This window comes from Brenneria sp. g21c3, assembly GCF_040240345.1.
Lineage (GTDB): Bacteria > Pseudomonadota > Gammaproteobacteria > Enterobacterales > Enterobacteriaceae > Brenneria.
In genome coordinates this window covers 1-57671 of sequence record NZ_JBEIAB010000023.1, presented here as the reverse complement: position 1 = coordinate 57671, position 57671 = coordinate 1, and the positions used below count along the sequence as shown (strand labels likewise).

Annotated in this window: 47 protein-coding genes and 6 tRNA genes (1 of these 53 running past the window's edge); 19 read left to right on the top strand and 34 right to left on the bottom strand. The window is 57.3% G+C overall.

All coding sequences use genetic code 11. From position 1 onward, the window contains the following. From ABRZ28_RS22035 to ABRZ28_RS22025, 3 genes are all read right to left on the bottom strand, one after another. Window positions 1-440, bottom strand: partial view of a hydantoinase B/oxoprolinase family protein gene (locus ABRZ28_RS22035; RefSeq protein ID WP_319606260.1) — the 5' end (the start) only. The gene continues 1255 nt to the left of window position 1, outside the view; only the first 440 of its 1695 coding nucleotides appear in the window; the start codon lies at window positions 438-440; its stop codon lies off the left edge, out of view. Then, window positions 437-2530 carry a hydantoinase/oxoprolinase family protein gene (locus tag ABRZ28_RS22030; RefSeq protein ID WP_330521563.1) on the bottom strand — a complete coding sequence of 698 codons (2094 nt, stop codon included), beginning with the start codon at window positions 2528-2530 and terminating at the stop codon, window positions 437-439. Before ABRZ28_RS22030 ends, ABRZ28_RS22035 begins: the two co-directional genes overlap by 4 nt. A gap of 81 nt (window positions 2531-2611) precedes the next feature. Then, on the bottom strand, window positions 2612-4216 hold the full coding sequence (locus ABRZ28_RS22025) for an ABC transporter substrate-binding protein (protein ID WP_330521562.1): 1605 nt from the start codon (window positions 4214-4216) through the stop codon (window positions 2612-2614). A 521-nt stretch (window positions 4217-4737) separates the two neighbouring features. Here ABRZ28_RS22025 and ABRZ28_RS22020 point away from each other — a divergent pair. From ABRZ28_RS22020 to ABRZ28_RS22005, 4 genes are all read left to right on the top strand, one after another. Beyond that, a complete protein-coding gene (locus ABRZ28_RS22020) occupies window positions 4738-5787 on the top strand; it encodes an amino acid ABC transporter substrate-binding protein (RefSeq protein WP_319606257.1) in 1050 nt (349 codons plus the stop codon). Window positions 5788-5918: 131 nt separating this feature from the next. Beyond that, window positions 5919-7145 (top strand): amino acid ABC transporter permease, encoded by a 1227-nt coding sequence (locus tag ABRZ28_RS22015; protein ID WP_442878740.1) that lies wholly within the window; start codon window positions 5919-5921, stop codon window positions 7143-7145. A gap of 10 nt (window positions 7146-7155) precedes the next feature. Then, a complete protein-coding gene (locus ABRZ28_RS22010; protein ID WP_330521561.1) occupies window positions 7156-8274 on the top strand; it encodes an amino acid ABC transporter permease in 1119 nt (372 codons plus the stop codon). Continuing rightward, window positions 8271-9026, top strand: a complete 756-nt coding sequence (locus ABRZ28_RS22005) for an amino acid ABC transporter ATP-binding protein (RefSeq protein ID WP_319606254.1) — start codon at window positions 8271-8273, stop codon at window positions 9024-9026. Before ABRZ28_RS22010 ends, ABRZ28_RS22005 begins: the two co-directional genes overlap by 4 nt. A gap of 136 nt (window positions 9027-9162) precedes the next feature. On the opposite strand, the gene ABRZ28_RS22000 is transcribed toward ABRZ28_RS22005, so the two are convergent. Further along, window positions 9163-10320 carry a M20 peptidase aminoacylase family protein gene (locus tag ABRZ28_RS22000; protein ID WP_330521560.1) on the bottom strand — a complete coding sequence of 386 codons (1158 nt, stop codon included), beginning with the start codon at window positions 10318-10320 and terminating at the stop codon, window positions 9163-9165. Window positions 10321-10591: 271 nt separating this feature from the next. On the opposite strand from ABRZ28_RS22000, the gene ABRZ28_RS21995 reads away from it, so the two are divergent. From ABRZ28_RS21995 to ABRZ28_RS21965, 7 genes are all read left to right on the top strand, one after another. Further along, a complete protein-coding gene (locus ABRZ28_RS21995; RefSeq protein ID WP_330521559.1) occupies window positions 10592-11107 on the top strand; it encodes an RNA polymerase sigma factor in 516 nt (171 codons plus the stop codon). A 73-nt stretch (window positions 11108-11180) separates the two neighbouring features. Beyond that, window positions 11181-12119, top strand: a complete 939-nt coding sequence (locus ABRZ28_RS21990; protein ID WP_330521558.1) for a FecR family protein — start codon at window positions 11181-11183, stop codon at window positions 12117-12119. Window positions 12120-12270: 151 nt separating this feature from the next. Beyond that, the gene (locus ABRZ28_RS21985; RefSeq protein ID WP_330521557.1) at window positions 12271-14667 is read left to right on the top strand and encodes a TonB-dependent siderophore receptor; all 2397 of its coding nucleotides are present in this window, start codon (window positions 12271-12273) and stop codon (window positions 14665-14667) included. After that, entirely contained in the window at window positions 14664-15443 is a 780-nt protein-coding gene (locus tag ABRZ28_RS21980) for an ABC transporter ATP-binding protein (RefSeq protein ID WP_330521556.1), read from the top strand. Before ABRZ28_RS21985 ends, ABRZ28_RS21980 begins: the two co-directional genes overlap by 4 nt. Further along, window positions 15440-16435, top strand: coding sequence for a FecCD family ABC transporter permease (locus ABRZ28_RS21975; RefSeq protein ID WP_330521555.1), 996 nt, complete (start codon window positions 15440-15442; stop codon window positions 16433-16435). Before ABRZ28_RS21980 ends, ABRZ28_RS21975 begins: the two co-directional genes overlap by 4 nt. Then, window positions 16432-17433, top strand: coding sequence for a FecCD family ABC transporter permease (locus ABRZ28_RS21970; RefSeq protein ID WP_330521554.1), 1002 nt, complete (start codon window positions 16432-16434; stop codon window positions 17431-17433). The genes ABRZ28_RS21975 and ABRZ28_RS21970 overlap by 4 nt, the downstream gene beginning before the upstream one ends. Window positions 17434-17446: 13 nt before the next feature. Beyond that, complete coding sequence (locus ABRZ28_RS21965; RefSeq protein ID WP_330521553.1) at window positions 17447-18394, top strand: ABC transporter substrate-binding protein; 948 nt, start codon at window positions 17447-17449, stop codon at window positions 18392-18394. Window positions 18395-18576: 182 nt separating this feature from the next. Here ABRZ28_RS21965 and ABRZ28_RS21960 read toward each other — a convergent pair. The 18 genes from ABRZ28_RS21960 to trxA all read right to left on the bottom strand — a co-directional run bounded on the left by ABRZ28_RS21960 (window position 18577) and on the right by trxA (window position 35105). Next, window positions 18577-18653 (bottom strand) — tRNA-Pro (locus ABRZ28_RS21960). Between the two features lie 45 nt (window positions 18654-18698). Continuing rightward, window positions 18699-18785: transfer RNA gene (locus tag ABRZ28_RS21955), tRNA-Leu, on the bottom strand. Window positions 18786-18807: 22 nt separating this feature from the next. Beyond that, window positions 18808-18883: transfer RNA gene (locus ABRZ28_RS21950), tRNA-His, on the bottom strand. Window positions 18884-18965: 82 nt separating this feature from the next. Further along, window positions 18966-19042 (bottom strand) — tRNA-Arg (locus ABRZ28_RS21945). Window positions 19043-19181: 139 nt separating this feature from the next. Beyond that, window positions 19182-20573 carry a bifunctional threonine/serine APC transporter ThrP gene (thrP, locus tag ABRZ28_RS21940; RefSeq protein WP_319606244.1) on the bottom strand — a complete coding sequence of 464 codons (1392 nt, stop codon included), beginning with the start codon at window positions 20571-20573 and terminating at the stop codon, window positions 19182-19184. A 169-nt stretch (window positions 20574-20742) separates the two neighbouring features. Then, entirely contained in the window at window positions 20743-21483 is a 741-nt protein-coding gene (gene wecG, locus ABRZ28_RS21935) for a lipopolysaccharide N-acetylmannosaminouronosyltransferase (protein WP_319606243.1), read from the bottom strand. 11 nt (window positions 21484-21494) lie between these two features. Then, the gene (wzyE, locus tag ABRZ28_RS21930; RefSeq protein WP_319606242.1) at window positions 21495-22874 is read right to left on the bottom strand and encodes an ECA oligosaccharide polymerase; all 1380 of its coding nucleotides are present in this window, start codon (window positions 22872-22874) and stop codon (window positions 21495-21497) included. Next, complete coding sequence (locus ABRZ28_RS21925; protein ID WP_319606241.1) at window positions 22871-23956, bottom strand: TDP-N-acetylfucosamine:lipid II N-acetylfucosaminyltransferase; 1086 nt, start codon at window positions 23954-23956, stop codon at window positions 22871-22873. Before ABRZ28_RS21925 ends, wzyE begins: the two co-directional genes overlap by 4 nt. Continuing rightward, window positions 23953-25203 (bottom strand): lipid III flippase WzxE, encoded by a 1251-nt coding sequence (wzxE, locus tag ABRZ28_RS21920; RefSeq protein ID WP_330521552.1) that lies wholly within the window; start codon window positions 25201-25203, stop codon window positions 23953-23955. Before wzxE ends, ABRZ28_RS21925 begins: the two co-directional genes overlap by 4 nt. A gap of 1 nt (window position 25204) precedes the next feature. Beyond that, entirely contained in the window at window positions 25205-26335 is a 1131-nt protein-coding gene (gene rffA / locus ABRZ28_RS21915; protein ID WP_330521551.1) for a dTDP-4-amino-4,6-dideoxygalactose transaminase, read from the bottom strand. Between the two features lie 4 nt (window positions 26336-26339). Beyond that, on the bottom strand, window positions 26340-27083 hold the full coding sequence (gene rffC, locus ABRZ28_RS21910) for a dTDP-4-amino-4,6-dideoxy-D-galactose acyltransferase (protein ID WP_330521550.1): 744 nt from the start codon (window positions 27081-27083) through the stop codon (window positions 26340-26342). A 29-nt stretch (window positions 27084-27112) separates the two neighbouring features. Continuing rightward, window positions 27113-28186 (bottom strand): dTDP-glucose 4,6-dehydratase, encoded by a 1074-nt coding sequence (gene rffG / locus ABRZ28_RS21905; protein WP_330521549.1) that lies wholly within the window; start codon window positions 28184-28186, stop codon window positions 27113-27115. After that, window positions 28177-29439 (bottom strand): UDP-N-acetyl-D-mannosamine dehydrogenase, encoded by a 1263-nt coding sequence (wecC, locus tag ABRZ28_RS21900; protein ID WP_319606236.1) that lies wholly within the window; start codon window positions 29437-29439, stop codon window positions 28177-28179. The genes rffG and wecC overlap by 10 nt, the downstream gene beginning before the upstream one ends. Next, window positions 29436-30578, bottom strand: coding sequence for a non-hydrolyzing UDP-N-acetylglucosamine 2-epimerase (wecB, locus tag ABRZ28_RS21895; RefSeq protein ID WP_319606235.1), 1143 nt, complete (start codon window positions 30576-30578; stop codon window positions 29436-29438). Before wecB ends, wecC begins: the two co-directional genes overlap by 4 nt. A 69-nt stretch (window positions 30579-30647) precedes the next feature. Then, complete coding sequence (wzzE, locus tag ABRZ28_RS21890; protein WP_319606234.1) at window positions 30648-31694, bottom strand: ECA polysaccharide chain length modulation protein; 1047 nt, start codon at window positions 31692-31694, stop codon at window positions 30648-30650. Window positions 31695-31724: 30 nt separating this feature from the next. Then, window positions 31725-32810, bottom strand: a complete 1086-nt coding sequence (gene wecA, locus ABRZ28_RS21885; protein ID WP_330521548.1) for a UDP-N-acetylglucosamine--undecaprenyl-phosphate N-acetylglucosaminephosphotransferase — start codon at window positions 32808-32810, stop codon at window positions 31725-31727. A gap of 300 nt (window positions 32811-33110) precedes the next feature. After that, window positions 33111-34370, bottom strand: a complete 1260-nt coding sequence (rho, locus tag ABRZ28_RS21880; RefSeq protein WP_319606232.1) for a transcription termination factor Rho — start codon at window positions 34368-34370, stop codon at window positions 33111-33113. 408 nt (window positions 34371-34778) lie between these two features. Next, on the bottom strand, window positions 34779-35105 hold the full coding sequence (gene trxA / locus ABRZ28_RS21875; RefSeq protein ID WP_319606231.1) for a thioredoxin TrxA: 327 nt from the start codon (window positions 35103-35105) through the stop codon (window positions 34779-34781). Between the two features lie 236 nt (window positions 35106-35341). On the opposite strand from trxA, the gene rhlB reads away from it, so the two are divergent. After that, a complete protein-coding gene (gene rhlB / locus ABRZ28_RS21870; protein WP_319606230.1) occupies window positions 35342-36631 on the top strand; it encodes an ATP-dependent RNA helicase RhlB in 1290 nt (429 codons plus the stop codon). Window positions 36632-36637: 6 nt separating this feature from the next. Beyond that, window positions 36638-38134: an exopolyphosphatase gene (gene ppx, locus ABRZ28_RS21865; RefSeq protein WP_330521547.1), complete on the top strand. Its 1497-nt coding sequence runs from the start codon at window positions 36638-36640 to the stop codon at window positions 38132-38134. 83 nt (window positions 38135-38217) lie between these two features. Here the strand turns inward: ppx and rep are convergent, their stop codons facing one another. Continuing rightward, a complete protein-coding gene (gene rep / locus ABRZ28_RS21860) occupies window positions 38218-40242 on the bottom strand; it encodes a DNA helicase Rep (protein WP_330521546.1) in 2025 nt (674 codons plus the stop codon). Window positions 40243-40459: 217 nt separating this feature from the next. On the opposite strand from rep, the gene ppiC reads away from it, so the two are divergent. Both ppiC and putP read left to right on the top strand, forming a co-directional pair. Continuing rightward, window positions 40460-40741 (top strand): peptidylprolyl isomerase PpiC, encoded by a 282-nt coding sequence (gene ppiC, locus ABRZ28_RS21855; protein ID WP_319606227.1) that lies wholly within the window; start codon window positions 40460-40462, stop codon window positions 40739-40741. 429 nt (window positions 40742-41170) lie between these two features. Next, a complete protein-coding gene (putP, locus tag ABRZ28_RS21850; protein ID WP_319606226.1) occupies window positions 41171-42664 on the top strand; it encodes a sodium/proline symporter PutP in 1494 nt (497 codons plus the stop codon). A gap of 103 nt (window positions 42665-42767) precedes the next feature. Here the strand turns inward: putP and ilvC are convergent, their stop codons facing one another. Next, the gene (ilvC, locus tag ABRZ28_RS21845; RefSeq protein ID WP_319606225.1) at window positions 42768-44246 is read right to left on the bottom strand and encodes a ketol-acid reductoisomerase; all 1479 of its coding nucleotides are present in this window, start codon (window positions 44244-44246) and stop codon (window positions 42768-42770) included. 167 nt (window positions 44247-44413) lie between these two features. Between ilvC and ilvY the strand changes: the two genes are divergently transcribed. After that, the gene (gene ilvY, locus ABRZ28_RS21840; RefSeq protein WP_319606224.1) at window positions 44414-45304 is read left to right on the top strand and encodes an HTH-type transcriptional activator IlvY; all 891 of its coding nucleotides are present in this window, start codon (window positions 44414-44416) and stop codon (window positions 45302-45304) included. Between the two features lie 68 nt (window positions 45305-45372). Next, a complete protein-coding gene (locus tag ABRZ28_RS21835; RefSeq protein WP_330521545.1) occupies window positions 45373-45831 on the top strand; it encodes a thermonuclease family protein in 459 nt (152 codons plus the stop codon). Between the two features lie 29 nt (window positions 45832-45860). On the opposite strand, the gene ABRZ28_RS21830 is transcribed toward ABRZ28_RS21835, so the two are convergent. From ABRZ28_RS21830 to ilvL, 7 genes are all read right to left on the bottom strand, one after another. After that, window positions 45861-46607, bottom strand: coding sequence for a DUF2461 domain-containing protein (locus ABRZ28_RS21830; RefSeq protein WP_319606222.1), 747 nt, complete (start codon window positions 46605-46607; stop codon window positions 45861-45863). A gap of 97 nt (window positions 46608-46704) precedes the next feature. Beyond that, window positions 46705-48249 (bottom strand): threonine ammonia-lyase, biosynthetic, encoded by a 1545-nt coding sequence (ilvA, locus tag ABRZ28_RS21825; RefSeq protein ID WP_330521543.1) that lies wholly within the window; start codon window positions 48247-48249, stop codon window positions 46705-46707. Between the two features lie 2 nt (window positions 48250-48251). Then, a complete protein-coding gene (gene ilvD, locus ABRZ28_RS21820) occupies window positions 48252-50102 on the bottom strand; it encodes a dihydroxy-acid dehydratase (RefSeq protein WP_319606220.1) in 1851 nt (616 codons plus the stop codon). An 80-nt stretch (window positions 50103-50182) separates the two neighbouring features. Further along, window positions 50183-51109 (bottom strand): branched-chain amino acid transaminase, encoded by a 927-nt coding sequence (locus ABRZ28_RS21815; protein WP_319606219.1) that lies wholly within the window; start codon window positions 51107-51109, stop codon window positions 50183-50185. A gap of 25 nt (window positions 51110-51134) precedes the next feature. Next, on the bottom strand, window positions 51135-51398 hold the full coding sequence (ilvM, locus tag ABRZ28_RS21810) for an acetolactate synthase 2 small subunit (RefSeq protein ID WP_319606218.1): 264 nt from the start codon (window positions 51396-51398) through the stop codon (window positions 51135-51137). Between the two features lie 17 nt (window positions 51399-51415). Then, window positions 51416-53062: an acetolactate synthase 2 catalytic subunit gene (ilvG, locus tag ABRZ28_RS21805; RefSeq protein WP_330521542.1), complete on the bottom strand. Its 1647-nt coding sequence runs from the start codon at window positions 53060-53062 to the stop codon at window positions 51416-51418. A 140-nt stretch (window positions 53063-53202) separates the two neighbouring features. Continuing rightward, window positions 53203-53301 (bottom strand): ilv operon leader peptide, encoded by a 99-nt coding sequence (ilvL, locus tag ABRZ28_RS21800; RefSeq protein ID WP_071778504.1) that lies wholly within the window; start codon window positions 53299-53301, stop codon window positions 53203-53205. Between the two features lie 513 nt (window positions 53302-53814). On the opposite strand from ilvL, the gene ABRZ28_RS21795 reads away from it, so the two are divergent. Continuing rightward, on the top strand, window positions 53815-55341 hold the full coding sequence (locus tag ABRZ28_RS21795) for a YifB family Mg chelatase-like AAA ATPase (protein ID WP_330521541.1): 1527 nt from the start codon (window positions 53815-53817) through the stop codon (window positions 55339-55341). Between the two features lie 84 nt (window positions 55342-55425). Here the strand turns inward: ABRZ28_RS21795 and ABRZ28_RS21790 are convergent, their stop codons facing one another. Next, window positions 55426-55764 (bottom strand): MaoP family protein, encoded by a 339-nt coding sequence (locus ABRZ28_RS21790; RefSeq protein WP_319606215.1) that lies wholly within the window; start codon window positions 55762-55764, stop codon window positions 55426-55428. Between the two features lie 119 nt (window positions 55765-55883). Here ABRZ28_RS21790 and hdfR point away from each other — a divergent pair, with 119 nt between their 5' ends. Next, a complete protein-coding gene (gene hdfR / locus ABRZ28_RS21785; protein ID WP_330521540.1) occupies window positions 55884-56714 on the top strand; it encodes an HTH-type transcriptional regulator HdfR in 831 nt (276 codons plus the stop codon). A 571-nt stretch (window positions 56715-57285) separates the two neighbouring features. Here hdfR and ABRZ28_RS21780 read toward each other — a convergent pair. Together ABRZ28_RS21780 and ABRZ28_RS21775 are read right to left on the bottom strand one after the other, a co-directional pair. After that, window positions 57286-57361, bottom strand: a tRNA-Trp gene (locus ABRZ28_RS21780). Between the two features lie 8 nt (window positions 57362-57369). After that, window positions 57370-57446 (bottom strand) — tRNA-Asp (locus ABRZ28_RS21775). Between the last annotated feature and the right edge of the window lie 225 nt (window positions 57447-57671).

The window sequence follows — 57671 nt, the reverse complement described above, 5'->3', positions numbered from 1 at the left end:
AACAGCCCCTCGCCATATACCTGTTTCGACTCCGGCGACGGCCCGTTGCCGCCGATATCCACCACATGGGTGGTACAGGCGAACAGCGCGACCACCCGCTGCCGGCGGAATACCGGCGTCACCACGGTGATATCGGATAAATGCCCGGTGGCTTTCCACGGGTTATTGGTAATCAGCACATCGCCCTCCGCCAGCGTCGCCAGCGGGTAGTCGGTCAGGAAGTGGCGAACCGAACGGGCCATCGAGTTAATGTGTCCGGGCGTACCGGTGACCGCCTGAGCCAGCATATCGCCCTGCGGGGAGAAAATACCGGCGGAGACGTCGCCCGCCTCACGCGTCGAGGTGCTGAATCCGGCGCGGATCAGACTGCGCGCCTGTTCCTCCACGGCGGCGATCAGCCGACTCCAGATGATTTGCAGTTGAATCGACCCGGTCGTCATACTTTTTCCTCCTGGGTCAGAAGAATGTGATGCAGCGGGTGAATATCGGCCCGAAAGCCGACCGGCACCAGCGTATTGGTCTGCGCCTCGGCGATGATGGCCGGCCCGCTTATCGACATGCCGGGTTGCAGCGTATGCCGGTGGTACACCGCCGCCGCCGTCTGGCGCATCAGCGCCAGATCGATCAGCGTCTGATGCCCGGCGGGCGCCGGCGCCTGACCGGGCGGCAGATCGGCCCGCGGCGCCGACGGCGCGGGCATGACCTCGGCCAAACGCAGCGTCCAGGTCAGACATTCAATCTCCATGTTCGGAATGATGCGCCCGAAGTGGCGGATATACTCCGCCTCAAAACGCCGGCGCAACAACCGGTGGTCGTCCGGGCGGAACGCCCGCGCCGGCAGCGGCACCGCGATTTCGTGTCCCTGACCGCGATAACGCATATAGACCACGCGCGTTTCGCTTACCGTCTGATTCGCCGCCAGCGCCAGATAAACCGTCTCTTCCGCTTCATGGCGCAGCCCGGCGAACAGCCGGTTAATGACGCCGGCATCGAAGGCGGCCAGAGCCAGCAGATGCGTGCGCACAACTTCGCTGGATACCGGCGCGAGCAGGAAACCGTGGGCCGCTCCCACGCCCGCGCCGCTGGGGATCACCACTCGCCGGATCCCCAGTTTCTGCGCGATACGCGCCGCATGCAGCGGCGCCGCGCCACCAAAGGCGATCATCGCGCGATCTTCCAGCTGCGCGCCGTTGTCGGTGGCGTGTACGCTGGCCGCATTCGCCATGTTTTCATCCACCACCTCGACCATCGCCATGGCGGCCAGCTCGCCGTTCTCGTCAGCGCCCGCGGAAACGTGCTGACGCAGCGCCGCGATCGCCAGTGATTTATCCAACGCAATTTTTCCGCCGGCAAACAGCGTCGGATCGATTTTCCCCAGCACCAGATCGGCATCCGTGACCGCCGGCCGCGTACCGCCGCGGCCGTAGCTGGCCGGCCCTGGTTCGGAACCGCAGCTTTCCGGCCCGACGGCGACCTGATCCAGCGCGTCGCGATAACCCAGCGAACCGCCGCCCGCGCCGATTTCCACCATATCAATCACCGGGATACGCAACGGCATCCCGCTGCCTTTCAGGAAACGATAAGCTCTGGCGACTTCCAACTGGCGGCCATACTGCGGCTGACCGTCATCGATCAGCACCAGTTTGGCCGTGGTTCCGCCCATATCAAACGCGATGGCCTGCGCGATATCCAACTGACGCGCGACATGCGCCGCCAGCACGGCGCCGCCCGCCGGGCCGGACTCCACCAGCATGACGGGAAACGCGCAGGCCTGTTCCAGCGTGGTCAGCCCGCCGCTGGACATCATCAGCATCACTTTGCCGCCGATGCCCAGACGGCTAATCCCCTGCGCCAATCGATGCAGATAACGATCCATAATCGGCTGCACATACGCATTGGCGCAGGCGGTGGAAATGCGCTCGTACTCCCGGATTTCCGGGCAGACCTGATGCGACAAGGTGATTTTCAGGTGGGGCAGCGCCTGACGCAACAGTTCGCCCGCCCGCCGCTCATGCTCGCCATTGGCATAGCTATGCAGGAAACCGATCGCCACCGCTTCGATATCCTGAGCCGCCAGTTGCGGCGCCAGATCCCGTACCGACTGCTCATCCAGCGGCAACAGCACGCTGCCGTCCGCCGCCAGACGTTCCCGCGCTTCCAGGCGTAAATGGCGCGGCACCAGCGCGGGCGGACGCCGCATATACAAATCGGACACCTCAAAGCGGTGCTCATGGGCGATTTCCAGCGTATCGCGGAAGCCGGCGGTCGTCACCAGCGCCACCCGCGCGCCCTTACGCTCGATCAGCGCGTTGGTGGCCAGCGTGGTGCCGTGAATAACCAGCCTGACCGAACGGGGCGGGACGCCGGTCTGACGGAGCAGATCGGCCATACCGTTCAACACCGCCACTTCCGGCGCCTGATGGGTGGTGAGATATTTGGCTGACGTTACCGCGCCGTTATCTTGCTCCAGCACGATATCGGTGAAGGTGCCGCCGATATCCACGGCGAAGCGCGTACCTTTGTTTAACATGAAGCGACCTTGTGGTTACAGCAGGAACAAATAAGCCGCGACGCAGCCACGCCGCGGCCTGTAGCCGATTTTTTCATTGCCTTACAGCGTCATCTCGGTGGCCAGCGTTCTTTCATCCGCCCGGCCGGGATAGTTCACCGGCTGGCGCAGCGCCCAAACGTTAATCGGGTAATAAAGGGGAATAATGGCGACGTCGTTGATCGCCAGATCCGTCGCCTGGGCAAACAGCGCCTGACGGCGCTCGTCGTCCAGCGTCACCAGCCCTTGCTCCAGCAGGCTATCCACCTGCGGGTTGCTGTAACGCGTACGGTTGGTGGCGCCAAAACCGCGCGCCTTATCATAACTGTGCAGCACGGATTTCAGCGCCGGAGAGGCTTCGCCGGTGCCGCCGCCAAAACCGATCAGGAAAAAGCTGAACTCGCTGCCTTCCCCGCCGCCGGAAACCCGTTTATAGAAAATGCTGCTAGGCATGGCGTCGACCTGGGTCTCAATGCCGATGCGGGTAAGCATTTGCGCCACCGCCTGCACCACGGCCGTATCGCGAATAAAACGGTCATTCGGCGCATGCAGCGTTATTTTGAAACCATTTGGGAAACCGGCGTCAGTCAGCAACTGCTTCGCTTTGACCGCATCCGCCGGCGTCAACGGCAGGTTGGGGCTGTGACCGAAAATGCCCGGCGGAACCAGCTGGGTGGCGGGCTGACCGTTATTTTCCAGAATCCGGGCGGCGATGGCCGCTTTATCAATGGCGAGGGCGAACGCCTGGCGCACGCGCAAATCGAGGAATGGATTGGGGATCTCGCTGTCGTCTTTGGCGCGGATAAACGGCGATACCGCACGCGATTGATCGAGGCTCAGAAATATCGCCCGGTTAGTCACGCTGCGGGTCAGGGAGATGCCGGCGGTTTTGCTCAGGCGCGCCAAATCGGTCGGCGGTACGTTATCGATCACATCCACATCGCCCGACAGCAACGCGGCGACGCGCGCGCCGGGCGCCGGGATCGGCCGGATAATCACCCGTTTCCAGGCCGGTTTCGCTCCCCAGTAGCGTTCATTGCGTTCCAGCACGATCCGGTTGCCGGGGATCGACTCGATCAGGCGATAGGCGCCGGTGCCAATCGCCGCCTTGCCGCTGTTGTAATCGGCGCTGGTCGCCCCGTTGCCGACGCGATGCGAAATGATCGAAACGGTGCTCAGTTCGTTGGGGACGATCGGGTTCGGCGCTTTGGTGCGAATACGGATCTGGCGCTCGTTGATTTTCTCCACCGTTTTATCGCCCAGATAGGCGCGCATGGAGAATGGCGCGCCCGGCACATTCTGCGCCCGCTGATAAGTAAAAATGACGTCATCGGCGGTAAACGGATCGCCGTTGTGAAAGTAAACATCGGGTCGTAAGTCGAACTCCCAGGTCAGATCGTCGATCGCCCGCCAGGCCGTGGCCAGCCCCGGCTGGGGATTTTGCTGCGCATCGGAATAAACCAGCCGATCGAACAGGTGGGTGGCCAGCGCGGTGTTCGCGCTCACCGTGTGCCAATGCGGATCCAGCGACGACGGCTCGGTGCTGAACGCCAGCGTCAGCGTCCCGTCGCGCTGAGCGGCCTGCGCTCGCCCAAGTCCGAACGGTAATAATGTGGCGGCGGTCAGTACCGCCGCCCCGCGAATAAATGTTCTTCTTTTGATAGACATAAAATATTTACCCTGGTCATCGGCGATTAATGGAGAAAAATAATAACGGCATTTAATGAAAAACGGCTAAAAGTCATACTGCGAATACTAAGTAAAAAATTTATTTCGCATAAAGAATAAAAAAAGAAAAACAAAGTTATTTTTTAACTATGACTATATTTTTTAGCGCAACAGTAAATATTATTTATTAATCACGAGAAAATAAATTAATGGATTCCGCTTACGCCTCGCGCGCTAAAATAAAACAAGACTATACCCGTCATCTTTCAAGTTGCTGGTGCGTTGGCTGCCTTCCTGCAACTCGAAATCTATTGGGTATATGCTTTAAAGACTCGCCGTCGAGTCCACCGCCGACACAAGCCTCATTTTCTATATCCATTATTTTTCTTTCTATAGTGATATTTGCTATTTGCCATTCAGACCCAGTGTTGCGAACATTGGTATACAAAAGAACACCGTTAACATAAATGCCAATTATAACAGCGAGTTAATAGATATTAGCTCTGCTACAAGGATTTTCCATGCTGAAAAAATCGCTCGTTTTTGCCGCAGTTATGCTGCTAACTCTGGGGAATACTCTACTGCCGGCCCATGCGGAAACCGTCGCGACCGGCAATGGCGAAACGCTGAAAAAGATCAAGGCCAGAGGAGAGCTGATCTGCGGCGTGCATCCTGCCCGTCACGGTTTTTCCTCGATCGACAGTAAGGGACAGTGGTCCGGTCTGGATGTCGACTACTGCCGCGCGCTGGCTGCCGCGATTTTCGGCGATGCCGGCAAAGTCCGTTTTTCCGCGCTCTCTACCGCGCAGCGCTTCCCGGCGATTCAGTCCGGAGAAGTCGACGTCTTATCGCGTAATATCACGGCCTCGTTATCCCGCGATACCTCGCTGGGGCTGAATTTCGCGCCGCCGACGTTCTACACCGGCACCGGTTTTATGGTGCGGGCGGATTCCGGCGTGAAAACCATCGAGGATCTGGACGGCGCGACGGTGTGCATTACGCCGGGCAGCAGCACCGAGCAGAACGTGGCGCAGATCTTCGCTTCGCGCAAACTGCGTTACACGCCGGTGGTGATCGAAAATAATAAAGAGTACGTCGCCGCCTATCTGGCCGGCCGTTGCGATGTGATTGCCCGCGACAAAGTCGCGCTGCCGGGCGTGCGTATTCATGATGCGGAAAATGCCGACGACCACATTATTTTACCGGGCATCTATTCAAAAGAACCGCTGGCGATGGCCGTGCGTCAAGGCGACGATCAGTGGTACGACATCGTTAAATGGGTGGTATACGCCACGTTCAACGCCGAAGAGATGGATATCAATCAGCAGAATGTGGACGGCAAGCTGAGCGACAACGATCCCGACGTACAGGCGCTGCTCGGCGCGACCGGCGATTACGGCCAGAAACTGGGGCTGGACAATAAGTGGGCCTATAATCTGGTTAAGCAGGTCGGTAATTACGCTGACATCTATAACCGCCACTTCGGCCCGGATACCCCCGCGCCGCTGGATCGCGATCTGAACAATCTCTGGACTAAAGGCGGCTTGCTGTACGGCTTACCGATTCGCTGAAAAGATGACGGCTATACCACACGGCGTAAGCCAGGCCTCCAATTACGCCGTGAATAATAGCAAGCGGGTTGCCCGCTGAAAAAATCGCTAATCGCGAGGATCGTTTTTTGCCTGAAATAAAAGAAACGCTGATGACAAAATCGTCAAAAAAAATAATTACGCCGTCAACTTTTCCTTTATCCGCGGAAAAGTTTTTTAGCTATAAAAATATATTCGCCATCATGGGGAATAAATCATTTCGGGCATGGTTTTATCAGGCCGTACTGGGCGTGCTGATTATTTTATTCAGCCACTGGTTATATACCAACGTGGTGGATAATTTGCGCTCGCAGAATATCGCGACCGGTTTCGGTTTCCTGCACCATACCGCCCAATTTTCAATCGGCGAGAAATTGATTGATTACAGCGCCCGCGACAGCTACGCCCGGGCGCTGCTGGTCGGACTGCTTAATACGCTGTATGTGTCGTTTTGGGGCATACTCCTGGCCACCGTGCTGGGCTTTTCCGTCGGCATCGCCAGAGTATCGAAAAACTGGCTGCTGGCCCGCGTGGCGGGCGTCTACGTTGAGTTGATGCGCAATATCCCGGTGATCTTGCAGGTGATTTTCTGGTCGGTGGTGATCCGTAATCTGCCCGGCCCGCGCGCCGCCATCGAACTCGGCGGCATGGGGTTTCTGACCAATCGCGGCCTCTCCGTCGCCGTACCGGCTCAGCACATCGGCTGGCTATGGTGCGCCATCGCGCTGCTGGCGGCGCTGGTTATCAGCATCGGACTGAAGCTGGCGGCGCGCCGTCTGCGCGAACGCCATGTCCGCGTGTTGCCGGTCGGACGTAGCGCGCTGGCGCTGATCATCGGCCTGCCGCTGCTGGCCTGGTGGCTGTCCGGCAGCCCCCATCAGCTTAACCGGCCGGAACTGAACGGATTCAACTTCCGCGGCGGCTTTACCATCAGCCCGGAATTTACCTCGCTGCTGTTGGGCATCGCGCTCTATTCCTCCGCCTTTATCGCCGAAATCGTCCGGGCCGGCATTCAGTCAATCCCGAAGGGACAGCTGGAAGCCGCGCGCGCGCTGTCGTTATCCCCCTGGCAGATGATGCGCCACATCATTATTCCGCAGGCGATGCGGGTGATTGTCCCGCCGCTGACCAGCCAGTTCGTCAGCCTGTCCAAAAACAGTTCCATCGCCGTGGTGGTGGGTTACCCGGAACTGGCCAATATCAGCAATACCCTGATGAATCAGAGCGGCCAGGCGCTGGAAGTCATCGCCATCATGATGGTGGTTTACCTGACGATCAGCTGCGTCACGTCGCTGCTGATGAATATTTTTAACCGCACCGTCGCCATCAAAGAACGCTGAGGAGAGCGCCATGTCATCTCTTTTTTCACTCGCTGGCGCGCATCCCCGGCTGCTGACTTCCTGCCGCTGGCTGCGCAACAACCTGTTCAGCAGCCTGCCGCAAACGCTGCTGACCCTGCTGCTGGCGGCGCTATTGGCGTACGTCGGCGATAAGGCGCTGCGCTGGGGAATTATCGACGCCGTCTGGCATACCCGCGATCCGCAAATCTGCCGGGAGGCCGCGGGCGCCTGCTGGGCGGTGATCGTCGAGAAACATCGGCCCATCCTGTTCGGGCTCTATCCTTACGAACAGCACTGGCGGCCGATCGTCGCCATGGCGATCTGGTTCCTGACGCTGAGCCTGTCGCTGATGCCGCGTTTCTGGCATTCGCGCATTCTGCTGCCGCTGTGGATTTTGTCCGTCGCCGTCATGACGATCCTCATGAGCGGGGGCATTCTGGGGTTGCCGCCCGTCCCCTCATCCGAATGGGGCGGTCTGCCGCTGACCATCCTGCTGTTTAGCGGTACGGTGGTGATCGGGATGCCGTTTTCCGTGCTGCTGGCGCTTGGCCGTCGTTCGCCGTTGCCTTTTTTGCGCAGCCTGTCGGTGATATTTATCGAAAGCCTGCGCGGCGTGCCGTTGATTACCATCCTGTTTGTGGCCGTCAATATCTTCCCGCTGTTTCTGCCCGCCGGCATGGAAGTCAACAAACTGCTGCGCATCATTATCGGCATCGCGCTGTTCTTCGCCTGCTATCAGGCGGAGGTGATTCGCGGCGGCCTGCAATCGGTGCCGCGCGGCCAGTATGAGGCCGCCGCCGCGCTCAACCTGAATTACTGGCACACCACCACGAAAATCATTCTGCCGCAGGCGTTGCGCATCTGTCTGCCGGCGATGACCAACCACATTATCGCCGCCATGAAGAACACCTCTTTCGTCATTATCATCGGCCTGTTCGATATCCTGACCGCCACCAGTTCGGTGATGCAAGACCCGCTCTGGCGCCGTTATTACATTGAAACGTACCTGTTTATCTCGTTCATCTATCTGTTGTTCGGTTTTTCGCTTTCCCGCTATGCCCTGTGGGTGGAAAAACGTATCGACGCCAGCCGTAATCCTGAAACGCTTAATCACGGAGCCTTGTCATGAGTAGTACACTTTCCCCGCAACCGGTTATCGAGATCAAATCGGTCAGCAAATGGTATGGCGAGTTTCAGGCGCTGAACAACGTCTCGCTGAACGTGGCGAAAGGAGAGCGCGTGGTGATCTGCGGCCCGTCCGGCTCGGGAAAATCCACGCTGATCCGCTGCATTAACCGGCTGGAAGAGCATCATCAGGGACAGATTCTGGTCAACGGCATCGAGATGAACGACAACATCAAAAACATCAGCCGGATCCGACTGAGCATCGGCATGCTGTTCCAGCAGTTCAATCTGTTTCCGCATTTGAGCGTACTGGATAACCTGATCCTCGGCCCGACGTTGGTCAGACAGATGAAAAAGCGGCAGGCCATCGAACTGGCGATGCACTATCTGGAAAAGGTGCATATCGCCAATCAGGCGCACAAGTTCCCGCTTCAGCTATCGGGCGGACAGCAGCAGCGCGTGGCGATTGCGCGCGCGCTCTGCATGCAGCCGGAAATCATGCTGTTTGACGAGCCGACCTCGGCGCTGGATCCGGAAATGATTAAAGAAGTGCTGGACGTGATGCTCGATCTGGCGGACACGGGGATGACCATGATCGTCGTCACCCATGAAATGGGGTTCGCCAAAACGGTGGCGGATAACGTGATCCTGATGGCCGACGGCGGCGTCATAGAATCCGCGCCGCCGCAAACCTTTTTCAATCAGCCGAAACACCCGCGCACGCAACAGTTTCTGGAGCAGATACTGAGCCATTAACGACGGCCGGTCTCTTTCCGGCGGGCCAGACGGCGCGGCAATGCCGATGCCCCATCGGCGCAAGCGGCATTGCCGGTGTTTTCACGCCGGCATAGCGATGATAAAAATTGGCCGGCAAGCGGTATGGCTTATCAACTCAATCGGCCGTCAGCCGTTCGAGACTTTGCTTCGCCATCTGATAAAGATAATGCGCGGTAGGGAACAGCGCCCGGTCGTCCACGCGGAATTTGGGATGATGCAGCGCATACGGGCCGCCGGAGCCCACCATCATAAACGTCCCGGGCAGCTTCTGCTGGTAAAACGCGAAATCCTCGCCGATCGGGCTGGCCTCGACGCGCCGCGCTTCAAAACCTTCCTCATCCGCCACCCTCAGCGCAAACTCGACCCACTCCGGCGTATTGACCACCGACGGCGGCCCGGCATGCCAGATAAACTCGATGTCGGCGCCAAACGTGCTGGCGATGCCCGCGACGATCTGACGCAAGCGCTGCTCAATCAGCTCCCGCGCCGCCTGACTGAACGTTCTGACGGTGCCTTCCACGTACGCGGTATCGGGAATCACGTTCCAGGTGCTGCCGCTGTGAACCTGGGTGATGGACACCACGGCGTTATTATCCGAGGGGACGGTTCGGCTGATTATCGTTTGTACGGCGCTGATGAGCTGCCCCAGAATCACGATCGGATCGTTGCCCTCGTGCGGTTTCGCCGCATGACAGCCTTTCGCCGCAATCTTGATTTCAAAGCGGTCTACGCCCGCCGTCAATGCGCCGTCTTTGCCGCCCACCACCCCGACCGGCAGCGTCGGATCGTTATGAATGCCGAATATCGCCGCTGCGTTGTCCAGCGCGCCGGTGGCGATCACCGTCGGCGCGCCTAATCCCGTTTCCTCGGCGGCCTGAAATAAAATACGCACGACGCCTTTTAGCTCCGCTTCAACCTTCTTCAGCAGAATGGCCGCCCCCAGCGCGGCGGAAGCGTGGAAATCATGTCCGCAGGCATGCATGACGCCGGCGCGGCTGGAGGTATATTCAACCCCGGACTCCTCTTCAATCGGCAGCGCGTCAATATCCGATCGAATCACCACCAGCGGCCCCTCCTGCCGCCCGCCCACTTCGGCGATCAAACCGGTTTTCAGCGGCAGTTCCAGAATACGGATCCCCTCTTTTTCCAATACCGCCCTGATTTTACCGGTGGTTTCAAATTCCTGATTGGATAATTCCGGGTGTTGATGCAGGTCGCGGCGAAATGCCTGAATAAACTGCGCCAACGGCTGATGCTGAGATGCTGTGTTCATTGAGTGTCTCTCCACCTTGTCTGCTCCGATAGCGCAAGTCTAATCTTATTGACCTGTTTTTTCGGCATTTTATTTACCGCCATCCGCGCTGCCGCTTTTCTCCGGGGTCTTAACGCCGCGGGTGACGGCAGGGCATCTGATTGACAATTGACAGTAATAACGCGAGAACTCTATTATCAATGATAATTATTATCATTGGTAATAGAGTTTCGGTTGTCGCCCGGATCACGCCCTGAACCGGCGCAACGGGCCGACGCCTCTCCGGGAAACCATGAACAAAGCGATGCTCGATAATCTCCACAGCTTTTTCGTCAGAATGCGTCCGCGTCTGCAAGCATTGGCGCAAGCGCGCACCGGCTGTCGGGTCACCGCCGAAGATCTGGTGCAGAACGTCTGGCTGAAAATCGAGCGCATCGAGACCCCCGGCGCGATCCGCAATCCTGACGGCTTTCTTACCCAGATCGTCAATAACGCCGTGCTGGATCATCTCCGTAAAGAGCGGCGACGCGCTGAAATCAATGCGGAAGTCAATGAATTGCTGGGAGAAAGGCTGGATAACGTTTCCCCGGAACGCATGCTGATCGGCCGCGAAAAAATCGATGTGCTGCAACAGGCGCTGGATGAATTGCCGGAGAAAACCCGACGTATTTTCCTGATGAACCGCATCGACCATATTCCCCATCGGCAGATCGCCAAAATAGTTGGGATTAGCGACGAAGCGGTTTATTATCACATCCGTCGCGCGCTGGACCGCCTGGCTTTATTGCGCGATCAATTCGATGACTGATGCCGGCCATGCGCCGCGGCCCCACGATCGTCAGTCTCTCCGTTGGCCCCTAAAGTAATCGCAGCCCGACTCCATGGATGACTCCGACCACAACGCAGCACAGCAACGCCAGATCGCCTCTGAGGCGCGCGCATGGATCGTTCGTTTAAGCTCCGGGCAGATAAGCCGTGAAGAGTTGCAGCGTTTCTATGCCTGGCGCGAACTGTCGCCGGCGCATCGCCGCGCCTTTGAACACGAGCGGACATTTTGGCAGCAGCTGAGCCAAATTGGCGACGGCGATCGTATGGCGTCGCCGACCGCCCCCCTGTGGAGCAGGCGTCGTTTTTTGTGGGGAAGCGCGGCGGCGGCGGTCGTCATGGCGGCGACGCCTTCGCTGTGGCAGTGGTCGCAGCAAGACTTTTCCACGGCCGCCGGTCAACAGGCCCGCATCCGGCTGCCGGATGGTTCCGACGCGCTGCTCAACACCGACAGCGCCATTGCGCTGGATTTTTCCGCCGAGCGGCGGCGGGTGCGGCTGCTGCATGGAGAAGCCTTGTTCCAGACGGCGGTAAGCGCCGCATCGCCCTTCGAAGTCATGGCGCTGGGCGGCGTGATCGACAGCGCGGCGGCGGCGGCCTTCGCGGTGACGGCGCTGGACGAGACGGCCACCGTGCGCGTAACCGACGGGCAGGTGCGCGTAGCGGCGGCCGCTGACGCCGTGACGCTGTCCGCGCGCCAACAAACCCACTATCGGACGGCGCAAGCGCCGGCGCAGGCGACGCCGTTCAAGCTGACGGAGCTGGCCTGGCGCGAACGACGCGTGATTTTCGAGGGACGTCCGCTGGCCGGCGCGCTGGCGGAACTGGGCCGCTACCTGCCGGAAAAAGTGGTGCTGCGCGCCCGAGCGGCCGGCGCGGTGCCGGTCAGCGGCGTGTTCGCCATCGATCGGGCGCTCTCCGCCATGACGGCGTTGGCACGCACCCAGGGGCTGTCGGTACGTCGGGTGCCCGGCCTGTTACTCATCATCGCCTGAGCCCGTTTCTTTGCTTTTTTTGCAAAAATTTCACTTTGTTGTTTAGGCAAATCCCTCCCTGACGCGTCAATCAACTGACGGGATGCGACAGGCAGCGCCTGGCTATCCGGTTGGGCGATTGTCCATGGCTGAATATTGAGGGGAAGAAGTGATGAATTACGCCACCACGGGACGGAGTTGTCGCCGTCCTCTGCACCGCCGTCTTTTGACCATATCGCTGGTCGGCGCCTTAACGCTGCTGCCGGAGACCATCGCCGCCGCGCAGGCCGGGGAAAACATTGAACGCAAACAGGCGTTTCGCCTTCCCAGCCAACCGTTGAGCGCCGCGTTACGGCAGTTCGCCGAGCAATCCGGCGTGCAAATCGCCTACGCCACCGCTATCGCCGAGGGAGCCAGAGCGCCGGCGGTTAACGGCGTGATGTCCGCCGATGACGCGCTGGCGCAATTGCTGGCGGGCAGCGGAATCACCAGCATTAGCGACGCCCATAGCGTCACGCTGGTGAAAAACCAGCCGCAGGCCTCGGCCGCCGGCGATACGGTGACGGTGGTGGGCCACGCGGAAACCGCCGACGGCCCGGTAACCGGCTATCGCGCCGCCCGTTCGGCCACCGCCACCAAAACCGATACCGCGCTGCGCGATCTGCCGCAATCCGTGCAGGTGGTGCCGCGCACGGTGCTGGAAGATCGTCAGACCACCGAATTGACCGAGGCGCTGCAAAATGTTTCCTCGGTACAGCAGAACGGCACCTCCGGCAATCGGGCCGAAACCTTTCTGGTTCGGGGGTTCTCCTCCCCCGGTTACGCCATCGACGGCGTGATGCTCAACGCCGCCGGCGATCGGCCGGAAACCTTTTTGGATCTGGCCAATGTCGAACGGGTCGAGGTGTTGAAAGGGCCGGCCTCGGCGCTGTACGGACGGGGCGAGCCGGGCGGACTGATCAACATCGTCACTCGACGGCCCAGCTATCAATGGGAAGGCGACGCCTCGCTGCAAGGCGGCAGTTTCGGCTTTTGGCGCGGCGAAGGTTCGCTCAGCGGCCCGCTGACCGACGACAAACGCGTGACCGCCCGTCTCACCGGCGCTTTACAGACCGAAGAGGGCTTCGTGGATGAACGCCGGCGCAGCGACAGGCAGTTCCTCAGCACCGCGGTGCGCTGGGAGCCGACCGACGCGACGCGCTTTAATTTCGGTCTGGATTACACGCGCCAGAAACAGCCGTTCGATCGCGGCCTGATCGTGAGCGCGGATAACCAGATCAACTTGCCGCGCGAGCGATTCCTCGGCGAACGCTGGTCGCAGGTGGAAGCCGCCAAACGGCGCTTCTCGTTCGGCGCCGAGCATGAAATGAGCGATGCCTGGACCCTGCGAGGATCCCTGCGCTACGACGATGCGCTGGTGGAAGATACCGGCATAGACTATCGCGACCTGCGCGATGACGACCGCACCCTGCGGCGGCGCTACACCGATCGTCGGGAAGACTCCACCCAATTCGACGCCCAACTGGAATCGCAATGGACGTTCGCTACCGGTCAGGTCGACCATACGCTGCTGGGCGGGCTGCAATATACCCGTTCACGCATGAATTTCCTGTCTTATCGCGCCAATATCGATGCCATCGACATCTATCAGCCCGCGTACGGCGCCGCTATGCCGACCCCATCGCTGAATTCCGACTTTCGCAACACCATCCGGATGGCCTCGCTATTCCTGCAAGACCAAATCGATTTCTCCGAACAATGGAAAGCGCTGGCGGGTTTACGCTATGACCGGGCGCGGCAGCATATGGATCAGCGCGTGGGCGACGGCGATCCCGACGTGAACGACTGGGCGCTGACCAAACGTCTGGGGCTGGTCTACCGGCCGGTGGAACCGCTTTCGCTGTACGCCAGCTATGCGGAAAGCTTCGTGCCGCAAGCCGGCCAGTCGCGCAACGGCCAGTCGCTGGATCCCGAGGAAGGCTGGCAGGTGGAAACCGGGGCGAAATGGGATCTGCTGCCGGACCGTCTGTCGTTGACCACCGCGCTGTTCCAAATCAACAAGCGCAACATCGCCGCCGACGATCCGCTGGATTCCGACTATTCGGTGCTGACCGGACGCCAGCGGGTACGCGGTCTGGAAATGGATCTCACCGGCACGCCGCTGCCGGGCTGGGAACTGATCTGGTCCGGCGCCTATCTGGACGCGCGCATAACCCAGGACGAGGACTATGCCATCGGCAACCGCCTGACCGGCGTGCCGAAATGGAGCAGCAGCCTGTGGAGCACCTATCGCTTCCAACCCGGCAGTTCGCTGGATGGCCTGAAGCTGGGAGCCGGCGTCCAGATGGTGGGCGCGCGCAAAGGAGATCTGGACAATAGCTTCGGCGTCTCCGGCTACTATCGGCTGGACGCCACGGTCTCTTATCAACTGACCCGGCAGCTGGAGGTGTCTGTCACCGGTAAAAACCTTACCGATCAAGATTATATCGAGACGCCGGTCAGCCGTACCGAAAACCATCCCGGCGCGCCGCGCAGCGTGTATGTGGCGCTGAAGGCGCGCTTTCGATGAGCGAGGCGATGCAGGTGCGGGATTTGCGCTTTGGCTATGGAACGAATCCGGTACTGGCGGGGGTTTCGTTTAGCGTACGGCGCGGAGAACTGCTGGCGATTGTCGGCCCCAACGGCTGCGGCAAAAGCACCCTGTTGCGGATGATGGCCGGCCTGCTGAAGGCGCAAGGCGGCGAAGTGCGGATCGACGGCCGCCCGCTGGCGGCGTTCAGCCGCCGTCGCCTGGCGCGCCGATTGGCGCTGCTGTCGCAATCGGGCCTGGCGCCGCCCGGTATGCGGGTAGCGGATCTGGTGGCGATGGGACGCTTTGCCCACGGCGGTTGGCTGCGGCGCGATACGCCGGACGATCGCGCCCACGTGGCGGCGGCGATGGAGAGAATGGCGGTGGCGGATCTGGCGCAACGACGGCTGGCCGAGCTATCGGGCGGCCAGTTGCAGCGAGTGCGCATGGCGATGACGCTCGCCCAAAACGCCGGACTGTTGCTGCTGGACGAACCCACCAACCATCTGGATCTCAAACACCAGTACGCGCTGCTGGACTGCGCCCGCGCCGAAGCGCGCGCGGGTCGCGCGGTGGTGGCGGTGCTGCACGATCTGATCCACGCCAGCCTGTACGCCGACCGGCTGATCCTGTTGCATCAGGGCCGCATCCTGGCGCAGGGCGCGCCGGAACAGGTACTGACCCCGCAGGCGCTCTGGCAGGCATACGGCGTGCGCACTGTCGCCATCCCCTGCGGCGCCCGCACCATTCCGCTGCCGGAGAACGCCCTGTTATGAGAACGGCGATAATTTTGAGCGGCCTGGCCGCCCTGCTGCCGGTATTGGCGCTGCTGCATCTGTGCGGCGGCGCCCGTCCCTTGCCGCCCGCCACCGTCTGGGCGGCGCTGACCGACTACGACGCGGCTAATTTTCTGCATCTGGTGGTGATCAAACAGCGCCTGAGCCGGCTGGCGGTGGCGCTGGGCGTAGGCGGATGCCTGGCGGCGGCGGGCTACCTGCTGCAAAAGGTGCTGCGCAACGATCTGGTGTCGCCCTCCACGCTGGGCGTCAATAGCGGCGCTACCGCGTTTGCGGTGGCGGCCATCCATTTTGGCGGACTGTCCGGCAGCGCGTTGTTCTGGCCGTCGCTGGCCGGCGCCGCGGCCGGCCTGCTGCTCGCCGGCGTAGCGGCGGAACTGCTGGGGCGGGGAAGCCGGGATCCGCTCAATTTGGTGCTGGGCGGCGCCATGAGCGCCACCCTGTTTTCCGCGGCCAGCGCCTTTATCCTATCGCTCGATCCGGACGCTTTCGGCAATATCCTGAGCTGGCTGGTGGGCGACATCGGCATCTTTGATTATCAGACGCTGCAAACGCTGTGGCCCGCCGCGCTGGCGGCCTTGCTAGTGCTGGGCTTGCTGACGCGCCGTCTGGATCTGCTGGCGCTGGGGGAAGATCAGGCCGCCAGTCTGGGCGCCGATCCGCGTCTGATGCAGCGCATAGCGATAGCCGGTTCGGTGGTGCTGGCCGTTATCGCGGTTACCGTGGCGGGGCCGATCGGTTTTGTCGGCCTGGTGGTGCCGCATATCGCCAGGCTCTGGTTGGGCGACGCCGGTCTGGCGCCGCTCGGCGGCGCGTTGCTGCTGGGCGCGGCGCTGCTCACGACGGCCGATCTGCTGGCCCGAACCTTATTGGCGCCGCGCCTGCTCAATGTCGGCACGGTCATGGCGCTGTTCGGCGGCATGGCGTTTCTGGCGCTGGTGGTTATCACCTTACGTCGGCGGTCGACATGAGCCGCGCGCCACAGCGCCCCGGCTGGGTAGCCGCATGGCTGGCGTTGGCGCTGGCGGCGTTAAGCGTGATATCGCTTGGCGTCGGCAGCGACGATATGGGCCTGGCCCGTATTCTGCGCTGGATATTAACCACGGAAGGCGCGACGGACGACGATGTCGCAGCGGTGCTGAGCTTACGCGCGCCGCGCATCGCCGTGGCGATCCTGAGCGGGGCGATGCTGGCGGCCTCTGGCTACCTGTTGCAGATCGTCGCCAATAACGGTCTCGCCGATCCCGGCATCATCGGCATCTCTCAGGGCGCCAGCGCCGCCATTCTGCTGGGCGGCGTCACCTTCGGCCTGCCCGCCGCCTGGCTGGCGCCGGCCGGACTGATCGGCGGGCTGACCACCGGTATTCTGGTGCTGGGGCTGTCGCTGTGGTTAGGCAGCACGCTGGGTCTGGTGCTGATCGGCCTGGCGGTCAGCATTACGCTGGGCGCGGCGGTGGAGATGGTGATGGTCAGCGGCGGCATCAATCAGTTTGTGCAGTTGCTCACCTGGTCGCACGGTTCGCTCACCGCCGCCTCGCCGGTGGATGCCGTCAGGCTGTTCGGCTGGGCCGCGGCGCTGGCGCTGCCGTTGCTGATGGCTCCGCAGGCGTTGGCGCCGTTGCGTCTGGGCAGCGAACAAGCGGCCGCCGTCGGCGCCAATCCCCGCTACTCGCGGCCGCTGTTGGTCTTGCTGGCGGCGGCGCTGGTGGCGCCGGTGGTGGCCATCGCCGGCCCGGTGTCGTTTGTCGGGCTGATTGCCGCCCACGTGGCGCGTCGTCTGGCGGGCGAGCGGCCCAGCGCGGTACTGGGCGTGACGCTGCTGGTGGGCGCGCTGCTGTTTTTGGGCGCAGATACCGCCGGACGTACGCTGTTTCTGCCGTTGATCGTACCGGCCGGGCTGCTGGTCTCGCTGGGCGGCGTGTTGGGATTTCTGATCGTGGCCCGCAGCGCCGCATGGCGGCCGGGATAATAAGGAGTAGAGGATGATGCGAAGCTGGCTATGGTCATTATTGCTGCTGAGCGCGCTCGCGCAGGGGCGGGTGGTGACCGATCATGGCGGTTATACCGTCGCGGTACCGGACGCGCCGCAACGTATTGTCTCGCTGCATGACTGGACTCTGACGGTGATGATCCACGAACTGGGCGCGCCGTTGGCGGCCAGCAGCGGTCGTCTGGCCGCCGACGGTTCTTTTTATATGCGCGGCGCGCGCGAATTGTTCGGGCTGGACTTTTCCCGACTGGCGCTGGCGTCGGTACACGGCAAGCCGGATCTGGAGCGGATCCGCGCCATGAAGCCGGATCTGATCCTGGCAAATAGCGGCGACTATGCGCCGCTGCGGGCGCAGCTCGCCACGTTAGCGCCGACCCTGATGTTCGATGCCGAACAGGGACGGCCAATGCTGGCGTTATATCAGGATCTGGCCGCCTGGCTGGGGCGCGAGGCGCAATTTCAGCAATTGCTGGCAGGCTACCGGGCGGAATTGACGGCGACGCGCCAGCGCCTGGTCGAACGACAGCCCGCCGCGCCGAGCTATGTGGCGTTGCTGGTCAATGGCCGCGACGGCAGCTTGCAGATCGTTAAAGAGTACGGCGCGTTAACCACGGTACTGGACGATTTAGGCTTGCGGCGCCTGCCGATCGTTTCGCAGGTGCCGGCGGGCCGCGACCGTATGGTGATTGGCGCCGAGTGGCTGGACGTCATCGACGCCGATTATATCGTCACCAGCTATCTACCGGAACATGGCGATGACGTCGACAGTCTGGCCCGCGACCTTGAGAGCATTGCGCCGGGCGCGCGCCGCTTTTTAAAAGCATTTCAATACGGACAGGTGGTGAGCTTGCCGCGCTACCAGGTCTACCCGCCCAGCTTTGCCGGCCTGCACCTGACCTTGCAGGCATTGTCGGCGCGCCTGGCGGAGGGGAAACAATGATGGCCGCGGCGTATGGCTATTTTTCGGGCAGCGCGAATCACGGGTTGTCTGATGAGCGGCGTTTCAGTGCGCAGGAAAAAGGTTGAGGGGGAAAAGCGTTGAGCAAAAAAAACAGCAAGCCATGACGACTTGCTGTTTTCTCCGGCCTTATCTACAATCTTGCAGACAAAACCGCCGGGAATTGGTCGGCGAGAGAGGATTCGAACCTCCGACCCACTGGTCCCAAACCAGTTGCGCTACCAAGCTGCGCTACTCGCCGAATCTGCTGCTTTACTGCTTAAGCATCACCGATGCTTGGTTTGTGTGGTGCGAAGAGAGGGACTTGAACCCTCACGTCCGTTAAGACACTAACACCTGAAGCTAGCGCGTCTACCAATTCCGCCACCTTCGCATAACTCACAAACATTTAAATCTGGGGTGGCTAATGGGACTCGAACCCACGACAACTGGAATCACAATCCAGGGCTCTACCAACTGAGCTATAGCCACCATATACCACTTTATTACTTCTTTGACGCGGTACTTCCTTTACGGGGTAAATGTACCACCGCAGCTCTTGCACACAACTATGTGGTGCGCCCGACAGGATTCGAACCTGAGACCTCTGCCTCCGGAGGGCAGCGCTCTATCCAGCTGAGCTACGGGCGCATAGCGCCGTTGCGGGAGGGGATACTACGGATTTAACCCGTGCCTGTCTAGTGCTTTTTTATCGAAATGACGCGTTTGCTTATGCTTTGCTCACTTCACGTCAAATAACGCGCAAATCCGTTCTCCCCTCCCCGTTATGCTAGGATTTCGCCCCTATCATCGCCTGTTTTTTACCCAATCCCAGGACAAAATAGCAAAGACTGACGAAAGCCAGAAACACCATACCGACAATCAGCGACATCCGGGTATCAAGGTTGATATACATCCCCACCAGCACGCACAGTAAAAACGCCATGGTCAGGTAGTTGACCCAGGGGAAAAGCACCGATTTGAACGGATGTACGGCCAGCGCGGCGCGGTGATGCTCACGAAAACGTATCTGGCTAATCAGCACCACAAACCACGGCACCATGCCGGGCAATACGCTGGCGCTATAGACGTACACGAACACCTTCTCCGGATTGGGAAGGATGTAGTTCAGCAGCGACCCCGCCATCAGGCAGAGAATCGAGATAGCGACGCCGCCCGCCGGGACGCCGCTCGCCGTGACTTTCCCCAGCCATGCCGGCAGTTGACGATTGTTCGCCAGAGAATAGAGCATGCGCCCGCAGCTATACATACCGCTGTTGCAGCCGGATAACGCGGCGGTCAGAACGACGAAGTTAATAATCCCGGCCGCGGCGGTAATGCCGATTTTCGCGAAGGTCAGCACAAACGGGCTACCGGTGGTGCCGATTTCATTCCAGGGGAAAATCGTCACGATGACGAAGATCGCGCCCACGTAAAAAATCAGGATGCGCCACAGGATATTGTTGATGGCGCGTTTTAACGTCACCTGCGGATTTTTCGCTTCCCCTGCCGTGATGCCGACCAGCTCGACGCCCTGATACGAGGCGACCACCAGACATAACGCAAACAGCAGACCTTTCCATCCGCCGGCGAGGAAACCGCCGTGCTCCGTCAGATTGGCAAATCCCGTCGCCTGACCATGGTTGCCGAAACCAAAGAAAATCACCCCCAGCCCAACGATAATCATGGCGATGATGGTGGTGATTTTAATCATCGCGAACCAGAATTCGATTTCGCCATACAGCCGCACCGCGGCCAGATTGGCGCCCGCCACTAAAATCACCGCGGCTATCGCGGGTATCCATTGCGGCAAATCGGGAAACCAGAACTGCACATAGACGCCAATCGCCGTGATCTCGGAAATCCCGACCGCCATCCACATAAACCAATAACTCCAGGCGGTCAGGTAGCCAAAAAAGGGACTCAGATACTTATGGGCATAAACCGCGAAAGACCCGGCTACCGGCTCCGTGTACAGCATTTCGCCCATGGAGCGCATAATAAAGAAAACAAATATCCCGGCGGTAATGTAAGCCAGCAGCACCGAAGGCCCGGCCCATTTCAACGCGCTGGCGGCGCCCATAAATAACCCGACGCCGATTGTTCCGCCCAGCGCAATCAGCTCAATGTGTCTGGCCTCTAAACCCCGATGGAGTTTGGCCTGTTTTATCTCTTCTGCCATAAATCCTCTGTCCATATATGTTGTGTTTGCTCCGGCTTTTTGCCGGTTATTATTGTTGTAAGCCATCCGGCGCCTGTTATAGGGTCAGCGTTCTTTCGTTATTTTAGCGCCCGTGAAGATACAGCAATGCGGGTTGAAATAACACCGCAGGTCCGGCAAGCGAGCGAGTCTACAAACGCCCGCCGTAGTGATAAGCCAGATATTTCAGCAGTTTAAGCTGGCGAGTAATGCGACTGGGCTGAGACAATAAACGGTAAAGCCATTCGAGACCGGCATTCTGCCAAATCAGCGGCGCGCGCTTCACATGGCCGGTAAAGACATCGTAGGTGCCGCCCACGCCCATATAGAGCGCGTCCGGGTGGCATCGGCGGCAGTCTCTCATCAGAATCTCCTGCCGCGGAGATCCCATCGCCACGGTAACGATTTGCGCGCCGCTGGCGCGGATCCGTTCAAACAGCGCATCCCGCCGCTCCGACGCGAAATAACCGTCCTGACTGCCAACGATGTTCACCTGCCATTGCGCGCGCAGTTTGGCCTCCGTCTGCGCCAGCACCTCCGGCTTGCCGCCGACCAGAAAAACCGGCGTCCCCTCCTGGCCCGCGCGCTGCATCAGCGCTTCCCATAAATCGGCGCCGGCGATTCGATTGACGCGCGCCTGCGGATATTTACGACGAATGGAACGGACGATGCTGATACCGTCCGCGTATTTGTATTCGGCCTGCGCCAACAGGGTGTGCAGCGCCGCGTCTTTCTCGGCCGTCAACACTTTTTCGGCATTGATGGCGACCAGCGTCCCCGCGGCGACACGCCCGCCGCTAAACAGGTAATCGACGAACTGCGCCAGATGGTGAAATCCGCAAATGGAAAAACCGCGGATCGAATAGGTGGGAATAGACTTTTTTACTTGCATGATAAATCCTGTTACAGCACGCCGCGCGTAGGGGAAGTGGGCGCGGAGGGTACGACGTCGGACTCGCTGCGTAATAAACGCTGCCTGATCAAACCGGCGCTTTCCAGCAGCCAGTACAACAGCTTCGCGATCAGCAGACACAGACCGAAAATCAGGCAGAAAAACACCACGCGGGAAACAAAGGCGTCAACGCCTTCGCGCGCCAGCACAATGATGTTGAACACCGCGCCGAAACAAAACGCTTGCAGAACGGCGGCCTTGTAGCGGTTGGGGCTGTTTTTACCCAGGTCATAAACCCAGTCGAACCATTTGATGATCAGCCCAACGCCAATCGCGCCGAGGGGAATGAACAGCACGCCGCCCATCACCACCAGCGACCCCAATAGCGTGGGGGAAATCGCCAGCCCGGAATGGTTATTCAACACTTCCCAGGTAAAATAGTTGGCGCTGTTCAACACCAGACCGGGACGCTCCGGCCACAGCCAGGAAGGAATAAACACATAGAAATCGCGCATAATCGGCGCTAATCCCTGAAATTCGATCTTGTCGTAGTTCTGCCACAACAACGCCAGGTTCTCCCAAGGCGAAAAGGTGTCGCGGGTCAGATACAGAAAGGTGTAAAACGCCTCGTCGCCGCTGACATCCATGCCATAGCGCTTCAGCGCCAGCCAGAACATCCCCACCACGCCGACGACTCCCGCCGCCGCCAGCATCCATAGGGTGATCCAGCCGCGCACGATGCCGATAAACAGAAACAGGGCGAAGGCGATAATCACATTCGCCCGCGTGCCGCCGACGATGACGTAGGTCAGCAGGCCGAACGCCACCGTGCCGATAAGAAACAGCAGCCAGGCGCGCTGGGTTTGCCGCAGGAAATAGACCACCAGCATGGCCGGAATAAAGAAGTAGAAAAAGCGCTTCAGCGCCACGCCGGAAACGTCACGGGAAAAAATCTGGCTGTAGGCGCTCAGTTTAAACAACAAAAACCCGTTGTTGAGAAAAAAAATGCCGACGGTGGCTATCGCGATCAGCGCCAGCAGCATCCAGGTCAGATTGGCTTCCACCCGATTGACGGCGAGCAACGGCGGACGGGGGGCCGGCGCGGTTTGGCGCAGCCGGGTTTTATAACTCACATAGTAGATCGCGTAAAACGCCGTGGCGGAAAGCTGCGCCTGTAGCAAATAAGGGACGGGAACCACCTCCACGCCGAAACGAAACGCCAGCAGGCAGGTAAACGGAAAACCGAAGTAAAACGTTAATAAATAAAGCAGCGAGAACAACACGTTGAAGTTAAAACGCACGCGGCGAAACTCCCGCCAGGTCAGCGTCAGGATAAAAATCACTGAAATCAGGTAGACCACTAACAAGCCACCAAACTGTCCCAGCGTCATGTTGGTTCTCCCGCCGCCAGCGCCAGAGCCTGGCGCCAGCCTTGCAGATAGTTGGGATTAAAGAACGCGATCTGATGCTTATCAACGGCGGCCAGTTCGCGCTGCGCCTCGCGAACCAGCGCCTCATCCAGACTATCGCCATAAAACAGCACCGGCAGATGCTGTTCCGTCAGATCCTGCCAGAACGGGTTCCGGCGGCTGATAACAAAGGGAACGCCGAACTGAATCAGCAGGCACAACGTGCCGATCCCCTGCTGACGGTCAAAAATAAAGTAGCCTAAATCACAGGTGCGCAACATGTTGAGATAGTCGCTAAACGCCAGTTGCTCTTTCAGCAGTTGAAAATTTTTCATGCCGAACAGCGCCAGTCCTTCTTTCTCTACCTGCGCAATATACTGCCCGTTATGCGCCGGATAGCCCATCGGCACAATCACCCGCACATTGGCGCCGAACTGCCGATGAATGGCGCGCAGCGCTTCCGGATGACGGTTGGTGCGATCGCCGGAATTCCCGACCAGAATGGTCATCGGTCCCGCCAGCGGCTTCTTCACGTTTTGCCCGGTTAACGCCGCATCCATCCGCGTCGGGAAGTACAGCAGCGACGTCGGCACGCGGCGATGCCGCTGTTGATAATATGCCAGATCGCCGCGCGTCGCGAACACATGCCCGACGCGGTTTTGCGCCAGGCGCCGCAGCAGATAGAACAGGCGATATTTCAGGCCGCTCGCTTCTTCATACAGATCCGCGCCCCAGATGTGCCAGTACGCCTGCGCGGGTTTGATGGCGCCGCGCAACAACGCCAGCCACAGCGTAGGGTTAAACTGCCCGTGCAGAAAGAAACGCGTGCGGCGATCGGCCCTGGCTTTGGCGATCGCCGCCTGAGCCAACGCCTTCTTATCCGCATAGATTTCGATGTTCAGGGCAGGGAAATCGGCCTGCTGCGGCGCGTCGCCGGCGACCACCATAAAATTCCGCACCTGAGCCGGGGGCAAAACGGCGGCCAGCGTATCGTTAAAGAAACGCAAAACCGTCTGGTTATGATGCGGGATATCCGATCCCAGGACATGAATCAGTGTCGTCATGTTCGCCTACGGTAAATAATGAATACGCTACAACAAAGCAAAAAATAGACCAGGTAGGTCGCCATATAAGCCTGAGCGGCCCCTAACGCGCCATTAACCGGAATCAGCCAGTGAGAAAACAGCGTGAGCAATAAAAACTGACTCACCTCGGTGAGCAGATAAAAACGCAGCGCGGCTTTGGCAATCACCAGATAGCCAAAAACGTAAGCGCCCACTTTCATCACGTCGCCCACCAGTTGCCAAACAAACAGATCGCGCATGGCGGTGAACTGGCTGGAGAACAGCAGCAAGATGGCGAAGTCGCGCAGCAGCCAGACGCAAAAGCTGACGCCGGCCACGGCGGGCAACACAAACTTCAGCGCGCGGACGATCTCCTGGGAAAGCGCTTTTTTATCCGTCAGGCGCGACAGCGTCGGCAACAGATAGACGGTGAACGACGCGGTAATAAACTGTAGATAGGCGTCTGAAATGCTGCTGACGCCCTGCCAGATGCCGACATCGTCCCAGCTGTAGTGCTCCGCCAGCAGATTACGCATCATGATATAGGCCACGGGCAGCGTGACCGCCGTCATCAGCGCCATCAGGGTAAACTTGCCAAGCCGGCCGGCGATGGCGCTATCCCAGGCCGGTTTTAACGCCTGCCAGGTCAACGGCGTGCGCCGCAGCATCAATACGCCGGCCGGCAATACCGCCATCGCCGGCACCAGCGCCAAGCCGGCCAGCGCGCCGGCATAGCCGCCCAGCGCAAAACAGAGCCAATAGGCGGCTAATCCCATCAGGCTGCCGATAATCAACGACAGGGCATTGCCCATCGCATCGCGGTACCCCTTCAGGATCGCCAGAAACAGGTTGGCGAAAACGCTCCCCATCTGGATAAACGCCAACGCGCGGATAACATGACGGTATTCATCATGTCCGAACAGCGCATCGGCTATCGGCCCGGCGGCAAACACGAACACCGCCGCCAGCAGCGTGGAGAACCCCAGCACCAGCGACACCGACGTACCCAGCAGCGGCTTCAGCCGCTCCGGCTGTTGATGATATTCCGCGACATATTTGATGACGCCGTTGAAAATCCCCGCGCCGGACAATACGCCCAACACCGTGATCAACTGACGGAAATTGCCCGCCTGCCCGACTCCGCTGGGGCCGAACGCCACCGCCAGCAACTTGACGACGATCAGCCCCACGCCGATTTTTATCAGCGTGGAGCCCGCCGTCCATATTGATGCTTTCGCCAGCGACATATCAGGAAAAGAAACTCAGAATGGTATTGATTACCGTGCGCTGATTGACGTCAGGCAGGTTATAGAACAGCGGCAGGCGCACCAGACGTTCGCTTTCCTGCGTGGTATAGCGATCTTCGCCGGCAAAGCGGCCGAAATTCATGCCTGCGGGGCAGCTATGCAGCGGAATATAATGAAATACCGTCAGGATCTCGGCTTCTTTCATATAGCTGATAAACGCCGCGCGGTCTTGCGCATCGCGCAGCTTGATATAAAACATATGCGCGTTGTGAACGCAGTGCGCCGGCACCGACGGCAAGACGATGCGCCCTGCATCCGCCAGCGGTTTGAAGGCCGTCAGATAGTTTTGCCACAGGCGCAGCCGCCGTTGGTTAATTTGCTTCGCCGCTTCCAGCTGCGCCCAGAGATAGGCGGCCTGAATATCCGCCATCAGATAGCTGGAGCCGATATCGCGCCAGGTGTATTTATCTACCTGACCGCGGAAGAACTGGCTGCGGTTAGTACCCTTTTCCCGCACAATTTCCGCGCGTTCGATCAGCCCGCGCTCATTAATCAGCGTCGCGCCGCCCTCGCCGCCCGAGGTGTAATTTTTAGTTTCATGAAAGCTGAAGCAGCCGATATGGCCGATGGAGCCCAACGGACGCCCTTTGTAGCTGGACATCATGCCCTGCGCGGCGTCTTCCACCACAAACAGGTCGTACTTTTTCGCCAGCGCCATAATGGCGTCCATTTCGCAGGCCACGCCCGCATAGTGAACCGGTACGATCACGCGGGTCTTGTCGGTAATCGCCGCTTCAATCTTCGTTTCATCGATATTCATGGTGTCCGGGCGAATATCCACAAACACGATTTTGGCGCCGCGCAGCACAAACGCATTGGCGGTGGAGACGAAGGTATAGCTCGGCATGATGACTTCGTCGCCGGGTTTGATATCCAGCAAGATCGCCGCCATTTCCAGCGAAGCGGTGCAGGATGGCGTCAATAACACTTTGACGCTGCCGGAATAGTGTTCCAGCCACTGCTGGCAGCGGCGGGTAAAACCGCCGTCGCCGCACAGTTTGCCGCTGCTCATGGCGGCCTGCATATAATCGAGTTCAGTACCCACGATGGGCGGCGCATTAAACGGAATCATGTGATCACCTGTATAACCAATAGGCCGTGCGCTCAACTTTGGCACCGCGACGAAGATAAAGACGGAGAGCCGCCACATTGCCTGTCTGTGTCGCGACCCATAAACGTTGCACGCCTTGCTGCCGGCACCACATTTCCGCCGCCGACATCAATTGCGCGCCGATGCCGCGGGCCGCGACGCCCGGCCAGACGGCCAGCAGCCCGATGCGAGCCTCCGCCGCGTCCAACCGCCGCAGCGTCACCCACCCTTGCGGCTGTCCGGACGCATTTTCAACCAACAGGCATTGATGATCAAAAACGCCGTGTACGGCGTTTTCCACCCACTGGGCATAAAAACGTCCGCTGTCCGTGGGCTGGTACCACGGCGAACGAAAGCGACTGAGCGAGAAAACCTGGGCAGCGGCCGCGCGCAACGCCGGAATATCGGCGCTGTCCGCAATACGCAGGTAGGGAAGAGGATCCGGCCGCGTCGCATCGTCCAGCGACAGGCAGAGATCGACCTCGCCTTCGACCAGACGAAAGCCGAAATCCGCCAGCGCATCGGCCAACGGCATATTGTCCGCCGCGATTTTCGCCTGCGTCAGCGCAAAGCGATCCAGACGCTCCAACGTCAGGCGCGGCGCATCGGCGGAAAAAGTCAGCTTGCCGCTGGTCAGGTTGAAAAAGCGGCTTTCCCAACTTAACGGTTCAATACTGGCGTGGATACGCGCCGCAGGGCGTGTTCCCGTCGAAAGCCTCGTCTCTGTCATCGTCGCCACGCTCGCCCGTACGGATAATGTTAGTCGGTCAGGCCTAAACGTTCGCCGGTATAAGATCCATCCTGGACGCTGCGCCACCATTTTTCATTATTCAGATACCAGCTCACGGTTTTTTTCATACCGCTTTCGAAGGTTTCTTCCGGACGCCAGCCAAGCTCGCGCTCAATTTTTCCGGCGTCGATGGCGTAACGCATATCATGACCGGGACGGTCTTTGACATAGGTGATTAAATCGCGGTAGCGCTGCACGCCGGCCGGCTTATTCGGCGCCAGCTCTTCCAGCAAATCACAGATCGTCTGCACCACTTCGATGTTCTTACGCTCGTTATGACCGCCGATGTTGTAAGTTTCCCCAATGACGCCTTCCGTCACCACTTTATACAGCGCGCGCGCATGATCTTCGACGAACAGCCAATCACGAATCTGCGCGCCGTCGCCATAGACCGGCAACGGTTTACCGGCGACGGCATTCAGGATCACCAGCGGGATCAGTTTCTCCGGGAAATGATAGGGACCGTAGTTATTGGAGCAGTTGGTAATGATCGTCGGCAAGCCATAGGTGCGCAGCCAGGCGCGAACCAGGTGGTCGCTTGACGCTTTAGACGCCGAATAAGGACTGCTGGGGGCGTAAGGCGTGGTTTCGGTGAACAGATCGTCGGTACCGTGCAGATCGCCGAAGACTTCATCGGTGGAAATATGGTGAAAACGGAACGCCGCTTTTTCGGCGCTATCCAGGCTTTGCCAGTAATGGCGCGCGGCTTCCAGCAGCGTATAAGTCCCGACGATGTTGGTTTCGATGAACGCCGCCGGGCCGTCGATTGAACGGTCGACGTGGCTTTCCGCCGCCAGATGCATCACCATGGCTGGCTGGTACGCCGCAAACACCTTGTCCAACGCCGCGCGATCGCAAATATCAACCTGTTCAAACGCGAAACGGGCGCTGTCCGCAACCGGCGCCAGCGAGGATAAATTGCCGGCATAGGTGAGTTTATCCACCACGACGACGCTGTTTGGCGTCTCGGTAATAATATGCCTGACTAACGCCGAACCAATAAACCCGGCTCCACCAGTGATTAATATACGTTTCAACGCCATACTCCTTTTGTATCAACAACCCAGTTTTGTTTGACATCGTCGGGATCAACGGCTTTAAACTGACGGTGGTCAACCAGCATCACCAGCACGTCGGCGTCCTGCAATGCCGTGGCCAGATCCACCAACGTTACCCGCCCCGTCAGCGCGGCCGGCAGTTGCCTGACATTCGGCTCCACCGCCAGCGTCGTGCCGGCATTCCATTGCGCGATCATTTCCGTAATGGCGACCGCCGGACTTTCGCGCAAATCGTCAATGTCCGGCTTAAACGCCAGACCGAAGCAGGCGACCGTCACGTCGCTGGCGCGTTTATCCGTTTGCGCCAGATAATCCGCGACCGCCGTTTTCACCCGATCGACAACCCATAGCGGTTTGCCGTCGTTTACCAGCCTGGCCGTATGAATCAGCCGCGCCTGCTGCGGATTCTGCGCAACGATAAACCAAGGGTCGACCGCGATGCAGTGTCCGCCGACGCCAGGGCCGGGTTGGAGAATATTGACGCGCGGATGCCGGTTTGCCAATCGGACAAGCTCCCATACGTTAATATTTTGTTCCGCGCAGATCAGCGACAGTTCATTGGCGAAGGCGATGTTGACGTCACGAAAGCTGTTTTCCGTCAGCTTGCACATTTCGGCGGTACGCGCGTTAGTAACCACACACTCACCTTCAAGAAAGAGGTTGTACAGCTCGCTTGCGCGCGCCGAGCATGTCGGCGTCATCCCGCCGATCACCCGATCGTTTTTAATCAGTTCAACCACGACCTTGCCGGGCAATACCCGCTCCGGGCAGTACGCGATATGGATATCGGCGGCGTCGCCCGCCTGCTGGGGAAAGGTTAAATCCGTCCGCGCCTCAGCCAGCCACTGCGCCATTTGCTCGGTTGAACCGACGGGCGAAGTGGATTCGAGAATAACCAGATCGCCCCGCTTGAGCACCGGCGCAATGGACTCCGCCGCCGCCTGAACATAGCTCATGTCCGGCTCATGGTCGCCCTTGAAGGGCGTGGGAACCGCGATCAAAAACGCATCCGCCGGCACCGGCTTGCTCTTCGCCTGTAAATGGCCGTTTTCAACCGCGACTTTGACCAGCGTATCCAGATCCGGCTCGACAATGTGAATCTCGCCCCGATTGATGGTCTCCACCGTCTGCTTATTTACATCGATGCCGATCACGTTCTTTTTACGCGAAGCAAAGGCGGCGGCCGTCGGTAAACCGATATAACCCAGCCCGATAACCGAAATTGTGTCGAAACTCATGGTGTCACCTGATGGTTCTTTTGATAATTCTTGATTGCCTTAACGATATTTTGGCAGGCCTGGCCGTCGCCATACGGGTTATGCGCCCGGCTCATGCTCTGGTATTCCTCTTCATCCATCAGGAGTTGCGATACGCTATCAACGATTTTCGCCACATCGGTACCCACCAGCCTGACCGTACCCGCCTCCACCGCCTCGGGGCGTTCGGTGGTATCGCGCATAACCAGTACCGGCTTGCCCAATGACGGCGCTTCCTCCTGAATGCCCCCCGAATCCGTCAGGATCATATACGAACGATTCATCAGATAAACAAAGGGCAGGTAGTCCTGCGGCGCGATAAGCACCACGTTATCAATACCGCTCAGAATGCGGTTTACCGGCTCGCTGACGTTCGGATTAAGATGGACGGGATAAACGATCTGCACTTCCGGGTGACGCCGGGCGATATCCGCCAGCGCGCCGCAGATGCGCTCGAAACCGCCGCCAAAACTTTCGCGCCGATGCCCGGTAACCAGAATCAGTTTTTTGCTGGCATCCAGAAAGGCATACTTTTCATCCAGGCTGCGGCGCAACGCCTCATCGCTGACGATGCGATCCCTCACCCAGAACAGCGCATCGATCACCGTGTTCCCGGTGACGAAAATCTGCCGATCCGACAGGTGTTCACTCAGCAGGTTCCGGCGGGAATTCTCCGTCGGCGCGAAATGAAACATCGCCAGATGGCCGGTCAGCTTACGGTTGGCCTCTTCCGGCCAGGGAGAATACAGATTGCCGGTACGCAGTCCGGCTTCAACATGCCCGACCGGAATGCGTTGGTAAAACGCGGCCAGACTGGCCGTCAATGTGGTGGTGGTATCGCCATGCACCAGCACCAAATCCGGCTTGAACTCCGCCATGACGGGCTCAAGACCTCTCAGGATCCGGCTGGATATCTCGCTGAGCGACTGGCCTGGCTGCATGATGTTCAAGTCATAGTCAGGGGTAATATCGAATAAACGCAACACCTGATCGAGCATTTCCCGATGCTGGGCCGTCACGCAAATTCTTGATTCAAAGGCTTCATCCTGAGCCAGAACACGGACCAGCGGCGCCATCTTAATGGCCTCCGGACGGGTGCCGAAAACAGTCAACACTTTCACAGCGAATCTCTTTAATCAAGTTGGACGCAGACTGACTTACTGCGCATCGGACGCTGACCCGCGCACGGATCAGCGTGGACGACGAACCAAAGCAACACCCGCCCCCACTAACGCGCCGATAGCGCCCCACATCACCATCAGGAATGCCCGGCGCGGACTATCGCGTCTGACCGGCTCCTCCGGCGTACGCAAATAACGGTAGGTCTGGAAATTGGCGTCGAGTGTTGGTCCTACATCCAGGGTGGCCAGCATGGCGCGATTCTGATCGTAATCGATATCATAGTGTGGGCCGCTGGACTGCAATGACTCCAGGCGCGCCTGAAGCATCGGTCTTCCCAGCAAAAACATTTCGGATGCCGGCAGCTCATCCGCCGGCGTATCCGTTTGACTACGGCCGATACCCTGTTGCTGCGCAATTTTCAGCGCCAGTTCGACGCTGCGGATTTCACGTTCATAAATGGCTTTCGCCACCGCTTCCTGACGCTTAATCTGCGATTTTATGAAAATGGTTCTGGCCGCCCATGCGCCGTTAATCTCTTCATTAAGATGGCTGGCGGCGCGCCGGCTGGCGAATTCAACATACTGGCGCAGCAACCTATTGGCATCCGCCGACGTTTCCGCCACCAGTTTTACGCCGTCATTGGTCTTCTTGGCGTCATCATGCGGCGTAAACTGAATATTGCTCGCCAGTTCATCCAGCAGGGCGGAGTCCGCTTTGGCGTCCCCTTCCTGACGCTGTTTATAATAATCGCTCTGCAACCAGAAATCGCGGCGGGTATCGTAGGCCGCCAGCTGCATGATGAACTCATCATAAGCCACCGAAGAGATGGCCGGCAGCTCCGGCTGCGGAGCCGAAAAGGATTTGGCGTCCAGATTGCGCAGGAACTGCTGCTGCGAATAGTATCCGCCCAACATGTTGACCGTCGGCCTATCGGTAATCGCCGTCGCGCTCCATTCCTGCTTCGCCAGATAAGAATAGAGTAGCGCAATAACGCTAAACAAGCAGGCAATAGACAGGATCCAGACCTTGCCGCGCCATAGCGTGCGAAACAAACCGCGGACATCCAGCTCATTGTCGACTGACGCATTACCGGTGGATAGGTTCTCTGATTTCATTACTTCCCCAACGTTATTTGGTCAAGACCGCTACTTTTTCTCATCGGCGCGTATGCGTCGCTTGATGCGTTTGATAAAACGCGCCACTCGCCACGCGCGCTTCAGGCAGTAGCCATACAGCAAGAAGACGAGCAAGAACAATGCCAACATAGCCCATTCCGGCACAAATGAGAGATATTCCCCCAGCACGCCGAACGCGGCCAGCAACGCCGCCGCCAGCGTAATAAGAACAAAAACCTGCCGGGAAGTAAAACCCGCGCGCATCATTAAATGGTGAATATGCTGGCGATCGGGTGAAAACGGACTCAGCCCTTTACGCAGACGACGATACATGATCGCAATCATATCAATCAGAGGAATAGCGATAACCCACAGCGCCGTGACCGGATTGATCGGATGCTGAGGTCCCTGCGTGGTTTGAATCAGGATCCAGATCGCGGTGAAGCCGATCATGGTGCTGCCCGCATCCCCCATAAAAACTTTATAACGTTTGCCGAAAACGCCGAGGTTAAGCAGGATATAAGGAATGACGGCGGCGATCATGGCAAAGCACCATAGCGCCAGATTGGCATGCCCGCTCAGATACAGCAGGACGCCCATCGCGCCAAAGGAAACGCAGGACAATCCGCCCAGCAGTCCGTCAATGCCGTCGACCATGTTGAATGCGTTGATCGCGGCCCAGACGGCGAACAGCGTCACCAGATAACCAAACGGCCCCAGCTGCATCTGCCACGGCCCCAAAATATGCCCGAAACTTTGTAACGTCAGACCGGCGAACGCCATCATGATAATGGCGACGCAGGCCTGCACGACGGCGCGGATTTTCACGCTGATATCAAAGCGGTCATCCAGCGCGCCGACGAACACCAGCACGCCGGCGCAAAACAGATAAAGCCGAAAATTGGGGATATATTGATCGGTTAACAGGAAAGTAAAGCAAATCCCGGCGTACACCGAGATACCGCCAACCAGAGGAATCAGTCCGTGATGCCGTTTGCGATAGTTGGGGCGATCAACAAGCCCGACGATCCTCGCCACCTGACGAGCAACAAACAGGAAGCCCAGAGAAAACAGAAAAATAATTAATAATTCAGTACTCATCGTGAGTAAATTCACCGTTCACAGCTTCTTGGCCTGGCTGAGGCTGCTTAATATATGTCCGGTCTACGCCTTAATCCTGTCCGCCGCATTGGCAGGCGCCCGCTCGCCGTCGAGACGTCGGTTACTCCCGGCCATCAGTCGGGCATAGATCAAAAAACGCTATTTATACGATTAGCGCGTCGGCTAATCATTTTATTCCCATTACCCTTCAATGTGCAGCAGAGTAACGGCCGCATTGAAATCCAGCGGGCTGATAAAATTGCACATAAAAAAACGCCACGACCCAGCGTGGCGTTCCCCGAGTTCATCCGTGATTTATGAACGCTTCATCATATCGAAGAATTCATCGTTGGTTTTGGTCATCGCCAACTTGTTAATCAGGAACTCCATCGCGTCAATCTCGCCCATCGGGTGGATAATTTTACGCAAGATCCACATCTTCTGCAGTTCTTCAGAGGTGGTGAGCAATTCTTCTTTACGCGTACCGGAGCGGTTGTAGTCGATCGCCGGGAATACGCGTTTTTCAGCAATTTTACGTGCGAGATGCAGCTCCATGTTACCGGTGCCTTTGAACTCTTCGTAAATCACTTCGTCCATCTTGGAGCCGGTATCAACCAACGCCGTTGCAATGATAGTCAAACTGCCGCCTTCTTCAACGTTACGCGCCGCGCCGAAGAAACGTTTGGGACGATGCAGGGCATTGGCGTCCACACCACCCGTCAGCACTTTACCGGATGACGGGACGACGGTGTTATAGGCGCGAGCCAAACGTGTGATGGAGTCCAGCAGAATGATGACGTCTTTCTTATGCTCGACCAGGCGCTTCGCCTTTTCAATCACCATCTCGGCGACCTGAACATGGCGGGAAGCCGGCTCATCAAAGGTAGACGCGACCACTTCGCCTTTAACCAGACGCTGCATCTCGGTCACTTCTTCAGGACGTTCGTCAATCAGCAGCACCATCAGCACACAGTCGGGATGATTATAGGCGATGCTCTGGGCGATGTTCTGCAACAGCATGGTTTTACCCGCTTTCGGCGGCGCCACGATCAGACCACGCTGACCACGGCCGATCGGCGAGGCCAGATCCAGTACGCGCGCGGTTAAATCTTCCGTTGAACCATTACCGCGCTCCATACGCAGGCGGGAGTTCGCATGCAATGGCGTCAGGTTTTCAAACAGGATTTTGCTGCGGGCGTTCTCGGGTTTGTCGTAGTTGACTTCGTTGACTTTCAACAGGGCGAAATAGCGTTCGCCTTCCTTCGGGGGACGAATTTTCCCCGCGATGGTGTCACCGGTACGAAGGTTGAAGCGGCGGATTTGGCTGGGAGAAACGTAGATATCATCGGGACCGGCGAGGTAGGAACTGTCTGCTGAACGGAGGAAACCAAATCCATCCTGCAATATTTCCAGCACGCCATCGCCGAAAATGTCTTCGCCGCTTTTCGCATGCTGCTTCAGGATAGCGAAAATAATATCCTGTTTGCGCATGCGGGCCAGGTTTTCCAGCCCCATATTTTCGCCAAGAGTAATTAACTCAGATACTGGCGTATTCTTTAATTCGGTAAGATTCATAATGGTGGGTTCTTAAACTCGGGGTAAATCTCGAACTATTAACGTGAATGGTATGGCAGGGTCATCCATGCCTCTATAACAACCTCCAATCACCGAGTGCTCGTTTTGTCTCACACTTAAGACGTGCGGACTCTGCACAAAACGATAGCAAGGGATCGAAAGCACATAAAACCAATTATTTTAAAACTATTAGATTGCCCAAACCAGATGACGAACATTTTTATAAATCAATGACTTTCCGATTTTGACACAGAGTAATGCTTTAGACTCTAACTTTCAGGCTTAAGCTTAAAGGCTTAAACATAGGTAAGTACGATATGCAGTGATGAAGAATCTAGCACGCTTCCTGACGGGCGGCAAGCAGTGAATATGAGAATTACTCGTTGCCCGCTTGCCGCCCTCAGAAATTTACAGATTGGCGGTCAGGAACTCTTTCAGTTGACCTTTCGACAGGGCGCCCACTTTGGTCGCCGCGACTTCGCCGTTTTTGAACAACAACAGCGTAGGAATGCCGCGAATGCCGTATTTCGGCGCGGTGGCCGGGTTTTCATCGATATTGAGTTTGGCGACGGTCAGCTTACCGGCGAACTCTTCAGCAATTTCATCCAGAATAGGAGCGATCATTTTACAGGGACCACACCACTCAGCCCAGAAATCAACCAGGGTTACGCCCTCAGCTTGCAATACTTCCGTATCGAAACTGCCGTCAGTCAGGTGAATAATTTTATCGCTCATGTTTTACTCCACAGGATTATGTCTATACCCAATAGGTCGCAAGGTTCAAGGGGATGGCGGCCAAGCGCTTACTGAAGTCAAGCGACCGGGGTAAGAGAAGGCGGCCAACACGCCCGCCACTTGAAAGATGAAGGGCATATCTACCTCGTTGGTGTAGATTAACCAACAACAAGGTTGACTTTATTTCACTGGATACGCTTTCGTAAAGTAATAGTTAGCTGATATTCTACCACACTATGAGCAAAACACACTTAACTGAACAGAAGTTTTCCGACTTCGCCCTGCACCCGCAGGTTATCGAAGCCCTTGAAAGCAAAGGGTTTCATAACTGTACGCCGATTCAGGCGTTAACGTTGCCACTGGCTTTGTCAGGACGTGATGTAGCGGGTCAGGCGCAAACCGGTACTGGCAAGACGCTGGCGTTTCTCGCGTCTACTTTCCATTATTTGCTTTCGCACCCGGCCGGCGCAGAGCGTCAGATCAATCAACCGCGCGCGTTAATCATGGCGCCGACGCGTGAATTAGCCGTGCAAATTCACTCTGATGCAGAAGCGCTTTCCCGTCTGACCGGCTTAAAACTCGGTCTCGCCTATGGCGGCGACGGCTATGACAAACAGCTTAAAGTGCTGGAAAGCGGCGTTGATATTCTGGTTGGCACCACGGGCCGCCTGATCGACTACGCCAAGCAAAACCATATTAATCTGGGCGCGATCCAGGTTGTGGTGCTGGATGAAGCCGATCGCATGTACGATCTCGGTTTTATCAAAGATATTCGCTGGCTGTTCCGCCGCATGCCGCCGGTAACGCAGCGCCTGAATATGCTGTTCTCCGCGACGCTTTCCTACCGCGTGCGCGAACTCGCCTTTGAACAAATGAACAATGCGGAATACGTTGAGGTCGAACCGGAACAAAAGACCGGCCACCGTATTAAAGAAGAGCTGTTCTATCCCTCCAATGAAGAAAAAATGCGTTTGTTGCAGACCCTGCTTGAGGAAGAGTGGCCGGATCGCTGCATTATTTTCGCCAATACCAAACACCGCTGTGAAGATATCTGGGGACATTTGGCCGCCGACGGCCATCGCGTCGGCCTGTTAACCGGCGACGTGGCGCAGAAAAAGCGTCTGCGCATTCTGGATGATTTCACCCACGGCAATCTGGATATTCTGGTGGCGACCGATGTCGCGGCGCGCGGCCTGCATATCCCGTCCGTCACGCACGTATTCAACTACGACCTGCCGGATGATTGCGAAGATTATGTTCACCGTATCGGTCGTACCGGCCGCGCGGGCGAAAGCGGTTTCTCCATCAGCCTCGCCTGCGAAGAATATGCGCTGAATCTGCCGGCGATCGAAACCTATATTGGTCATGGTATTCCGGTCAGTAAATACAACAGCGATGCCCTGCTTAACGATTTACCGGCGCCGAAACGTTTAACGCGCCCGCCGCGTTCCAATAACGGCACGCGCAGAAACAACGCGCCGCGTCGTAACGGGCCGCCGCGCACTAATCGCAAACGGCAGGGTTAATCGCGCATGTTTAGTTCTTCTTCACTCTATGCCGCCATCGATCTCGGCTCCAACAGCTTTCATATGCTGGTGGTGCGGGAAACCGCCGGCAGCATTCAGACGCTGGCGAAAATAAAGCGCAAAGTCCGCCTTGCCGCCGGACTGGATCAGCACAATCGCTTATCGCCGGAAGCGATGCAGCGCGGCTGGCAGTGCCTGCAACTTTTTGCCGAACGGTTGCAGGACATCCCGCGGGACCAGGTGCGGGTCGTCGCCACCGCGACCTTAAGACTCGCCACCAATGCCGACGAATTTCTGCAACAGGCCAGTCGGATACTGGGACTACCGGTTCAGGTTATCAGCGGTGAAGAAGAAGCCAGATTGATCTATCAGGGCGTCGCCCATACCACCGGCGGACCGGAAAAGCGTCTGGTGGTCGATATCGGCGGGGGCAGCACCGAACTGGCGACCGGCGTCGGCGCGCAGGCTACCCGGCTTTTCAGTTTACCGATGGGGTGCGTAACCTGGCTGGAGCGCTACTTCAGCGATCGTAATCTGGCTGCCGAAAATTTCGAACGCGCCGAACAGGCCGCCCGCGACATGGTGCGCTCGGTGGCGAACGACTTGCGTCAACAGGGATGGCGGATCTGCGTCGGCGCTTCCGGCACCGTGCAGGCATTGCAGGAAATCATGGTCGCCCAGGGAATGGATGAATATATCACCCTGGAGAAACTTCAGCAGTTAAAACGGCATGCCATCCAGTGCGGTAAACTGGAAGAACTTGAAATCGAAGGACTCACCCTGGAGCGCGCGTTGGTTTTCCCCAGCGGGCTCGCCATTCTGCTGGCGATTTTTCAGGAGCTCGATATCAAAACCATGACGCTGGCCGGCGGCGCGCTGCGCGAAGGTTTGGTGTACGGCATGCTGCATTTGCCGGTTGAACAGGATATTCGTCACCGCACGCTGCACAATTTACAGCGCCGCTACCTGTTGGATATCGAACAGGCGAAGCGGGTAAGCTCGCTGGCCGATAATTTTCTACAGCAGGTCGCCCGGCGCTGGCAGTTGGATAATCGATGTCGTGAGCTTCTGCACCACGCCTGTCAGGTTCATGAAATTGGACTGAGTATCGATTTTCGTCAATCACCGCAACATGCCGCCTACCTGATCCGCAATAGCGACCTTCCCGGATTTACCCCCGCTCAAAAGAAACTATTGGCGACGTTGCTGCAAAACCAGAGCAATACGGTCGATTTGGCGTCGTTAAACCAGCAAAACGCGCTGCCGGCGATACAGGCTCAGCGTTTATGCCGCTTACTGCGTCTGGCGATTATTTTTGCCAGCCGTCGTCGTGACGACACCCTGCCTGAGGTGCGTTTGCAAGCCGAAGGAGAGACCTTAAACGTTATTCTGCCCGTCGGCTGGCTGGCGCGGCATCCGCTAAGGGCGGAAAATCTGGAACTGGAAAGCCGCTGGCAAAGCTATGTTCACTGGCCATTAATCCTCAAAGAAAACACGCTGTAATCTTTTTCGGGCGACGCCCTCGGCCGCCCGTCTTAGTTTTCTTTTCCAGCGTATCTGTCGCCGTCAAGGCGGCGGATTGAGGATTACTTGCTTTCTTTGGCTTTAGCCAACTGGGCGCGAATATTCGCCAGATGCCCCTGCCCTTTCTGCATCCGTTCCTGCGCGCTCACCACTTTGCGCTCGGTTTCCCAAATGACGTCATCCTGCGGCAACTCCAGTAGGAAACGGCTGGGTTCCGGACGCATCAGTTCGCCGTACTGACGCCGCTCTCTGCACAGGGTAAAGGTCAGCTCGCGCTGCGCGCGGGTAATGCCGACATAGGCCAGACGGCGTTCCTCATCGACATTCTCTTCATCGATGCTGCTTTGGTGCGGCAACAGTCCTTCCTCCATGCCCACTAAAAAGACATAGGGGAACTCCAGGCCTTTCGACGCGTGCAGCGTCATCAGTTGCACCTGATCCAGCTCTTCTTCATTTTCCCCGCGCTCCATCATATCCCGCAGGGTAAAACGCGTGACCACCTGAGTCAGGGTCATCGGTTCATCCAGATCCGAGCCTTCCAGCATTTCCGTCATCCAGCTAAAAAGCTGATTGACGTTTTTCATCCGCATTTCGGCGGCTTTTAGGCTGGGCGAGGTCTCATATAGCCAGCTTTCGTAATCCAGCCCGTGGATCAAATCCCGCACCGCGGCGACCGGCTCGCGTTCGGCCAAACGGGCGACCTCCGCCACCCACTGGGTAAACCGCTGCAAAGACTCCAGGCCTCGCCCGGTCAGCGACTGACTTAACCCTAAATCAAAGCTGGCGTTGAACAAGCTTTTATTGCGCTGATTAGCCCATTCTCCCAGTTTCTTCAGCGTGGCTGGGCCGATTTCACGCTTGGGCGTGTTGACGATACGCAAAAAGGCGCTGTCGTCATCCGGGTTGGTCAACACGCGCAGATAGGCCAGCAGATCCTTGATCTCAGGACGCGAGAAGAACGAGGTGCCGCCGGAAATGCGATAAGGGATACGGTTCTGCATCAGCATTTTTTCAAACAGGCGCGACTGATGATTACCGCGGTACAGGATGGCGTAGTCGCCATACTGGGTCTTATTGATAAAATGGTGCGCAATCAGTTCGCCCACCACCCGTTCGGCTTCGTGATCCTCATTGTTGGCGGTGATGATTTTTAATTCATCGCCATAGCCCAGCTCGGAAAACAGGCGCTTTTCAAACACGTGCGGATTATTGGCTATCAGGATATTGGCGGCTTTCAGAATACGCCCGGAGGAACGGTAGTTTTGCTCCAGCTTGATGACCTGCAAAGCGGGGAAATCCTGCTGCAACAACACCAGATTCTGCGGTCGCGCGCCGCGCCAGGAATAAATCGACTGATCGTCGTCCCCCACCACGGTAAAACGGGCGCGGCTGCCCACCAGCGATTTAACCAGTTCATACTGGCTGGTATTGGTGTCCTGATATTCGTCCACCAGCAGATAGCGCAGACGATTCTGCCAGCGTTCGCGCACCTCCTGATTGTGTTTCAGCAGCAACGTCGGCAGCAGGATCAGATCGTCGAAATCCAGCACGTTGCAGGCGCGCAGATGATCGTGATACAGCGCGTAGCAGTGCGCGAACAGCTGGTCGCGCTCGGAACGCGCCGCCGCCGCCGCGCCGGCGGGATCGATAAGATCGTTCTTCCAGTTTGAGATCGTCGACGTCAACTGCTGCAACAGCGTCTTGTCATTCTCCAGCCACTGCTCGGTCAGCTCTTTCAGCAGCGCCATCTGGTCCTGATCGTCAAACAGCGAGAAATTGGCTTTCATGCCCAGCGCCGCATATTCCCGCTTGATGATTTCCAGCCCCAGCGTATGAAAGGTGGCGATCGTCAGCCCACGGGTTTCTTTACGCCCCAGGGTATGAGACACGCGTTCCTTCATCTCGCGAGCGGCTTTGTTGGTAAAGGTCACGGCGGCGATGTGGCGAGGCTGATAGCCGCATTGGCGGATCAGGTGGGCGATTTTATTGGTAATGACGCGCGTCTTGCCCGAACCGGCGCCCGCCAGTACCAGACAGGGACCAGTAACAAATTCGACGGCGTGTTGTTGGCTGGGGTTTAGACGCATAACGGCAAGACTCAATCATAAAACAGGGGGCGATTGTAGCAGAAAGCGGCGGCGATCTTGATCGGCGATTTCGCTTCAAAGATGTACGCCGCGATCCACATCCTGCGTTGCAGATGTTACATTGCACGCAGGCATCTCTCCCCAATCGATTTCAGGTTGCAGGAAAATAAACGCCGGCGATTTGGATGACGAAGGGAATACGTAAAAAGGTAATAAAATGGCAAATACCGCAGCAGCACTCCATATTCTGGTGGATACCGAACAACAGGCCAACGATATCCTGGCGCAGTTGGAACAAGGCGCCGATTTTCAGAAAATGGCGCAGAAATACTCAACCTGCCCGTCAAAGCGCAACGGCGGCGATTTAGGCGAATTCCGTAAGGGCGATATGGTCCCCGCTTTTGATAAAGCGGTATTTTCCTGCGAATTGTTGAAACCTTTCGGACCGGTGAAGACCCAGTTCGGCTATCACCTCATTAAAGTGTTATACCGTAATTAGACTTCCTTTCCCCGCCTTCCCCTGACAGGGGGAGGCGACACGATATCGCGATGCTTTGCTGCAAACATTGAAGCCACTTGCTTCTCTTCTCGCTTCTGTCCGCCCAGGCTCACTCTCTTTCCAGCCCGCCGCGCGCCGCCGAAAATCGCGCCGACAGGGCGACGAACGCCGGGACGCGACCTGCCTAGTGAGCCTCAGGGACGCTTGATAGGTTTTTTCTTCCTGAGATTGCGGCATAATCTCTCCCGCTTCAATTTAGCTGGAGATCGACAGCGCTATTCCCAGCATGTCGCAGCCGCTTTCAAGGCACTCGAAAAGTGGCGTCGCCATAAAAAAGTTTCGGGAGAGATTTTTAACGTCGCCAGCGTGAAGACCAGGGTCTATCGCACCATCGCGCATGTACAAATAATAATGAAAGTGGAGAGTTGAATGACAATGAGCACACCAATGCTGGTGACTTTTCTGGTGTATATCTTCGGGATGGTACTTATCGGCCTGTTCGCTTACCGGGCGACCAACAACTTCGGTGATTACATTCTGGGCGGACGCCGCATGGGCAGCCTGGTCACCGCCCTCTCCGCCGGCGCGTCGGATATGAGCGGCTGGCTACTGATGGGGCTGCCGGGGGCGATTTTCATTTCCGGCATTTCCGAAAGCTGGATCGCCATCGGTCTGATCATCGGCGCGTATCTTAACTGGAAATGGGTGGCCGGCCGTTTGCGCGTACACACCGAAGTCAACCACAACGCGCTGACGCTGCCGGACTATTTCACCCACCGCTTCGAGGACACCAGCAAATTGCTGCGCGTGATTTCCGCCCTGGTCATTCTGATCTTTTTCACCATTTACTGCGCCTCCGGCGTGGTGGCCGGCGCCCGCCTGTTTGAAAGCACTTTCCATATGAGCTACGGCGCCGCGCTGTGGGCAGGCGCCGCCGCCACCATCGCTTATACCTTTATCGGCGGATTTCTCGCCGTCAGTTGGACGGACACCGTGCAGGCCAGCCTGATGATTTTCGCCCTGATCCTGACGCCGGTGATGGTGATCCTGGCGCTGGGGGGCATCGATACCTCGCTGATGGTAATCGAAGCGAAAAATCCCGCCAATCTGGATATGTTCAAGGGTCTGAATTTTATTGCGATAATCTCGCTGATGGGCTGGGGGCTAGGTTATTTCGGCCAGCCGCACATTCTGGCGCGCTTTATGGCGGCCGACTCTCACCACACCATCCACAACGCCAGACGCATCAGCATGACCTGGATGGTTCTGTGTCTGGCCGGCGCGGTGACCGTGGGATTCTTCGGCATCGCCTATTTTAGCAACAATCCAGAACAGGCGGGCAGCGTCGCACACAACAGCGAACGGGTGTTTATTGAACTCTCGATGCTGTTATTCAACCCGTGGATTGCCGGCGTATTGCTGTCGGCGATTCTGGCGGCGGTGATGAGCACCCTGAGCTGCCAGTTGCTGGTGTGCTCCAGCGCCATCACCGAGGATTTGTACAAACCCTTCCTGCGTAAAAACGCCAGCCAGCAAGAGCTGGTGTGGGTCGGGCGCGCCATGGTGCTGCTGGTGGCCGCTGTCGCCATCGCCCTGTCGGCCAACCCGGAAAATCGCGTGCTGGGGCTGGTCAGCTATGCCTGGGCCGGTTTCGGCGCCGCCTTTGGTCCGGTTATTCTGATCTCGCTGCTATGGCCGCGCATGACGCGTAACGGCGCGCTGCTCGGCATGATCATCGGCGCGGCCACCGTGCTTATCTGGAAACATTACGGCTGGCTGGGATTGTATGAAATTATCCCCGGCTTCCTGTTCAACTGCCTGACCATCTTTGTGGTGAGCCTGTTGGGAAAAGCGCCGTCAAACACGATAACCGAACGATTCCATAAGGCGGAAACGGAATTCAGATCCGTCAAGGAAGCCTGATCCGCCGCCGGGCGCGGTTCGTCGCGCCCGTTTCTTATTTTCTATAGACAACAAAAAGGCACCGCGAACGCGGTGCCTTGACGTATTGAGCCGAGGGGGAAACTTAGCCGGCGACGGCGATACGTTTCATATCGGTCATATAGCCGCGCAGTTTACGGCCGACCGCTTCGATCGGGTGGTTGCGGATAGCTTCATTCACATCACGCAGCTGCGCGTTATCCACTTCCGTCGTTGCGATGGATTTACCCAAATCGCCCGGTTGCAGGGAAGACATGAATTTCTCTTTCAGCAACGGCACCGCCGCGTTGGCAAACAGGTAGTTGCCGTATTCAGCCGTATCCGAGATAACCACGTTCATTTCATACAGACGCTTACGCGCGATAGTATTCGCAATCAGCGGCAGTTCGTGCAGCGATTCATAGTAAGCGGACTCTTCAATGATGCCGGAACTCACCATGGTTTCAAACGCCAGCTCAACCCCGGCTTTCACCATCGCGATCATCAATACGCCGTTATCATAGTATTCCTGCTCGGCGATTTTACCGTCAAACTGCGGCGCATTTTCGAATGCGGTTTTGCCGGTTTCTTCACGCCAGGTCAGCAATTTAACGTCGTCGTTCGCCCAGTCGGCCATCATGCCGCTGGAGAATTCACCCGAAATGATGTCGTCCATATGTTTCTGGAACAGCGGCGCCATGATGGATTTCAGTTGTTCGGACAGCGCATAGGCGCGCAGCTTGGCCGGGTTGGACAGGCGATCCATCATCAGCGTGATGCCGCCCTGTTTCAGCGCTTCGGTCACGGTTTCCCAACCGAACTGAACCAGTTTTTCCGCATAGGCCGCATCGGCGCCGTCGGCGACCAGTTTGTCGAAGCACAACAGAGAACCCGCCTGCAACATGCCGCACAGGATGGTCTGTTCGCCCATCAGGTCGGACTTCACTTCCGCCACGAAAGAGGATTGCAGCACGCCGGCGCGGTGACCGCCGGTCGCCGCCGCCCAGGCTTTGGCGATAGCCATGCCTTCGCCCTGCGGATCGTTTTCCGGGTGAACGGCGATCAACGTCGGCACGCCGAAACCGCGTTTGTATTCTTCACGCACTTCCGTACCCGGACACTTCGGCGCCACCATCACCACGGTGATGTCTTTACGGATTTGCTCGCCGACTTCGACGATGTTGAAACCGTGGGAGTAACCCAGCGCCGCGCCCTGCTTCATCAGCGGCTGAACGGCCTTGACCACGGCCGAGTGCTGTTTGTCCGGCGTCAGGTTAACGACTAAATCCGCCTGCGGGATCAGTTCTTCATAGGTGCCGACCGTAAAGCCGTTTTCGGTCGCTTTGCGCCATGATGCGCGCTTCTCGGCAATCGCTTCCTGACGCAGCGCATAAGCGATATCCAGACCGGAATCGCGCATGTTCAACCCCTGGTTCAGGCCCTGTGCGCCACAGCCGACGATCACCACTTTTTTACCTTTCAGGTAGCCCGCTTCATCGGCGAATTCGTCACGTCCCATAAAACGACACTGACCCAATTGCGCCAACTGCTGACGCAGGTTCAATGTGTTGAAATAGTTAGCCATGTCATGCTCCGTATACTGTTTTGTTTGTCTGTTATTCGGGAAAGGTTTTCCGCCAGATGGGAAACCATTATGGCACTCATCATATGACAGGAAATGTGTTGCTTAAATTGATATATTAACAACGTCATATTGCAATATCTGCAAGATAAAAACGAGGCTCGCATCGCATGGATTTACGTGATCTCAAATTATTTCTCCACCTGGCCGAAAGCCGGCATTTTGGCCGCACGGCCAAAGCGATGCACATCAGCCCTTCCACGCTGTCGCGTCAGATTCAACGGCTGGAGGATGAGATCGGCCAAACGCTGTTCCAGCGCGATAACCGCACCGTGCAGCTAACCGATGCGGGCGAGCGTCTGAAGCTGTTCGCCCAGCAAACGCTGCTGCAATACCAGCAATTACGTCACGCTATCGGGCAGCGCGGCCCGTCATTAAGCGGCGAACTGCGGATTTTTTGCTCCGTCACCGCCGCCTACAGCCACTTACCGCCGATTCTGGATCGTTTTCGCGCGGAGCATCCGCTGGTGGAAATTAAACTCACCACCGGCGACGCCGCCGATGCCGTCGACAAAGTGCAATCAAACGAGGCGGATCTGGGCATCGCCGGACATCCGGAAACATTGCCCGCCAGCGTGGACTTTATGCCTATCGGCCAAATTCCGCTATCGCTGATTATCCCGGCGCTGCCCTGCCCGGTGCAGGCGCAAGTCAAGCAGCCCGACACCGACTGGGCGCAAATCCCGTTTATTCTGCCGGAGCACGGGCCGGTACGAAAACGTATCGAACTGTGGTTTCGCCGCCACCATATCGCCAATCCGCAGATTTACGCCACCGTATCGGGCCACGAGGCGATGGTATCGATGGTGGCGCTGGGCTGCGGCATCGCGCTTATTCCGGACGTGGTGCTGGAAAACAGCCCGGAGCCGGTGCGCAACCGCGTCTCGGTTTTTGCCGAAAATGCGATGGAACCGCTGGACCTGGGCGTATGCGTGCAGAAAAAGCGGTTAAGCGAGCCGTTAATCGCCGCGTTCTGGGAAACGCTACGGGAAAAACCATAAAATTTCCCCCCTCGCGGCATGCGTTATTTATCTTATCCGCCCGGCCATCGGCCACAAGGAAGGTCTTGATGAAATCGTATTTGCTGGCGGCGATATTGCTGTTCTCCGCCCCCGCGCCGGCGGCGACGCTCAGCGGCACGGTGGTGAACGTCGTCGACGGCGACACCATCGTGGTGCGTCAGAACGGCGTCGATTACCGTATCCGCATGCTGGGCATCGATGCGCCGGAATACCGACAGCCTTACGGCAAGACATCTCGTCGGGCGCTGGATAGACAGATTGGCGGGCGATGGGTGACGGTACACTATGAGACGCGGGATCGGTACGATCGCTACCTGGGTACGGTCTATTACCGGAACAGCAATATTAACGCCAGTCTGCTGCGCAACGGTCAAGCCTGGGTATACAAACACGACCGTAACAACCGCGAACTGATGCGCCATGAAAACGCGGCGCGCCAACAGCGGCTGGGACTATGGCGGCTTCCCCATCCTCTGCCCCCCTGGACGTACCGCCGGATGCACTGACGGTTCGCCGTAGATCGGCATTCCCTTGCCTAGCGTTCAAACCACGGGTTGGCGGAAAATGCATGCCGAGCCGGGCTTTCCGTTTCCTGCGCGGCTTTTTTCATGGCTTCGATATCCATCAGGTAATGATAAAGCGGTTCAAGCTGGGTAAATCCCTGCGCCAGCGTCGCAACCAAATCACCGGAGAACAGCGGCTCCATGTCCCGACTGGTATGAATGGCGGCAAAAGACTTACGGTTATACCAGTCGGCCAACTCCGCCGGCAGGTCTTTAATCAATGGGCGTTTATAACTTTCGCCTTCCAGGACAAACGTATCCTGTAAGCACTCCGCCGCCTCAAGGAAGCGTTGCGGGTTGCCGCGCAGCGTTTGACGGAACAGCTCCATCGTATTGCGCGCGGCGCTGTAATAGCCCAGCCCATAACGCCAGCAATCGGGGGCGATCTCAAAGAAATAGCTCGGCGCGTCCGTCCAGTCTTTGCGGGTACGTTTGAATGTCAGCCACATCTGGCTGCGGTAACGTGATTTATCGTGGGAAAAGCGGGTATCGCGGTGGATACGGGACAGCGTTTTGCCGATTGCCGGACGCGTTTCAAACCGATCGTCGATTGGCAACATGGTCAGGCTCAGCGCCTCCACCAGCGCGCGAAACGGCGCCAGCAGTTCCTGTTCGTAAATCGGGCGGTGTTCGTCAAACCACGCTTTATCATTCTGCTGACGTACCTGTTGGAGAAACGTCAAACCCTGCTGGGAAAAGCCATTGAAATGCATCGTCATCGTTTTACATCATCAGCGTTGCCTGTCGAATGACATAACGATAACGCTGCCGGCGGCGAAACGCCACCGGCAGCGTTATGCGCTGATGACTCAGCGACTAACCCGCCAGAAAGAAACGAAACGACGGATTATTGGTTTCGTCATGGCACTCGTAACCCAGATCGTGCAGATGCTTCTCAAACTCCGGATCGCGCTCTTCCCGTTCGAACGCCGCCAGTACGCGGCCGAAATCCATACCGTGGCTACGATAGTGGAACAATGAAATATTCCAGTGCGTTCCCAGCGTAGTCAGAAACTTCAGCAGCGCGCCCGGCGATTCAGGAAATTCGAAGCTATACAGCCTTTCCGTCAACGGTTTCGAAGGCCGTCCGCCCACCATATAGCGCACATGCAGTTTGGCCATCTCGTCATCGGACAGATCGACGACGTCGTAGCCGCCCGCGGCCAGATCGGCAATGATCTCTTCGCGTTCGGCATGACCGCGCGTCAGACGCACGCCGGCAAAAATGCAGGCCTCTTTTTCATTCGCATAGCGGTAATTGAACTCGGTAACGGAGCGGCCGCCGAGCAATTGGCAGAACTTGAGAAAGCTGCCCTTTTTCTCCGGGATCGTCACCGCCAGCAAGGCTTCACGCTGCTCGCCCAGTTCGCAACGCTCAGACACGTAACGCAGACCGTGGAAGTTGACGTTGGCGCCGGACAATACGTGCGCCAGGCGTTCGCCCTGAATCTGATGCTGCTGGATGTATTTTTTCATCCCGGCCAGCGCCAGCGCGCCGGAAGGTTCGGCAATCGCCCGCACGTCTTCAAACAGATCTTTGACTGCCGCGCAGATGGCGTCGCTGTCGACGGTGATCACGTCGTCCAGATATTCCCGGCAAAGGCGGAAAGTTTCATCACCGATGCGCTTGACCGCCACCCCTTCGGCAAACAGCCCCACGCGCGCCAGATCAACCGGCTGACCGGCGTCCAGCGCGGCGCGCAGACAGGCGGAATCTTCCGCTTCCACGCCGATGACTTTGATCTGAGGCATCAGTTGCTTGATCAGAACCGCGACGCCGGCCGCCAGACCGCCGCCGCCGACCGGTACGAATACCCGATCCAGGTGCGCGTCCTGCTGCAACAGTTCCATCGCCAGCGTCCCCTGCCCGGCAATCACGGCAGGATGATCAAACGGCGGTAGAAACGTCATATTCTGCTGCTGCGACAGTTCGATGGCTTTGGCCTTCGTCTCGTCAAAGTTCGCTCCATGCAACAGGACTTCGCCGCCGAAACCGCGCACCGCGTCGACTTTGATGTCCGCCGTGGCGACCGGCATCACGATCAGCGAGTTGATGCCGAGCTTGCTGGCGGAAAGCGCCACGCCCTGCGCATGATTGCCCGCCGAAGCGGTCACCACGCCATGCGCTTTCTGCTCGTCGCTCAATCCAGCCATCATCGCGTAGGCGCCGCGCAGCTTAAAGCTGTGCACCGCATGGCGGTCTTCACGCTTCACCAGGATGACGTTACCCAGCCGCGAAGAGAGTTTATCCATCTTCTCCAGCGGCGTAACCTGTGTGACTTCATAAACCGGCGAGCGCAAAATCGCCCGCAGATACTCCGCCCCGCAGGGCGCGGAGGGAAGTGGTTGTGACACTGCCATGGTTAGCCTCCCAGCTTACTCTTGTCACGAACGGCGCCTTTATCGGCGCTGGTTGCCAGGCTGGCATAGGCGCGCAGCGCAAAAGAGACCGGACGGTTGCGATTACGCGGCGTCCAGGCCGCGTCGCCCCGCGCCAGTTCGGCTTCACGACGGCTGGCCAGTTCATTTTCCGGCACGTCCAATGCGATGCTGCGGCCAGGAATATCAATCGCGATCATATCCCCGTCCTCCACCAGCCCGATGAGTCCGCCGCTGGCGGCTTCGGGAGAAGCATGGCCGATGGACAAACCGGATGTCCCGCCGGAGAAACGGCCGTCGGTGATCAGCGCACAGGCCTTGCCCAACCCCATGGATTTCAGGAAGCTGGTGGGATACAACATTTCCTGCATGCCCGGACCGCCTTTCGGCCCTTCGTAGCGAATGACCACCACGTCGCCGGCCACCACTTTGCCGCCCAGAATCGCTTCTACCGCATCATCCTGGCTTTCATACACTTTGGCCGGACCGCGGAACACCAGACTGCCTTTGTCGACGCCCGCCGTTTTCACGATGCAACCGTCTTCCGCCAGATTGCCGTACAACACGGCCAAACCGCCGTCCTGACTATAGGCAAACTCACGGGAACGAATACAGCCTTCCTGACGATCGACATCCAGCGAATCCCAGCGGCAGCTCTGCGAGAACGCCTTGGTGGTGCGGATACCCGCCGGGCCGGCGGTGTACATACGTTTCACGCCGTCGTCTTCCGTCACCATCACATCATATGCGTCGATGGTTTCCTGCAAGTTTTTGCCCAGCACGTTGCGCACGTCGCGATGCAGCAGGCCGGCGCGATCCAGTTCGCCCAGAATGCCGATCACCCCGCCGGCGCGATGCACGTCTTCCATATGGTATTTCTGCGTGCTCGGCGCCACCTTGCACAGGTGCGGAACCTTACGCGACAGACGGTCGATGTCTTCCATCGTGAAGTCGACCTCGCCTTCCTGCGCCGACGCCAGCAGGTGCAGTACGGTATTGGTCGAACCGCCCATGGCGATATCCAGCGTCATGGCGTTCTCGAACGCGGACTTGGTGGCAATGCTGCGCGGCAACACGCTTTCATCGTCTTGTTCGTAGTAGCGTTTCGCCAGCTCGACGATTCGCGTACCGGCTTTCAGGAACAGATTTTTACGATCGGAATGGGTCGCCAGCAGCGAACCGTTGCCCGGTAATGACAGACCCAGCGCTTCGGTCAGACAGTTCATGGAGTTGGCGGTAAACATGCCGGAACAGGAACCGCAGGTCGGACAGGCGGAGCGTTCAATCTGTTCGCTGTCGGCATCGCTGACGTTCGGGTTGGCCCCCTGGATCATGGCGTCCACCAAATCCAGTTTGATCAACTGATCGGACAGCTTGGTTTTCCCCGCTTCCATCGGACCGCCGGAGACGAAAATCGCCGGAATATTCAGGCGCAGCGCGGCCATCATCATTCCCGGGGTAATCTTGTCGCAGTTGGAAATACACACCATGGCATCGGCGCAGTGCGCGTTCACCATGTATTCAACCGAGTCGGCAATCAATTCGCGAGAAGGCAGAGAATAGAGCATGCCGCCATGCCCCATAGCGATACCGTCATCAACCGCAATAGTATTGAACTCTTTCGCCACGCCGCCGGACGCTTCGATTTGCTCGGCAACCAGTTTGCCCATATCGCGCAAATGCACATGGCCGGGTACAAACTGGGTGAATGAGTTAACCACCGCGATAATCGGCTTGCCAAAATCGTCGTCGGTCATTCCGGTGGCGCGCCACAAGGCTCGGGCGCCGGCCATGTTACGGCCGTGCGTGGTTGTGGCTGAACGGTACTTAGGCATACTCTTGTTACTCCAGTATTAACTTAATGGGCGATGGCAAAGCGCGCCATCACCTGAATCTGTCTGTCATAATGGGTTGATTAACGGTTAACCGGATCCAGCCAGCCCCATTTATCTTCCGTTTCGCCGGTAAACAGGCCGAAAAACGCCTGTTGCAGTTTTTTCGTCACCGGACCGCATTTGCCGATGCCGACCTGAATACCGTCGACGCTGCGAACCGGCGTGATTTCAGCTGCGGTGCCGGACATAAAGACTTCATCGGCCAGATACAGCGATTCACGCGACAGCACCTGTTCACGAATCTCCAGACCCAGCTCTTTCGCCAGCTTGATGATGGCGTCGCGCGTAATCCCCGGTAGGGCGGAAGACGTGAACGGCGGCGTGAAAAGGATGCCGTCCTTCACTTCAAACAGGTTTTCGCCCGCGCCTTCGGACACGTAGCCATGCACATCCAGCGCAATCCCTTCCTGATAGCCATGACGACGCGCCTCGCTGCCGACCAGCAGAGAGGACAGGTAGTTCCCGCCCGCTTTGGCGGCGGTGGGAATGGTATTCGCCGCAACACGGTGCCATGAAGACACCATCGCATCGATGCCCTGATCCAGCGCATCTTCGCCCAGATACGCGCCCCAAGGGAAAGCGGCGATGATGACATCCGGTTTGTAGCCGTCCGGCGGGTTAACGCCCATGCCGACATCGCCGACGAATACCAGCGGACGGATATAGGCGCCGGTCAGCTTATTTTTGCGCAACGTTTCGCGGCAGGCTTCCATCAGCTCATCGACGCTTTGCTGCAACGGCATGCGATAGATTTTCGCCGAATCGTGCAGGCGCTGCATATGCTCACGATGACGGAATACCGCCGGTCCGTTATGCGTGTCATAGCAACGAATACCTTCGAATACGGAAGAGCCGTAATGCAAGGCATGTGACATAACGTGAACTTTGGCATCAGCCCATGGAACCATTTCCCCGTTAAACCAAATGTAGTCGGCTTTCTTGGTCATTTCTTATTTTCCTTTCTCTTGTTTGTTAGGCGCTGAACTGCTGAGATGTTGTCATTGGCTGAATTTCAACATAAGCAATATCCAGCAGTTTACTCAACTGCGCCGACAATAAATCTATCGGACGATGACTGGCAACGGTCAGCTCAATATTGATGCGATCGTTGGTATTGGCGGTTTGGACCATGTTCATGGCGCAAACCTGGAAACCTCGATGCCGGGCGATGCGCAATACGCGTTCCAGAATCTCCGGACGAAAGCGGGCCTGAATGGAAAGCCGATGGTGTGTCATTCTCTTTTCTCCAGCTATTATTCTGTTTTATCCAGCATCGTTTCATTACCGGCGCCGGGCGGCACCAGCGGCCAGACATTCTCGTATTCATCGATGGAGACATGCAGTAAGTATGGACCTTCGCTGTTAAACAGCGCATTCAGTGCGTCATCGATCTGGTCTTTACGGCTGATACGCTGGCCCGGAATATTAAAAGCGCTTGCCAGCGTGAGGAAATCGGGGTTATCAGAAAGGTTGGTTTCACTATAACGTTCATCAAAAAACAGCTGTTGCCACTGTCGAACCATTCCCAATCGTTGGTTATCCAGCAGAACGATTTTCAGCGGTAACCGTTTTCGCTTAATGGTGCCCAACTCTTGAATATTCATCATAAAAGAGCCGTCACCCGAAATACAGATGACCATGTCATCCGGTCTGGCGACCTGCGCCCCCACGGCGGCGGGTACGCCGAATCCCATGGTGCCCAGACCGCTGGAGGTGATGAAGTTCTCCGGGCGAGTGAACGCCATATGCTGAGCCGTCCACATTTGATGCTGGCCGACATCCGTCGTCACCACCGTATTCGCCGCTTTGCGATCGGAGATGGCTTTCAGTAACGCAGGCGCATAAATCGCCTGGCCCGGATGATCGTAACGCCACGGGTATTCCGCTTTCATCAATGCGGCCTGTTCCCGCCATGCGTCGATGTCCAGCGGCTGTTGCAGCGCCGGCAACAGCGCTTTCAGATCCCCTTGCAGCGCGACATTGGCCTGACGCAACTTGCTCAACTCGGCAGGATCGATATCCATATGAATCACGCTGGCGTGCGGCGCAAAGGTATTCAGCTTGCCGGTTACCCGGTCGTCAAAACGAGCGCCCACCGCGATCAGGAGGTCGCACTGCTGAACCATCAGGTTGGCCGCTTTCGTACCGTGCATGCCAATCATACCCAGATAATAGGGATGATTGGCATCCACGCTCCCCAGCCCTTTCAACGTCGCGACGGACGGCATTCCGGTCGCGGCGATAAACGCCCGCAAAGCGGGAACCGCCTGCGCCATGCCAACGCCGCCGCCGACATACAATACCGGCTTCTGCGCCTTTGCCAATAGCTCGCGGGCCTGTTCAACCTCTCGCGCGGGAAAATCAAAGAGGGTATCGACCGGCGCAAAATTCGGCGTAAAGTCGCCCTCGGCCAACTGAATATCTTTCGGAATATCGACCAGAACGGGTCCGGGACGGCCGCTGCCGGCAATCGCAAACGCTTCGGCCATCACATCGGGCAGCGACTCCAACGACTCCACCAGAAAACTGTGTTTGGTACAGGCCAGAGACAGGCCTAATACGTCAATTTCCTGAAAAGCATCGGTACCGATCAAGGCGGACCCTACCTGACCGGTGATCGCGACGATAGGTACGGAGTCCAGTAAGGCATCGGCCAGGCCGGTGATCAGGTTTGTCGCGCCGGGGCCGGACGTCGCAATGCACACCCCGACTTTACCGGTTGCCCGCGCATAGCCAATCGCCGCCATGGCGGCGCCTTGCTCATGACGACACAGTAGATGTTCTACGCCGCCGTCGTAAAGTGCATCATAGACCGGCATAATCGCGCCGCCTGGATAACCAAAAACGGTTTCCACTCCCTGCGCCCGCAACGCTTGTACCACCCACTGAGCCCCAGTCATCGTTAATTCCCCAACATCTTGCGGGAATAACGGCATTTTGCACAACTCACCATCGTCTGTTCCCTTACGTTATACATTGCACCCAATAAAAAAACCCCCGACCTTTCGGTGCGGGGGTTTTCTTGAATTCGGGCTCGATTTTAAGCCATTCGTCGTCCAAGTGCTGCCCCGCACGGTGGGATAATAATCACCACCACGCTAATCACGACTAGGCTAATCACTAGGGAGAAGGCTTTCATAAATAGAGTGTTCATTAATCTACTGTTGAACGAGTGCCTACAGAGTTATCACAATCAGGCATGATATGACAACAATTTTTTCGGTGTTTTTCCGTTTATCAAAACAAGAACTACCCAAAAATAGAAGATAATCATCAGGTAGCAGGTGTTCCGATGAATCTCGTCACCATCAGGAATCTGAGCGGCTCAGCAATGAATCAGCGAGCAAATGGTAACGCGGTTGTGCGGAAAACTTGTGTCATGACCCAGCCGGGGTGGTGTTGGCGATGATTATATCAGTTTGCGCGGCAAGATGTAGGCGTCAATATCAGGCCGCGCGGCAGAAGCGGGCCGCCTTGCCGGTGAAAATGGCGCAGCGTCAGGCGTCCCATTTTGCGGCAAGCTACGCACAGATAAAGCAATCAATTGATAAGACGAGTTATTTTTCAAAATCGCCGCACAAAGTCCTCATCCGTCCATCCCCTGTCCGCTCGTTCTTGCGCATCATGAGCCTCTTCGCAAAAGGGGAATAGTATGGCGCTGGCGGTTACTTATACTCGGGCAATGATTGGCGTACAGGCGCCGGATGTCGCCATTGAGGTTCATATCAGCAGCGGATTACCCGCCCTCACGCTGGTAGGCTTGCCGGAAACGACCGTCAAAGAAGCGCGCGATCGCGTGCGCAGCGCGCTCATCAATTGCGGTTTCTCATTCCCGGCCAAACGGATTACGGTCAATCTGGCCCCGGCGGATCTTCCCAAGGAGGGCGGTCGTTATGATCTCCCCATCGCCTTAGCCATTCTCGCCGCTTCAGAGCAAATAAAAGGGGAAAGGTTAGCCCACTATGAGTTTCTCGGCGAATTGGGCCTCTCAGGCACGTTACGTGCCGTCAACGGGGCGATCCCGGCAGCGCTGGAAGCCATAAAATCAGGCCGTCAGTTAATCCTGCCTGACGGCAACAAACACGAAATGACGATGATCCCGCAAGGGGAGGCCTTGATGGCCGGGCATCTGCTACAGGTATGCGCGTTTCTGCAAGGTGAAGAAGCGCTGCTCAGTAGCAGTAGCGAGCCGCAGGAACAGCCGGCAGACGGCGATTTACCCGACCTGCAAGAAATTATCGGGCAGGAACAGGCCAAGCGGGCGCTGGAGATTACCGCCGCCGGGGGACATAACCTGCTATTGATCGGCCCGCCGGGAACCGGAAAAACCATGTTGGCCAGTCGGCTGAGTAATCTGATGCCTCCACTGAGCGATGAAGAAGCGCTGGAAAGCGCGGCGATCAACAGCCTGATCAATATCGACGCCACGGTAACGCGATGGCGCACCCGCCCATTCAGGGCGCCGCACCACAGCGCATCGATGACGGCGCTGGTTGGCGGCGGCTCTTTACCTAAACCGGGTGAAATCTCGCTGGCGCATAACGGCGTACTGTTTCTGGATGAACTGCCCGAATTCGAACGCCGCGTTTTAGACTCGCTGCGCGAACCGCTCGAGTCGGGAGAGATTATTATCTCCCGCGCCCGGGCGAAAGTTTGTTATCCAGCCCGCTTCCAACTGGTGGCGGCAATGAACCCCAGCCCTTCCGGCCATTATCAGGGCGTTCACAACCGTCTGCCGGCGCAGCAGATCTTGCGTTACCTCAGCAAGCTATCCGGTCCGTTTCTTGATCGCTTTGATATTTCTATCGAGGTTCCTTTGCTGCCGCCGGGAATATTGCGCCAGCAAACCTGTCCGGGAGAAAGCAGCGCGGTCGTCAGAGAGCGTGTACTCGCCGCCCGGCAGAGGCAACTTAAGCGGGCCAATAAAATTAACGCGCGGCTGCGGCCCAACGAGATAGAAAAATACTGTCAACTCGCAGTGGAGGACGCGGTCTATCTGGAAGAGGTGATGAGTAAACTGGGATTATCCGTACGCGCCTGGCACCGCATACTGAAAGTGGCCCGAACCATTGCCGATCTGAATGAACAAACAGATATACGCAGGGAACATCTTGCCGAAGCGCTGAGCTACCGTTGTATGGACCGGTTGCTCATCCGGCTTCACAAAAATCTGGAATAACGAGGGCAACCTCGCTACCGAAACGATCGCCACAGGGCCGGGTGTAAAGCCGACCGTAAAAAAGGGGCTTTCGCCCCATTTTTATTAATCGTCGCTTTCGGTGTACTCTTCTACCGCATCCATTTGCGGCTTACCGCCAGACAATGTGTGAAAGCGTTTCGGGCGACGAATGCGATCCATATATTTGGACCATATTTTTTCCATGTCGGTTTCAGCCTTACGCTCGCCGCGACACATCGCGACAAACTGGACTTCTTCTTCAGTGGCCGGTTGACGTTTACCCAGATCAAGTTCGTTAAAAGCATAACCATGGCGTTCCAGCAGTTGCGCTTCTTTAATGGTAAAGTCGCCGTGCCGGGAAAAACCACGTGGGTAAAACTTGTTATCAAAAAAACGATTATTTGTAGAGAAGCTTTCCGCCATCTTACACGCTCCTGATTCTCATATGGTCGTGCTGTTTATGGCGCGGAGTATTAGATAGGCTTGACATTGTGTAAAACAAAACATTTAAATCATTACGACAAATTTTTTTGGAGATAGGCGTGGATACCGAATTACTGAAAACCTTTCTGGAAGTCAGCAGGACAAGACACTTCGGTCGAGCCGCGGAATCACTCTACCTGACGCAGTCTGCCGTCAGTTTTCGCATCCGTCAGTTAGAAACCCAACTCGGCGCAAATTTATTTACCCGCCATCGCAATAATATTCGCCTGACGCCGGCTGGCGAGCGGCTTTTACCCTATGCGGAAAATCTGATTGGCACCTGGCAACTGGCCAAAAAGGAAGTTGTTCGCTCGCAACAGCATAGCCTGCTTTCAATTGGCGCCACCGCCTCGCTCTGGGAGGTGTATCTCACGCCGTGGTTACAAGCGCTTTATCAGCAGCGGCCGATGTTGCAGTTGGAAGCCCGCATCGCGCTACGTCATTCGCTGGTAAAACAACTCCATGAGCGTCAACTGGATCTGCTGATCACAACCGAACAGCCTAAAATGGATGAATTAGCCAGCCAACTGCTCGGCAATTTCTCACTTTCGCTGTTCGCTACAGAGACTCACGACGAGGCCGACCCAAAACTTCCCTACATCAAACTGGAATGGGGCGCTGATTTTCATCAGCAGGAAAGCCGGCTGTTGGTCAGCGATATGGTTCCGGTGTTAACAACAACCTCAGCGCATCTCACTCGGCAATTACTTACAACGACCGGCGGCTGCGCATTTTTACCCAGTCATTGGGCGCAACAATATACGCAGCTAAAAGTGTTGGATGATACCCCGCCCGTGGTGCGTCCGTTTTATGCCGTCTGGTTGCAGAATAGCGATCAGCAATCGCTGATTCGACAATTGCTGAAAACACCGATCGCGATCACGACATAATTTATACCGATATCATCAGACAAGCACGTCTGGTCGACCAGAACGTGCTTAACATTTTCATCGTTCTGTTCTTTAAAATCCGATCGTTATTAAGATAAAACACAGAGTCTGATAATAATCATCCAGACCGAACGCTCAGATTAATTTGTTTAAAAAATAGCAAAAATAGGCTTATCCACGGCTAATAAACAAACTCGTCGTGACAACACTTAACATCATGTCTATTTATCATCTTCAGCTCCGCTGAATCCAGGTAGCCCGGTGTATGGCTGGATTTACGCTGTTTTGAGCGATAAGCCACCTGACAGGGCTAACGCTAATCAGTTCGACTAATCAATGAAATGTCGCAGCCATTTTATATAAATGTCATAAATGAAGCGGAAAATTCCAAATAAGCAAAGGAGATTTTGCCCAACGATAAATATAGACTTACAGAAAAAAACAATAGAGGTATGTCTATAAATTCGGCGTCAGTAGAAATAACATTAAAAAAGAATTCAGATAGAGAATCATGAGGAAAAAAAGATTGGAACGAAAAAAAACCCTTCATAGGCTATGAAGGGTTTTTATCTGGCAGGGGCGGAGAGACTCGAACTCCCAACACCCGGTTTTGGAGACCGGTGCTCTACCAATTGAACTACGCCCCTAAATAGGGTGGCGGAACGGACGGGACTCGAACCCGCGACCCCCTGCGTGACAGGCAGGTATTCTAACCAACTGAACTACCGCTCCACCGATTCTGTTACGTGTATCTTCCTGATACTGCCCTCTGGGCCAGCTTTCCGCTGCTTGATCACCGAATGTCACCTCGGTAATCCGTGTTTGATGCCTGGCAGTTTATGAATCATTTCATGATTCACCCTACGGGCCGTTGCTGCGCAACGTTTAAAAGCCTTCGGCTTTTTTCCTACTCTCTATCGAGTAGCGAACTGCCCGTTGGATTTCACCGCTACTTCT

What these genes read in the sequence shown, in the direction of transcription:
- ilvG (WP_330521542.1), bottom strand. Translation starts at nt 53,062, where the DNA reads ATGACTGGGGCTCAGTGGGTGGTACAAGCGTTGCGGGCGCAGGGAGTG.
- ABRZ28_RS21830 (WP_319606222.1), bottom strand. Translation starts at nt 46,607, where the DNA reads ATGACGATGCATTTCAATGGCTTTTCCCAGCAGGGTTTGACGTTTCTC.
- ABRZ28_RS21965 (WP_330521553.1), top strand. Translation starts at nt 17,447, where the DNA reads ATGATGCGAAGCTGGCTATGGTCATTATTGCTGCTGAGCGCGCTCGCG.
- ABRZ28_RS22020 (WP_319606257.1), top strand. Translation starts at nt 4,738, where the DNA reads ATGCTGAAAAAATCGCTCGTTTTTGCCGCAGTTATGCTGCTAACTCTG.
- ABRZ28_RS22000 (WP_330521560.1), bottom strand. Translation starts at nt 10,320, where the DNA reads ATGAACACAGCATCTCAGCATCAGCCGTTGGCGCAGTTTATTCAGGCA.
- ABRZ28_RS21995 (WP_330521559.1), top strand. Translation starts at nt 10,592, where the DNA reads ATGAACAAAGCGATGCTCGATAATCTCCACAGCTTTTTCGTCAGAATG.
- ilvY (WP_319606224.1), top strand. Translation starts at nt 44,414, where the DNA reads ATGGATTTACGTGATCTCAAATTATTTCTCCACCTGGCCGAAAGCCGG.
- ABRZ28_RS21990 (WP_330521558.1), top strand. Translation starts at nt 11,181, where the DNA reads ATGGATGACTCCGACCACAACGCAGCACAGCAACGCCAGATCGCCTCT.
- ABRZ28_RS21985 (WP_330521557.1), top strand. Translation starts at nt 12,271, where the DNA reads ATGAATTACGCCACCACGGGACGGAGTTGTCGCCGTCCTCTGCACCGC.
- ABRZ28_RS21795 (WP_330521541.1), top strand. Translation starts at nt 53,815, where the DNA reads ATGGCGCTGGCGGTTACTTATACTCGGGCAATGATTGGCGTACAGGCG.
- ilvD (WP_319606220.1), bottom strand. Translation starts at nt 50,102, where the DNA reads ATGCCTAAGTACCGTTCAGCCACAACCACGCACGGCCGTAACATGGCC.
- rep (WP_330521546.1), bottom strand. Translation starts at nt 40,242, where the DNA reads ATGCGTCTAAACCCCAGCCAACAACACGCCGTCGAATTTGTTACTGGT.
- ABRZ28_RS21815 (WP_319606219.1), bottom strand. Translation starts at nt 51,109, where the DNA reads ATGACCAAGAAAGCCGACTACATTTGGTTTAACGGGGAAATGGTTCCA.
- ABRZ28_RS21975 (WP_330521555.1), top strand. Translation starts at nt 15,440, where the DNA reads ATGAGAACGGCGATAATTTTGAGCGGCCTGGCCGCCCTGCTGCCGGTA.
- ABRZ28_RS22025 (WP_330521562.1), bottom strand. Translation starts at nt 4,216, where the DNA reads ATGTCTATCAAAAGAAGAACATTTATTCGCGGGGCGGCGGTACTGACC.
- ABRZ28_RS21980 (WP_330521556.1), top strand. Translation starts at nt 14,664, where the DNA reads ATGAGCGAGGCGATGCAGGTGCGGGATTTGCGCTTTGGCTATGGAACG.
- wecC (WP_319606236.1), bottom strand. Translation starts at nt 29,439, where the DNA reads ATGAGTTTCGACACAATTTCGGTTATCGGGCTGGGTTATATCGGTTTA.
- rho (WP_319606232.1), bottom strand. Translation starts at nt 34,370, where the DNA reads ATGAATCTTACCGAATTAAAGAATACGCCAGTATCTGAGTTAATTACT.
- ABRZ28_RS21970 (WP_330521554.1), top strand. Translation starts at nt 16,432, where the DNA reads ATGAGCCGCGCGCCACAGCGCCCCGGCTGGGTAGCCGCATGGCTGGCG.
- wzyE (WP_319606242.1), bottom strand. Translation starts at nt 22,874, where the DNA reads ATGACGCTGGGACAGTTTGGTGGCTTGTTAGTGGTCTACCTGATTTCA.
- putP (WP_319606226.1), top strand. Translation starts at nt 41,171, where the DNA reads ATGACAATGAGCACACCAATGCTGGTGACTTTTCTGGTGTATATCTTC.
- thrP (WP_319606244.1), bottom strand. Translation starts at nt 20,573, where the DNA reads ATGGCAGAAGAGATAAAACAGGCCAAACTCCATCGGGGTTTAGAGGCC.
- ABRZ28_RS22010 (WP_330521561.1), top strand. Translation starts at nt 7,156, where the DNA reads ATGTCATCTCTTTTTTCACTCGCTGGCGCGCATCCCCGGCTGCTGACT.
- ABRZ28_RS21790 (WP_319606215.1), bottom strand. Translation starts at nt 55,764, where the DNA reads ATGGCGGAAAGCTTCTCTACAAATAATCGTTTTTTTGATAACAAGTTT.
- ilvL (WP_071778504.1), bottom strand. Translation starts at nt 53,301, where the DNA reads ATGAAAGCCTTCTCCCTAGTGATTAGCCTAGTCGTGATTAGCGTGGTG.
- ABRZ28_RS22030 (WP_330521563.1), bottom strand. Translation starts at nt 2,530, where the DNA reads ATGTTAAACAAAGGTACGCGCTTCGCCGTGGATATCGGCGGCACCTTC.
- ABRZ28_RS21925 (WP_319606241.1), bottom strand. Translation starts at nt 23,956, where the DNA reads ATGACGACACTGATTCATGTCCTGGGATCGGATATCCCGCATCATAAC.
- ABRZ28_RS21835 (WP_330521545.1), top strand. Translation starts at nt 45,373, where the DNA reads ATGAAATCGTATTTGCTGGCGGCGATATTGCTGTTCTCCGCCCCCGCG.
- ppiC (WP_319606227.1), top strand. Translation starts at nt 40,460, where the DNA reads ATGGCAAATACCGCAGCAGCACTCCATATTCTGGTGGATACCGAACAA.
- trxA (WP_319606231.1), bottom strand. Translation starts at nt 35,105, where the DNA reads ATGAGCGATAAAATTATTCACCTGACTGACGGCAGTTTCGATACGGAA.
- rffC (WP_330521550.1), bottom strand. Translation starts at nt 27,083, where the DNA reads ATGACAGAGACGAGGCTTTCGACGGGAACACGCCCTGCGGCGCGTATC.
- wzxE (WP_330521552.1), bottom strand. Translation starts at nt 25,203, where the DNA reads ATGTCGCTGGCGAAAGCATCAATATGGACGGCGGGCTCCACGCTGATA.
- wzzE (WP_319606234.1), bottom strand. Translation starts at nt 31,694, where the DNA reads ATGAAATCAGAGAACCTATCCACCGGTAATGCGTCAGTCGACAATGAG.
- ABRZ28_RS22005 (WP_319606254.1), top strand. Translation starts at nt 8,271, where the DNA reads ATGAGTAGTACACTTTCCCCGCAACCGGTTATCGAGATCAAATCGGTC.
- ilvM (WP_319606218.1), bottom strand. Translation starts at nt 51,398, where the DNA reads ATGACACACCATCGGCTTTCCATTCAGGCCCGCTTTCGTCCGGAGATT.
- ilvC (WP_319606225.1), bottom strand. Translation starts at nt 44,246, where the DNA reads ATGGCTAACTATTTCAACACATTGAACCTGCGTCAGCAGTTGGCGCAA.
- wecG (WP_319606243.1), bottom strand. Translation starts at nt 21,483, where the DNA reads ATGCAAGTAAAAAAGTCTATTCCCACCTATTCGATCCGCGGTTTTTCC.
- ABRZ28_RS22015 (WP_442878740.1), top strand. Translation starts at nt 5,919, where the DNA reads ATGACAAAATCGTCAAAAAAAATAATTACGCCGTCAACTTTTCCTTTA.
- rffA (WP_330521551.1), bottom strand. Translation starts at nt 26,335, where the DNA reads ATGATTCCGTTTAATGCGCCGCCCATCGTGGGTACTGAACTCGATTAT.
- rffG (WP_330521549.1), bottom strand. Translation starts at nt 28,186, where the DNA reads ATGGCGTTGAAACGTATATTAATCACTGGTGGAGCCGGGTTTATTGGT.
- ppx (WP_330521547.1), top strand. Translation starts at nt 36,638, where the DNA reads ATGTTTAGTTCTTCTTCACTCTATGCCGCCATCGATCTCGGCTCCAAC.
- ilvA (WP_330521543.1), bottom strand. Translation starts at nt 48,249, where the DNA reads ATGGCAGTGTCACAACCACTTCCCTCCGCGCCCTGCGGGGCGGAGTAT.
- rhlB (WP_319606230.1), top strand. Translation starts at nt 35,342, where the DNA reads ATGAGCAAAACACACTTAACTGAACAGAAGTTTTCCGACTTCGCCCTG.